Genomic DNA, 57,671 nt, shown 5'->3' on the forward strand with positions numbered 1-57,671 from the left:
ACCGTTCCAAGTACCAAAACCCTTTACAACTATAGTCATCAAGGCTTGCTAAAAAAAAAAAAACAAAAAACACCAATAATATATTGTTTACAACTATAGTCATCAAGGCTTGCTAGCTATTAAGGCCATTGATTTACCTAAAGCTGTACGGCTTCGTAAAAAGACTAAGAAGCGCTCTTCAACGCAGAAACACCTTGGTGTCTCCATTGAAGAGAGGCCAGAAACCATCAATGACCGCTCTGTATTTGGACATTGGGAAATTGACTCCGTATTAGGGACTCAGAAAGCTGGAGAACCTTCCATCTTGACTTTGGTTGAGCGGAAAACCCGCTACGCTATTACAGCTTACCTGGCTGGTAAAAAAGCTGAGGACGTTAACGAGGCGGTAGCTGAGCTTATTCAGCAGTATCCCATCAAATCCATTACAGCTGATAATGGTTCTGAGTTCGCTTCCTTGAATGAATTAGAAGGTGTTCAGGTTTACTATGCCCATGCTTACTCCTCATACGAACGTGGGACAAATGAGAACTTCAACGGCTTACTTAGAGAGTTCGTTCCTAAAGGTAAGTCGCTCAAGACTCTCACAGCTGAGGATTTAGCTAAGGCGACCTTAGCTATCAACCAAAGACCAAGAAGACTACTCAACTATCAAACAGCCTAGTCCCTCTTCAACTTGGTATCAGATAACAACTGTTGCACTTAACTTGACAATTCGGGGGATAATATTCTGATGATTGATCTAAATCGCGATAATTGTGAACCCTTGTTTCACAGAACGCCTCTTTTCACCTAAGGGAACCACATCCATAAAAGACAGAGAACGCTTATCCATTAAATAAGCCCCCTCTGCCTGATTAGCTGCGATAGCACCTCCCCACAAAAAATCTTTTGGAAATCTCATATCTTTTTCCTCATACTAATGAAATTTCTACTGAATCAGGTAAAATTTTTGGAGTGACATTGGTAAATTCTGCCCCATTTGTAACGATAAATGGAATAACCGTATCATAGCCCAATTCTTTGATTTTATCTAAATCAAACTCAACCAATAATTGTCCTTTTGAAACAGTGTCGCCTTCTTTAACGTGAACTTTAAAGTATTGACCTTTTAAATTTACAGTATCCAATCCAATATGAATCAAAACTTCAACACCATTATTACTACGTAATCCAATGGCATGCTTTGTTTCAAATACCATTGAGACCTTACCAGTAAATGGTGCTACAACTTTTCCTTCAGTTGGAATAATAGCAAAACCATTTCCCATAACACCCGTTGAGAAAACTGGATCATCAACTTGATTTAATTCAACTATTTTACCTGGTGCAAACGGAATAACATCTAATTTTGTGGCAGAAATTTCTTCAGATGGATTATCCTCTTTATCTTTCTTTGAACCAATTCCCAATACCAATGTAGCACCAAAGGCAAGTGCAATACTAATCGAAATACCAATAATAATATGAATATAGCTGTCTGCAATGTAGGTCGGTAATGCTAACAGTCCTGGAAGAATTACTGCTGTCGCTCCTCCTCCAAAGAAGTTGATGTAAGCCGCACCAATACCCCCAGCGACCATTGCACAGATCATTGGTTTTTTATATTTTAAGTTAAACCCAAACATTGCTGGTTCTGTTACACCAAATAAAGCTGTTACACCGGCCGTAAAGGATTCTGTTTTTTCGGATTTTTTCTTTAGTAAGAAGAAAGTTGCTAATGTTGCCCCTGCTTGAGCTAAATTACCTGTTAGATTTGCTGGAAAAATTACTGAGTATCCATATTCAGCAATCAACTGGGCATTGATAGGTGTAATTGCATAGTGCATACCAAAGATAATTAATAATGAGCGGAATGTACCAAATAAGAATGAGCCTACAACACCATTTTTGGTATATAAGAAGGTAACAACCTTTGCAACCCCTTGACCAACATAAGTTCCGAAAGGTCCAATTACAATAAGTTCCAGCGGTACCATTATAAATAAAACTAACATAGGAACAAAGAGCACTTTAAATGTATCAGGAACAATTTTATTTACCCATTTATAAACATATGACATAATCCACACACTTAGAATAATAGGTAAAATGGTTGATTTATAGTTTACAAAGAGTACAGGAAGACCTAAAAATGAAAGACTGGTTACACCAGATTTTGCAGCTGCAAGTGCACCATTCTGAATCGTGGGATACATCAGGGCACCAGCTAAGGCAATAGCTAAGAATTCATGAGTTCTAAATTTTTTCGCAGCACTGACCGCTAGGAAGAAGGGAAAGAAATAAAAAAGTAAATCGCCTATCAGGCTAATGACTTGGTAGGTTCCACTTGCCGCATCAAGCAATTTTACCGCAACTAAAATTGCTGTAACCGACTTGACCATACCACATCCAATGAGAACTGGGATAACTGGACCAAAACACCCAGATATCGCTTCAACAATACGGGAAACAATATTCTTTTTAATTTCTGAACTCTGAATATTATCCTCTGCCAAATCTACAAACTTTTTTGCCTCATCAAAGACTTGAGCAACCTTGGCACCGATAATAACTTGTAACTGTCCACCCTTATTCTGTGCTTTTATAACACCTTCAACTTGATCTAAGGCATCTAAATCAACTTTACCGTCATCAACAACATTAAAACGCAGTCTGGTTGCACAATGTGTCATAAAGGTAATATTTTCCTTGCCAATAATCTGAATGATTTGTTTGGCCGTTTCATAATTGCTGCTCATCAAGAGTACCTCCACTAAAGATTTTACCTAGGTTTAAGGTAATCTTAGCAAACAAATAGAACGCTTACAATATATTTCCAAATTATGAAAATAATATTCAATAAGTGAATATAAAAAAGAAGCTAGGCGAAAAAGTTCGTCTAACTTCAGTAAATAATTGATTTCGAATCTGCTTTTCATCTTTTCTCCTTAATGAGCCGGCAGGTCGGAAATCGCCAGACACTTATTCTGCATTACGCTTCAATAGGGCAATGCATTCGACGTGGTGCGTTTGCGGAAGTCCAAAGGTTTGGTGAACCTTTTGAGCAGCTTGCCCAAAAATGTGAATGCAAGCCGAACTCTTATTCTGCCTTACGTTTCAATAGAGCAACACATTCTATGTGGTGCGTCTGAGGGAATAAGTCCACCGGTTGTACCTTCTCTAGCTTGTAGCCCAGTTCTTGGTAGAGTTTGATGTCACGCGCCATGGTGGCTGGGTTGCAGGAGATATAGGTGATTTTTGCGGGGGCGGTATCAACGCTGGCCCTGATAAAGCTTTCGGTCAGGCCCTTGCGAGGAGGGTCAACTATGATGACAGTCGGTTTGATACCCGCCTTGACCCAGTCTGCCATGGTTTTCTCGGCTGGAGCGCAGACATATTCAGCATTGCTGATGCCATTTGCTTGGGCATTTTCTTTGGCATCTTGGACCGCCTTCTCTACTACTTCCACGCCGTAAACCTGCTTGACCTGCTTTGCCAGGGATAAACCAATGGTTCCAATACCCGAGTAGGCATCAATGACCACGTCCTCCTTGGTCAAATGGGAAAAATCAATAGCTGTTTGATAGAGCTTCTCTGCCATGACCGTATTGACTTGGTAAAATGATTGGGCAGAAATCTTGTAATGGTTGCCCAGAATGCTGTCAGTGATGGTGGCCTTGCCGTAGAGGGTGCGGAAATCGGCCCCAAAGACGACGTTGGTATTTTTCTCATTGATATTTTGAATAGTGGAGACAACTTGAGGAAAGGTCTGGGTAATTTTTTCAATAATTTGCTCAATTCGGAAAATTTTTGGCCGGCTGGTCACGATAACCAGCATGGTTTCACCGCTGTAGTGCCCCCGACGGACAACCAAATTACGAATTAAACCTGTCTGCTCCTTCTCATCATAAGGCTTGAGGTCAAAACGTCTCAGGAGGTCCCGCACAAATACAACCAGCCTATCAATTTCCTTGTCCTGAATATAAAAGTCCTCAATCGGAACCAGATCATGGGAGTTCTTGCGGAAGAAACCAGTTTCTAGCTGACCCTTGACCCGACGGACGGGAACCTGAGCCTTATTGCGGTAGGCATAGGGTTGGTCCATCCCCAAGGTTGGCAAGACCTCGATATCGTTAATTCCTGCAATCTTGCTCAGATTGTTTGCTACCTGCTGGCTCTTGAATTCTAGCTGCTTATCGTAGGTCAGGTGGCCCAGGTCAGCGATTCCCGTTCGCAGGTAGTTGGCATCCAAGTCCTGCACCCGATTTGGTGACAGTTCTAGATATTCTTCAACCTTACCGTAGCCAATTTTCTTTTTGATTTTCAAAATCCGCATCCGGATTTTTTCACCTGGCAGAGCATTGTCGACAAAGAAAACCAGCCCATCAACCTTGGCCAGACCTTGCCCCTGATGGGTCAAATCAACAATTTCAACATCTATCACATCATTCTTACTTAACATGGTCTCTCTTTTCTGTCTTGTTACTGTCTCCACTTTATACTCTTTGAATTTCAAAACTTCTGTTTTACAAGTCTAGCATTCGAACTAGAACAATATCATCGTTTTTTAGATAATAATGCAGGATACTCTGATACTTTCGCCAAAGTGGAATTATTGGCAACAAGCTAGTTGTTGCTAATAACGGAAAATTTGAGACTGAGGCTCAAATTTTAGTAATGAAACTCCATCAGGAGTTTGCTTGCGTCCACACTTTTTAAGAAAGTATCAAAAATGAAAATTTTGCATTTAAATGAGTATAAAAAGGGGAGACTTTTGTCTCCTCATTATAACATATCACAATAATTGGCCCAGCCATCTTAGGAAATAGCTTGCCTCGTTTTTTCAGTTACCAATCAGCGCATGCCCATTTTCTTGAGCTCTGAACGATAATGGTCAAAGTCAATGGATAGGCCTTGACCGCCGTACATATCGTAACCATCGACCCAATCACCATTTTCAGGCATGGTCTTTTGCTTGATTCCCTTAGAGGCATCCGACATGACAGAAGCCCCATTACTAAATAGGAAGCTATAAGGCATGTTGGTTGAAGTCATGGCAAAAACCTTACCGATCGCCTCAGAACCTGTAAAGAGCTTGGTTGGGTTCTTAACTTGACTAACAATAGCCTTCATAACCTGCTGCTGCCGCTTGGTCCGACCGAAGTCGCCTTCGTCATCGTGACGAAAACGAGAATAGTTAAGCAGAGTTCGACCGTCCATCTTTTGCTTGCCAACCTTGATTGTCTGTTGCGGTGTCACGCCGTCCTTGGCCCTAAGGTCATCGGGTACATCCACCTCGCCAACCTTTTGGCCATCAACCGTGGCAAATTTGGCATCAATTTCTACCCCATCTGGGAAGAGCGTATCAACAGCCTCAGCAAAGGTTTCAAAGTCCAGCATGACATAATACTTAATCTTGAGACCAAAATTATCCTTGAGTGCCTGGCGCATATACTCAGCTCCTTGATTACCATCTTGTTCGCCCAGATTAAAGGCCGTATTGAGCTTCTGGTCCTGAGTGTAGCTATCGGCGCTAACCCCATAAATATTAATCAGGGTATCGCGCATAAAGCTGACCATCTTAACCCTATTGTCGCTGTTGCCAACATTGACCACCATAATGGAGTCAGTTCTGGCATCGGTCGACCCCTGGGTGACCCGCTGGTCACTCCCCAGAATTAGGATATTAGTACCATCGTCTGCATCTTCACCATTGAATTTTTCCTTGATGGCTGGCTTGTACTTACTATTAGCTCCATTAACCGCTGAAAGGCCCTTATAGAATTTATATCCCATACCCGCAAAAACCAGCAAAACAAGGGCTAAGATGCTTAAGAGAGTTCTTTTTACCCAGCGACGCTTATTCCTAGGTTTCCTGGGGCGAGTGACCTGATTTTGGCCTTGGTCAACTTGGCTAGCTGCCTTAGCTTCTCTTTGGGCCCGCTTTCTAGCGCGACGGCTCTGATAGTTGGAACGACCATCATCATAGAGAGGAAGACCCGAAGCCGTGTACTGCACCTCGTCTTCCTCATAGTTGTCATAGTCACCATAATCATCATAGCCATAATCCGCATCCTTGTCTTGGTAATAATTCTGGTACCAAGAGTTGGTATCATCGTTAACCTGATAATCACTGGTATTATCATAGGCAAGGGAACTCCTAGACCGCTGTGCTTGATTAAAAGCTTCAACCTTGTCTCGCAAATAATTGAATTCTTCCTGCTCCTTTGGTGACAGGTAGTTATAATTGCGCATCAAATAATTGTAGCGTAGCTCCTCATGGTGCGTCAAATTGTGATTTGCCATAGTTTACTTATTTTCCAATCGTTTATGTCGTCTATATTGAATAGACCTGGTATTGGCCCAAAATTTTATAGTCAATGCCCAAAGTCTTGAGCTCTTCCAAGGCAAAGGCAACCAAATCCCTTGCCTGATTATCCAAATCAATGATGAAGAAATACTCACCCAGCATGGTCTTGAGGGGCCGACTTTCAATCTTGGTCATATCAATGCTTCGCCAAGCGAAAACGGACATGGCCTTGTAGAGGGCCCCTGGTAAATTATCTGGCAGGGTGAGAGCCAGGGAAATCTTGCTGGTCTGGACTGGTAGGGGCAATTCTGGCGTCCTTTTCCCTAGAACCCAAAAGCGGGTGTAGTTTTCATCAATTTCTTGAATATCCTGAGCAATGATGGTTAGGCCATATTCCCTAGCAGCCATGCTGGGTGCAATGGCGGCAAAAGGCTGGTCTGGGTGCTCTGCGACATAGCGAGCAGCATAAGCCGTACTAGCTGTCACCTCAACCTTAGCATCTGGATAATGCTGGTCTATATAGGCCTTGCCTTGAGCCAGAGCCTGGGGATGCGAAAAGATTTTTTCAATTTTCCTATCCACCTGACAGACCATAAGCTGTTGTTGAATAGGTTGAACCACTTCTGCCACCGCCTTAATATCGGCCTGATGAAAGAGATAGTCTAGAGTTTCATGAACCGAACCCTCAATAGAATTTTCCACCGGAATTATAGCGAAATCAACCTGGGCATTTTCATAGGCCTTAATAACATCAGTAATATTGGCATAAGGTACTAGGTCTTGTCCAAGAAAAGCCTTGAGGGCAGCGTTATGGGTAAAAGAGCCACTAGGACCCAGATAGGCAATTTTCATCCGATTTCCTCAACAATTTCTTGGGGTGTTTTATTGGTCACATCAATAATAATAGTGGCTGCATCCTCGTAGAGAGCCTGGCGTCCATCAAAGATAGCCTTGAAATCTTCCTTGCTATTGTTAACAAAGAGAGGACGAACATTGGCCTGGTCCTCAGAAATCCGCCGATAGAGAGTGTCAAAGTCTGCTTTTAAATAAATGGTTTCAGGATTTCCCGCTAGGATTTCTCGGTTGGCTGGACTGGTAACTACACCACCACCTGTCGCAATGACTCGGTTACTGTGGGCCAATTCTGCTAGGGTTTCTGCCTCAATTTTCCGAAAGGCTGCTTCGCCTTTTTCCGCAAAGAAATCAGCAATTGGCATGCCAATCTTTTGCGTAATCATAGCATCCATATCAATGAAGTTTTCATCCAGAAGACGGGCAATGGTTGATTTACCAGACCCCATAAAACCAATTAAAATCTTAGCCATTGATTAGTCCTTTCAAATCATCAAAAAAGCTTGGATAGCTGGTATTGATGGCCTCAGCCCGCTCCAGAACAACCTGACCTTCCTTGACTAGGAGAGCGGCGATAGCCACCATCATGCCAATGCGGTGGTCGCCCAAGGTATTGACCTGAGTCCCATGCAGAGCGGTCTTCCCTTGGATAATCATGCCATCTGCAGTCGGCTCAATATCAGCCCCCATGCTATTAAGGGCATCAGCAACCACCTGGATCCGGTCGGTTTCCTTGACCTTGAGTTCTTCCGCATCCGCAATCACTGTCCGTCCTTGAGCCTGAGTGGCTAGCAGAGCAATAATTGGGAGTTCGTCAATCAGACGTGGAATAATATCACCAGCAATCTGGGTTCCCTGCAAATCCGAGCTTTCGACAGTAATGGTCGCTGACTTGGCCACAGGGTCCACCTGGCTGAGGCTGATTTTTCCACCCATAGCCTTGATAACATCTAAGATACCTGTCCTAGTCTCATTGATACCAACATTTTCCAAGACAATCTTAGAATCTGGCAGAATGAGACCAGCTACCAACCAGAAGGCTGCGCTGGAGATGTCACCTGGCACAAGAACTTCCTGACCGATCAAGCTTTGCCCTCCTTGGACACGGATTTCCTTACCGGAAATCTCCAAGTGACCACCGAACTGCTCAATCATATCTTCGGTATGATTGCGGGTCTTTTCCTTTTCAATAATGACAGATTGACCGTCCGCCTGCAGGGCAGCAAAAATCAAGGCTGACTTGATCTGAGCCGAAGCCACAGGCAAGTGGTAATGAATAGGTTTGAGAGAGCGACTACCGTGAATCTTCAAAGGCGGTAGGTCTCGCTCAGTACGGCCAGAGATTTCAACTCCCATTTGACGCAGAGGGATGGAAACCCGATCCATTGGGCGTTTGGAGAGACTATCGTCGCCAAACATTTCAACAGAAAAATCTTGACCCGCTAGGACCCCTGAAATCAGGCGAATTGAGGTCCCAGAGTTTCCCATATTGAGAGCCTTTTGTGGAGCCTTGAGTCCATGAAAACCAGCACCCTGAATCCGCACTTCATCGCCATCGTCTTCAATCGTGACCCCCATATCTCGGAAGGCCTGCATGGTAGAGAGGACATCTTCCCCTTGCAAAATATCCCGAACAGTCGTTTGACCTTGAGCCAGACTGCCAAACATAATGGAGCGGTGGCTGATGGATTTATCACCAGGAACCCGAACGGTCCCTCGGAGGTGTTGAACATTGGTTGCTAATTTCATGAAAGACTCCCTAATAAGGCTAGTATATAATAGTATTTTACCATAAAAGACGACCATTTTTTAGGGGAATTCCCGATTTTCCCTAGGTCTGAGGTCGGAAATTTCCGCAAAATATCAAGGTCAATAAATTCCAAAGGATCTGAGCAAAATTTTATATAAGAAAAGGACCTGGGCATAAGTCCCAAATCCCTTCTTATTGCATTAAACATAGCCATAGAGCTGGCTGACGGTCACAAATTTGTAACCCTGCGAACTCAGATAGTCCAGAACTGTCGGCAGGGCATCGACCGTGGTCCGATGGATATCGTGCATGAGAATGACACTACCATCCTGGGTCTGAGCCTTGACTTGGTTGAGGATAGATTGGGTATTGCGGTACTTCCAATCGTAGGTATCAACATCCCAAAGGACTTGATAGAGATCTGTTAAGCTCCGAACCGTAGGGTTGGTCGCACCATAGGGGGGCCTGAGCAAAATTGGTGCTTTACCAGTTGCCTGCTCAATAGCCTGATTGGTCTGATTGATTTGACTTGCTGCTTGAGTGGTTGGCAGTTTGCTCAGTTGCGGATGATCCCAAGAATGATTGCCAATGTCATGGCCGTCATCTAGTTCATCCTTGAGAATTTTCTCATTGCCAGCAACTGATTTACCAACAACAAAGAAGGTGGCCTTGGCCTTGTATTTCTTGAGAATCTTCAGGACTTGGGGAGTTGTATCAGGATTTGGCCCATCATCAAAGGTAAGAGCAACCACATGACCTGACATTTTTTCTAAACGTCCATCTCCTCGCTTGTAGGCCTTGTAGGTCTCCAAGTCATCCCCTTTAAGATAATTGGGATCCAAGATATTATACAGACCGGTAAGAGGGAGATTAATGGTCTCCCCAGCCAGCTTGAAGGACAGTTGGCTACTTTCTAGATTGAAAGCCAAATTAGCCAACTTAGTCTCTTTCAGACTAGTCAAAACCTTCTCTTGCTGATTTTGACTGAGGGTCTGGTCTTGACTAATCCGAGTCGCCAAATCAGCCTTTAAATCTGTCGTTCGTGATAGGAAATCTGGCAAATCCAGTCGCTGATGGTCGGTCGTCACATAGAATGTCGCCAAGACCTTACGCTTGCCCTCCCTCAAGGAAGACAGACTCTTATAGTAGGTATGCTGATAGACCTTTGCTTCTTTAACACCATTGAAATTGGAGTCGCTATACTGCAGACCGATAAAACGATAGTCCCCATCCTTGGAGTTTTTGGCCAGCTTGGCCAACTCTTCCTTGACACCATCGTGAACCTTTCCTTTCTCACTACTTGGATAGTAAATAAAGGTTGACCCCTTTTGGACAAGAGTCACCGCCCCCTGTTCCTTACTGTAGGCCAATTCCCGCTTGGTAACTCGAGCCAAATCTCTTTTAACAATCTCATACTGAACAATTAAAATTCCCAGCAAGATGATGGCACATGCAACTGCCGCACAAAGGAGATAAAATTGTTTTCTCACGCTCAGATTCCTTTCCTAACTTAGCTCTATTATAACTGATTTAGGACAAGGCCTCAATACTCTCAGAAAAATAATCATCTGAAACTAATGTCAAGATAAAATCGTCGTTACACTTTTGATTTTATACCAGCATCAATGAGGCAGAAAAGACGGGTTTTAGCAAACAAAAAGAGTCAGGCTGAACCTGACTCCCTATTTGAACATGGACTAAAAGACTAGTGATTTAGAGAGTCTCCCTTGAAAATCAGGATTTTCTGGGCAACTCCTAAAATCATACGTCTTTTTTACGTCCTTTGTATCATTTACTTTCCAAGTTTTGCTTTTGCTGCATCTGCAAGAGCTGTGAAAGCTGCTGCATCGTTGACAGCTAGGTCAGCCAACATTTTACGGTTAACTTCGATTTCTGCCAATTTCAAACCGTGCATCAATTGTGAGTATGACAAACCATTCATACGAGCTGCCGCATTGATACGAGTAATCCACAATTTGCGGAAGTCACGCTTACGTTGACGACGGTCACGGTAAGCATAGTAGTATGAGTTCATCACTTGTTCTTTTGCAGTACGGAACAAGATATGCTTAGCACCATAGTAACCTTTAGCTAATTTAAGTACACGTTTACGACGTTTGCGTGCAACAACGCCACCTTTAACACGAGCCATTTATATTTTCCTCCAAATATTCTTCTTGATTAATCTTGCAATCGTTATCTTATTTCATTTGTGACAACATAGCTTTAATACGCTTGAAGTCTCCAGAATGCACCATTGCTGCCTTACGAAGATGACGACGTTGCTTTTTAGTCTTACCATGGAAACGGTGGGAAGTATAAGCGCGGAAGCGTTTCAATCCACCCTTACCTGTACGTTTAAAACGTTTTGCTGATGCACGGTGAGTTTTTTGTTTTGGCATGTTTTTTTCTCCTTAAGTATTAATTGTGACAAATCCCTATTTTTTCTTGTCAGGGATTGGTGCCAATTGCATAAACATTTGGCGACCATCCATCTTAGCGCGTTGTTCGATGATAGCGATATCTTGGGTTGCTTCAGCGAAATCTGCCAAGACTTGGGCACCGATATCCTTGTGAGTAATCATCCGTCCACGGAAACGAATAGAAACCTTGACCTTATTGCCCTTTTGCAGGAACTTACGACCATTGCGGAGCTTGGTCTCAAAGTCACCTTTATCAATAACGGGACTGAGACGGATTTCCTTAACAGTAACAGTGCTTTGCTTCTTGCGCTGTTCCTTTTGTTTCTTTTGATACTCAAACTTGAACTTTCCATAGTCCATAATCTTAGCAACTGGTGGAGTCGCTTGCGGTTGAATCAAGACTAGGTCAACATTGGCATCATCTGCGACTGCCTGTGCTTCAGACAAAGGTTTGATGCCAAGCTGTTCTCCGTCAAGTCCCACAAGGCGAACTTCCCGAACGCGAATTTCATCATTTATGAATAAATCTTTTTTTGCGATGATTTTCACCTCTTCATTATTTTAGAGAAAAACGAAAGCGGACTTGCCAACGCAAGCCCGCACTACAGTATATTCCATGGGAATGAAATTTGACATGTAGAGCCAGACAACGTTTGTCGCAAGGCGAGAAGCTCTCGCTTCTGCTTTTCTCATTGCTAGTAGTATAGCACGCTAACTAATCCATGTCAATAATTTTCTTTGCTTTTTCTGAAATAAAGTCAACCACACCCTGAATAGAAACACCAGTTGTATCAAAGGTAATAGCATCTTCTGCCGCCTTAAGAGGAGAAACCTTACGATGGCTGTCCTTATAATCCCGCTCCGCAATTTCCTGCTTGAGGGTTTCAAAGTCGCTGGCAATTCCTTTTTCTTGGTTTTCCTTGAAGCGACGCTCAGCCCTTTCCTCAACAGAAGCGATGAGAAAGATTTTGAGTTCCGCATCAGGCAGGACCACCGTACCAATATCCCTACCATCCATGATGATAGCTCCACCAGCAGCAATCCGTCTTTGCTCATCGACCAATTTTTGCCGAACCTCTGGTAGGGCAGAAACGGCAGAGACATTATTAGTCACATTATTCTGCCGAATGGCCAAGGTAACATCTTGACCGCCCAGACTGACGGTCTGACCGCCATCGTTTGCCTTACCAAAGGCAATAGGATTTTCATCAATCAGGGCCAAAAGGTCATCAACCTGATCAAGTTCTAGATGATTCTGCAAGGCCAGGTAGGTAGCACAGCGATACATAGCTCCAGTATCTAAATAGGTATAACCAAGTTCTTTAGCCAGAATCTTAGCCACCGTACTCTTACCGCTGGAAGCTGGTCCATCAATAGCAATTCTAATTGTTTTCATCTTAGCTTACGTGAACCTCATCGCCTGGATTAGCATACCAGTAACCTTGGGTCATATGGTCTGGGTTAAGCTCTCTGAGCTTTTCAACAGAAATTCCAGCACGGGCTGCAATTGCGGCTTCCCCTTCTCCTTGTTGGACAGTAATGGTTTGGCCGTCACCTGATGACGATGATGACGAATCGTTTGTTGATGATGCATCAGTAGAAGAGTCAGAAGTCTGTCCAGAATCAGCTTCTGTGCTGGAAGATTCTTCCTGGCTACTGCTTGACTCTTGCTTGGCACTAGACTTAGAAGCTCCGTAGAAGCTTGAGGTCGCCTTTGTTTCATTGCTACCACCGTTTGAGGTATAGAAGACAAAGAAGAGAATAGCAACGACAACCACGAAAAAGACACTCAGTAAGATGGTCAAGACTGGAGTGCTGACAAAAGAACCTCGACTTCTATCAGCAGAGCGACCGCTAGCAGAACGATGTCTTCCGATGACAATGTCATCGTCCTCATCTGCAACGTCTGCTTCTTCCAAATCAGCTTTCTCCCCCGCTGAGGCATCAGATTCATCAGTATCAGCTTCATAATCTTTTTGAAGCTCATCTAATTCTTCTACCTCTTCAACCTTTTCATCATCTCTTTCTTCAATTGGTGTTTCCCATGGTTTCTTTGACATACTGTCCTCCCTTGTAAAAAAAATAATTCCGTACTAAAATAATACTATGAAAGTCTCTATTATTCCAGAAAAATGTATTGCTTGCGGTCTCTGCCAAACCTATTCTGCTGCCTTTGATTATCATGACAACGGCATCGTTAAATTTACTGATAGTGACCAACTCAGCAAAATTCTTCCGGATAACCAAGCCAACCGCTTGGCCGTAAAATCTTGCCCAACGAAAGCCCTCAGGAAAGATTCCTAAGTGAGGGCTTTTCTTTTTTGTCATTTTGATAAAGTTTAAAATAATCCAGACTTTCTGAATGGTCCAGAAGTTCAACTTCTCCCTTAAAAGCAGGATTGAGGGCTAAATCATCCAAGAAATATTTCTTGGGCCACTTGCGCATATAAAAAAGACGGGATTTCCCATTAGTAAAGACTAAAGCCAGAGTTGATTTGGTTACTTCTACCCGCTTGATGGTGGCAATATCTACCTTTAGTGGTTTGAAGACATTGAAAGAAATAATCCAGAGCTGATTGTCTTCACCGAAAATAAAATAGCGGTGGAAGCCCAGTCCAACAAAAATCAAAAAAATAGCAATAAAGGTTAAGCCCACCCAAGGAACTGAAACCTGCTCACGATATAATGACATGGCAAGAAAAATCGGAATAAAGGTGATGGACCAGTAAATGATAGACCATGATAATTCCGGTTGCCAATGGTATCTAACTTTGCCAAATATTTTTATCATTGAGCCCCTCCATACTTGTTAATTTTACCATAAAAAGAAGAGATTTCCCATTCTAACTGAAAAAATTAGAAAATTTTGAGGGAGGATGGGAGTGGGTCCTAATCGTGATTTCGTCAAATCGATTTGCCTCCCTCAACTATCTCCGACAAAGAAATAGATCGACTTCTTCGGCTATGTGTCTTCGGCTATAGACTAGACTTGAGGATAAAGAAAAAGGTTGGAACAATTCGCCCAACCTCTTGATAGGCTTATTCTTAGCTCAAACGGCCAGTGTAGTCAATACTTTGATCGACGTTAGCTCCTAGGACCTTAGAAACACTAGTGTATTGCCAAGCTGCCGCATTATTATAGTAATTATAGTTAGCAGCTTCATCCTCTGATATTTCATTGTAGCCCTTGACATAATGGGCAATCCACATATTATCCATACCGACTTGACTGGTAGAGAAGCTACCGCCACGGGTGTCCAACCAGCTGGCCATAGTATAGTAAAGCAGATTATTGTAGCCCATGCTCTTCATCGTCTGAGTCCAAACAGAGGTATTGCTATTGACATTTTGCAAGACATCGCTATGCTCAATATCGTCAATCATGGCTGTGCTTGAATCCAAGCCATAGGATTTAGCCACATTGACAAAATAGGCAGCTTCGCTTCTAGCTTCATCCGCATTGGTATAGCGGGCAAAGTGATAGACAGAAACTTTGAGCCCTGCAGCTTTAGCATTAGCAATCTGACTGCCAGCATAAGGATTAATATAGGAATTACCTTCGGTCAATTTCACGACAACCCCTGTGATACCACGCGATTTGAGGGCGCGATAACTATCAACAGAGATAGCATTGTTATAGCTGCTGACATCGATAAAGTAACCGTTGGCTCTCTCCTTGTTCAGGTCATATTGACCCAGATTAAAACCAGTTCGGCTACCATTCTGGTAGTTAACATAGGCATGGACTGTGTAGCTACCAGAAATCATGCCATGGAGCTGCTCATCCACTTGGACACTAGTACTACCGTTTTGCACATCAGCACTGTACCAATGGAGATTAGCCTGCCCATCTAAAGACCAGGCAGCTACTTCAATGGATTTGGCCTTCTTGGAAGTGTCGGTTTCATTGAGAACAACTCTCAGGGTGCCAGCTTCAGCATTGTGGTCAGTCACATAGACTTTAGCATCAGTTTGTTGAACCGCCTGGTCAACATTAAAACTAGACGTTCCAAGTCCAACCATGGCACCGCCAGACAGACTACTGGTTCCATAGAAGTGAACATTGTAGCGACCTGACTCAAAGTTGTGGTCTTTCAATTTAACGGTCGCAGTATAGCTGCCATCATTATTTCTGTTTGTGGCATACCATATTAAATCATCTTGACCATTTTTTTCTGTCCAAACTGGAACAGTCACCGAAGTAATATATTGAGGCAGATTGCTAATTTGAACGGTGTACGTATTATCGTTGGCCTTGTTAATTTTTGCTGTGGCACTTGGTGACGGCACTTCAATAGAAGTTGCATTGAGGCCAACTGCCTGACCATTGCGGTCCGCATAAGTATGAATATAATAGGTCCCGTAACCTGAATGATCCGTATAAGAAACGGTTACAGAGTGGTTGCCATCAGCTTCATACCAGTGGAGGTCATCTTGGTCGCCCTCCTTGGACCAAACGGCAAAGCGAATATGGCTGAGATCTGAGAATTCATTAGAATCAAGATGGATATTTATTCCTTGACTAGTCAGATTGGCACTTACAGTATTTTTAGGCGCCGCCTTGGTTGCAACATCAGTCGCCTTGATATCGAAACCTGATGTTGCCGTCAAGCCAACCAGGCCACCTGTAATAGCACTTTGACCGTAGACGTGTACATTGTAATGTCCCAACTCATTGTGGTGCTCTGCCATTTTTACCGTAGCCGTAAAGGTGTCGGTATTCTGACGAGTAGCTTGATACCAAATAATATCGTCTTGACCATTTTTTTCCGTCCAGATCGGCAGAGTAATACCTGTGATATCACTGCTAACATTGCCCACTGTTACCTTGTATTGGCCATCTGCTACTTTTTCAATCTTAGTATTGACTTGACTAGGGCTAACCTTGATGGTTTGCACATTCCGGCCAATATTTTGTCCATTAATTACAGAATAAGTATGAACGTTGTAAGTCCCATAAGAACGGTGTTTTGACAAGTTGATATAGGCAGCTCCTTGAGCATTAGCACTATACCAAACTAAATCATCTTGACCATTTTCCTCAGACCAGACTGCAAAATTGACTGCTTCATTGGCAGCAATCGGTTGATTATATTGAATGGTCATAGTCTGACCAGATGTAGTAACACTGGCGGTTGGTGCGCTGACCTGTTCAGCAGCACTAGCCCGTTCTACAGTTGCTGATACACTGGCCCGAACAACAGTTGAATCATTGGCTGGGGTAGCTATTGTCGTGTCTGTCTGAATAGGTTCTGCAGCTGATTTTTCTTGATCAGCTTCACTCGCTGCAGCTAATGAACCACTCTCTTGTTCTGAACTAGCTGAGCTATCAAGTGCCTGACTAGCCGCCTCTTGCTCCGCTGGTTGAGTTTGACTTTCAGATGTCCCGGCTCTTTCTTCTGAACTAACTTGACTGGTTTCTGAACTTGAGCTGGCTTGATTTTCCTGGTCAGTTGGAAGACTAGTATCAGTCGTCACTGATTGGTTTGCTGAAGCAGAATCAATCTCTCTACTTACATCCGCTTGAACTCCTGTCGTTTCATCGGCAGCAACCAAGCCACTAGTTCCCAATACTGTTAGAGCGGCTGCACTGGCAATGACCCAATGCTTCTTAGCCTTATACATTTTTTTTCGCATTCTCTCATCCTTTTTTTATTTTGATTTATCAATCTAATCCATCATAAAATTTCCTCGTTAACAATTACTTAAACTAGAATTTCATAACCCTCAGCTGCTAAAAGATCAATGGCTCGGTCAAATTGATTGGCCTTGGTCAGAACATAGTCTGTATTGTAGGTCGACAAAGCAAAAATGGAAATATGATGGTTGGCCAAAAGTCCAGAAATTTCAGCTAAAATCCCAATGAGTGAAAAATCCAGTACTCCTTCAATCCGAAAAGCTCGCCAACCTGAATCAACCTTGTTAGCATTGATGGGAATCTCTCTGCTAGGGCAAACCAGGGAATTTTCCTGATCAGTTTTGGCTAAAAAAACAAAGGGACTGGTCCAATCAACTTGGGAAAAATCTGCCAGCTGACAGACAGAAAAAGTTTGCTTGAGAGCTTTAATTTGCATAAATGACTCCTTATATGAAGAGGCCGACTAAACTAGCCGACCCCATTACCATGGTCTATTAAAGGCAGGACAGTTGCTACCTACTTCTTATTAATAGCTAACTAGCCAAGGGCTTGCTTGGCTGTTTCTTCCCCGCCCTTCAGTTTTTGGGCAAGGGTTAAAACAGTTCACTGAACCTGCCTTGCTCTCTAGTTTTTAGGCGAGGGTTAAAACAGTCCACCGGACTGCCTCGCTCTCTAGTTTTTAGGCGAGGGTTAAAACAGTCCACCGGACTGTTTTAATCCTCCTCATCCATAGACAGGACAGAGAGGAAGGCTTCTTGGGGAACTTCGACGGAGCCGATAGATTTCATGCGTTTTTTACCGGCCTTTTGTTTTTCCAAGAGTTTACGTTTCCGAGAAACATCACCGCCATAACACTTAGCGAGGACATTTTTCCGCAGAGCCTTGATGTCCGAGCGGGCCACAATCTTTTGCCCAATGGCTGCCTGAATTGGCACCTCAAATTGTTGACGAGGGATGATTTTCTTGAGCTTTTCAACAATCAGCTTACCGCGTTCATAGGCAAATTCATTGTGAACAATAAAGCTGAGAGCATCAACCTTGTCGCCATTGAGGAGAATATCCATTTTAACCAATTTAGAAGACCGGTATTCAGAAATTTCATAGTCAAAACTGGCATAGCCACGGGTGGACGATTTGAGTTTATCAAAGAAATCAAAGACGATTTCGGCTAGGGGAATCTGGTAAATGACATTGACCCGATTGTCGTCAATGTATTCCATGGTAACAAAATCTCCCCGTTTGCGTTGGCAAAGCTCCATAACTGCCCCAACATATTCCTGGGGCACCATGATTTGAGCCTTAACAAAGGGTTCTTCAATCGAATCAACCTTGGTCGGATCGGGAAATTCCGAAGGGTTGGATACTTCCAAGAGCTCGCCATCGGTAGTATTGACATGATAGACAACGGATGGAGCCGTCATAATCAGGTCGATATTGAATTCCCGCTCCAAACGCTCCTGAATGACATCCATGTGCAAGAGTCCCAAGAAACCAGCCCGAAAACCAAAGCCCAGGGCTTGTGAGGTTTCCGGTTCAAATTGAAGACTGGCATCATTGAGTTGAAGCTTTTCCAAGGCTTCCCGAAGGTCATTATACTTATTGGACTCAACAGGATAGAGGCCAGCGAAAACCATGGGATTCATCTGCTTGTAGCCATGCAGAGGCTTATCCGCTGGTCGGTCAGCTAGGGTAACGGTATCCCCGACCCGAGTGTCAGCAACCGTCTTGATGGAAGCGGCGATATAACCGACATCACCTGTCGCCAGATAATCACGACCAACAGCCTTAGGAGTGAAAATTCCCACCTCGGTAACATCAAAAGTTTTACCGTTGGACATAAGCTCAATCTTATCGCCTGGCTTGACCAGACCATTGACAATCCGAACTTGGAGAATAACGCCACGGTAGGCATCATAGACAGAGTCGAAAATCAGGGCCTGGAGAGGTGCTTCCACATCGCCGGTCGGGGCTGGCACCTTCTCGACAATCTGCTCAAGGATTTCCTCTATCCCGATACCGGCCTTGGCAGAGGCCAAAACTGCTTCGCTGGCATCCAGACCGATGACATCCTCAATTTCCTGTCGGACTCGCTCAGGGTCTGCAGCTGGCAGGTCAATTTTATTGATGACCGGCAGAATTTCCAAGTCATTATCCAAGGCCAAATAGACATTGGCCAAGGTTTGGGCCTCGATACCCTGAGCCGCATCCACCACCAGAACCGCACCTTCACAGGCTGCCAATGAGCGGGACACCTCATAGGTAAAATCGACATGCCCTGGCGTGTCAATCAGGTGGAAGATATAGGTCTCCCCGTCCTTGGCGGTGTAGTTGAGCTGGACGGCGTTGAGCTTGATGGTAATCCCCCGCTCTCTTTCCAAGTCCATGCTGTCTAGGAGCTGGGCCTGCATTTCCCGGTCGGAAACCGTCTCCGTTTTTTCCAAAATTCGGTCGGCCAGGGTCGATTTCCCGTGGTCAATATGGGCAATGATGGAGAAATTCCGAATTTTCTCCTGCCGTTTTTTCAGTTCTTGAATATCCATGATCGTTCCTTATCCGTGAAAATTATAGCCTTCGAAAATCAAAGTAAAGATAGGAAGCTCCTACCCTTGTATCTGAACTTATGACATAGACTGACATCGCAGTTCTTTATAGTCCTTACTCATTCTGATTTTCATCGGCATCAGTCATTCTATTATACCAAAAAAACAGCCTAGGCATAGACTGATTTCTTTGATTTCTCTTATGGAAAATTGGGGAGAGCCAAGCTCGACAATCCTCTGATGACTTTAGTTGCCAAACCAGATGGCGATTTCCCTCTGGGCAGATTCCAATGAATCTGAACCGTGGGCAATATTCTTGATGGCTTGACCTGGCAAGGAAGGAAGAGCATAGTCACCACGAATAGTGCCAGGCTGGGCCTTGCTTGGGTCGGTAGCCCCCAGCATATCTCGCCAAGCCTGAACTGCACCCGGACCCGCAAAGGTTCCGATAAGAACCGGCCCGCTGGTCATAAAGTCCGAAATGACTGGATAGAAAGGTTTGTCCACCAAGTCAGCGTAATGCTTGTCCAACGTTGGCTTATCAATCTGACGCATCTCCATGCGAGTAATTTCCAAACCACGCACTTCTGCTCGCTCTAAAACTTGACCAACCAATCCCCGCTTCAGACAATCAGGCTTCAAGATAAAAAATGTTTCTTCCATGATAAACTCCTCAAGAATCGTAAATTTTGAAAAGATACTTCTATTATAACAAGATTTTCAGAAAACATCATGAAATTCATTTTTTAAAAATAGCTAAGCTAAGAGGATGCTAATATTTAGCACTTTATCCAATCGGCCAACTTCAAAATCTAATCAGTTATTTCTATAGTGTTCATTCCGATAGGCCTTTAAACTTCGCTTGCCCAGCCAGAAAAGACCCAGCATGATGATTTCATAAAGAAGGAAGAAAAGAATAAAGCAATGCAGGAAATAATCTTCGGGCAGAACCCAGATGATGGGGTCGGTGTAGGGATTAAAGAGCCAATTGGTCGCACCTGGAAAAAGCAGGTGATGAAAGAGGGTGAAAAATTGGTCAAAGCTGATGAGGAAGGCTAATAAGCCTAACAAGACTGGCAGAACAGCCAGACCGACAAAGAGACGACTGGACAGCCAGAGGGATTTGGTTCGTAACTGTCGCTTGAGGTAGAGCCAGGAAGGGACTAGTCCCAGCAGGAAAACGACCTGATCTAGGTGAAAGAGGTGCTTAACATCGCGAAAATGAGCCAGACCATCTGCCGATGAGGGAAAATCACTCATTTTCAGCTTGGTCACCCAAGGCAGGGTCAGATAGTTCATCAGCTGGCTAAAATTATGGAGCAGTTGGCGCTCTGTCAGCCCTCTGAGACTGGCCAATTTCAGCCAATGATTTTCCAAAGGATAGAGGATCCAGGCCAAATAAATGGTTAACAAAATGGCTAGACTCAAAAGCCAGAGGGCAAAGCCAGCCAATTTTACTTTTTCTTTCATTTAGAGCTCCCAATCATCCAGACTGTCCACGACGTGACTCGGTTTTATGGGCAGATTGGGCACTTCTTCTGCCTTGGTGAAACCGGTCAGAACTAGCAGGGTATCCACATCATTTTTGATACCGGCCATGATGTCGGTCATGTAGTTATCACCAACCATAACTGCCTGCGAGCGTTCAATTTTTTGTCGCTCCAAGGCCTTATTGATAATGACCGCTTCTGGTTTGCCGATAATGACTGGCTTGACTCGGGTAGCAGATTCAAGAAGATTTTGAATGGCCCCTGCTCCTGGCTCCTGCCCCCGTTCGGTTGGAATATTGAGGTCTGGATTGGTCCCAATAAAGAGGGCACCCTTTTGAATGGCCAGCGTGGCTATTACCAGCATTTCATAGGTTAGGTCACGGTCCAGACCCACCACGACATAGGCGGGATTTTCCTTGTCCTCGACATAACCTGCCTGGGCAATGGCCGACTTGAGGCCGACTTCGCCGATGACATAGGCAGTCTTGCCCCGTTTCATATCGTTCATATAATCAACGGTCGCCAAGGTCGCCGTGTAGATGGTTTCCAGAGGCGTCTCCACATTAAAATTCTTGGCCAACATGTCCTGAACCATCTGGGGGGTCCGCATGGTATTATTGGTCACTAGGGTGTAGGGAATCCTCTTCTCCTGCAGGCGTTTGATAAAACGCTCTCCAGCGGGAATCCGCTCCTTGCCTCGATAAATGGTTCCGTCTAAATCAATCAAATAACCTTTGTAAGTCATGCTTGCTCCTATTAGTGATTTTTCTTGCGTGATTTGTTGCTGAGTTTGCCATCGAGTTCATATGGTCCTTTCCCCACTTCTTCGACTATGGCTTTGGACGAGAATTATTCCTCCTCACGCTCCCGCCACTCGATCTGGGCTTGGGCATGGAGGCCTTGATCAATTTTAATCTCATGCTGGCTAATCAGACCGTCCTGCTTGATTCGTGTCACGATGTCCTTGCCGTAGTGGATTTCCTTGAGGTACTTGAGGTGGATTTTCTTGGGGACATGAGTCTTGAGAAATTCGATGTCCATAGCCTCGTACATCCATTCCAGATACTTGCTATTGTTGACATGGCCATTCATGTCCAAATCCAAATAGCGGACATGAAAGAGGGCTTCTTCTGCCTCTTCCAGAGCTTTGTATTTGGGAGCCCGAAGCAATTTTTTAATTTTCTCAGACTCATAAGGGGCAACAATCTCATCCTTGACCGTGACCACCTTGCGGGTATCATAATCCATAAGGACAAAGGTCGAGGAAATTTCAATGATCTGCTGACCATCCTGGCCGTAGATGTAGAATTTTCGGTAACAAAAGAGCTTGTTATAGGCAACGGCCTCGGTCTCTACCTCAATGGTTTCCGCATAGCGGGGCAGCCGCTTGATGTCCAGCTCGTAGTCGGTAATGACCCAGACCAAATTAAAATTGTCCAAAATCCAATCATCGGTATTGCCCAGACTTTCCGACTGCAGGCTCGAAACCTGGAGGGCGAAGGACAGCAGGTGGGGGAGTTTTATCTGATGATTGATGTCGCTTTCGTAAAATGGGACCTGGTAGGTCAGCTTATATTTTTTTCCCATGGGCTCTCCTTTTTTAAACATTTTACTTTCAGAAATCTATTGAGACCTAATCGGTCACTTAGACTAATGGCCTGCCGTCTCAACTTTTTCAGTCACTAATCATACTCGATGAAAATCAAAAATTACCGAGGCAACGAACTGCAGACAGTACTGGAGTACGGCAAAGTGAGTTAACGATGGAAATTTTTGATTTTAAAAGAGTATAAATTTCTCGGCAACGGTGTCACCCAGAAATAGACCACGTTTAGTCATGCGGACTTGGTCGCCTTGGATTTGCAGCAGGCCGCCTGCTAGCAATTCCGCCACAACTTGACCATAACGCTCTTGGAAGTTTTCCTGAAATTTTTCCTCAAAGCGACGGATAGAAATCCCTGATTTCTTCCGCAGGCCTAGAAAAATTTCTTCTTCCATCTGCTCAGACTTGGTCAGTCTTTCCTCATGCAGGCGGGCATGACCATCTTGGGCAATAGCCTTGAGATAGTGCCGAATAGGACCCCGATTGCGATAACGGATACCATCTAGATAACCCGAAGCTCCCGCTCCGAGGCCATAGTATTCGGCATTATCCCAATAGACCAAATTGTGCTGGCTCTCATAACCCGGCTTTGTGAAGTTGGAAATTTCATAGTGCTCAAAGCCGTGCTTCTCCAGCTCATCAATAATATAGGTGAACATGTCACTTTCGACATCTTCATTGGGCAGATGGAGCCGGCCCCGCCGCATCTTATTCATAAAGACCGTGTGATTCTCCAGAATCAGACTGTAGAGACTGAGGTGGGGAATATCCAGAGCCAGAGCCTTTTTGACATTGGTCTTGACCTGATCCATGGTTTGCCCTGGCAGGGCGTAGATGAGGTCGATGGAAATATTGTCAAAGCCAGCCTCCTTGAGGGCTGAGACCGTCTGGTAAATCTGAGCCTCATTGTGACTACGACCGATTCGCTTGAGCTCCTTGTCATCAAAGGTCTGCACACCCAGGGAAACCCGATTGACGGCTGAATTCTGCAAGACGGCAATCTTGTCTGCTGTCAAATCACCTGGATTGGCCTCAATAGTGAATTCTTCCAGAGCCGATAAATCCAAGTTCTCCTGCAAGCCCGACAGAAGGATATCTAACTGGGAGGCGGAAATGGCCGTCGGGGTCCCCCCACCAATATAGAGGGTCCGCAATTTTTTAATATCGTAAAAACGAAACTCCTCAAGCAGGGCCTGCAAATAGGCATCGACCGGCTGATTCTTGATGAAAACCTTGGAAAAGTCGCAATAATAGCAGATTTGCGTGCAAAAAGGAATGTGCACGTAGGCAGAGGTCGGTTTAGTAAACATGCCCCTATTATAGCATTTTCAGAAGGAGAAATTAAGGAGGGGGTCGAGAGAAGAGAAACAAGGATTAAAGCTACGCCAACCTGTCAATCCTGGTGAGAGAAAACGTCCTCAATCCATTGATGCAGTTGAATTTCAAACATCATTTGTTATAATAAATCAGACAAATTAAATTAAGAGGATTGCCAGTGAATTTTTTAGGGTATCAAAAAGACGAAACTTTAGTGTTTAATTATAAAAAAGCCTGCGGTTTATGGTTAATAACAATAGCAGCCATTATCGCTATAGCCACTTTAATCGGCGGCAAGCAGATCATAAATATGCAGGTATTTAGCATTGGCTATGTCCTTAGTTTCTTCTCAATCAATATGAATAAGAGGGTCTTAAATAAACTGTCTGACGGACCATCTTCTAAATTTCAGAAGAAGGTCTCCTTTTATGCCATTATATTATTGTTTATCCTGATGGCTTTTCTAGGTGGACCCTTTTTTGCAACTGAGAATTGGCGGCTAATCTGGTTGGGAGCCTTAATGGCAACAGCCCTTCATTTTTTCCCCCTTCTATTTTGTTCATGGAAAATCAATGATTATTTTGGGAGCAGTTTGTGCTGCTAATATTGCTCCAGGTTATAGTTTTTCTGGTATCCCTTTAGCTCTGCTGGCCTATATTGATGCTGGACTTAAATTCATCTTTGGGATTTATTTATTATTCTTTTCGAGACCATCAAAAAGCAAAGAATAGTTATATCGTTGACTGTATGAAGTGATAGGTAGTTATAATTCTATCGCTTTTTTTATAGCATTTTATTTCATGGTTAACACAAAAGCAACCTACTCTGGGCTGCTTTTGTATTTCTATTATTGCTCGTCTAAGGAGGTTTCTCTTTCAACTTCCTTGGGCTCCAGATCAACCGATGGATGAGACTGGTCATGAGCTGGATCAAGGTCCTCTAGTTCAACTGGTTCAGGAGCACCTTCTAGAGAATCATTCGTATCAGTATCCCCCAAGGAAACTTGGGTTGAAAGGTCAATGGTGTAGAGAGCTTCGTCGTCTTCAAGTGGATTATCAACCCGACTCAGGATAGACTGGCCGGCTGGGTTGGGAGCAATTTCTGTGTCTTCTTCCTCTTGGTCTGTCACCTCTTTTGTAAGGGGGACTTGTACGGGCTGGTCTCCTGCTTCTGGAGCTGAGACTGTCGGTTCTTCTTGAACGACTGGCCCTTGATTAGCAGGCATCTGGTCAGCGTCCCGAGCACCAGCTTCTGCCAAAGGAGCTGAGTCAGGTTCAAAGTTTGTCTCGTCAGCAACAGGTGCCTGGTCAGGTTCGAGGGGCTCTGCTTGAGTGATTGGAGCCTGATTAGTTTCAAGGGTTGCTCCTTCTGCTACCACTACTTGGCCAGATTCAGCATTGCCTCCTTCAACATCCAATACTTGATCTGTTTCAGGGGTGACTGCTTGAGCCACATTTTCTTGTGCCACAAAGTCTTCCTCAAAGTCAGCAACTGACGGGATACTTGCTTGGCCCAATTCCCGACGGTAGTCTTCGGGCATAGCCAGATTAGCTGCCTTGTATTGGGCTTGGAGGTCCAGGGTAATGGCAGCACGATTGCCCAAGACATTGCGAAGCTTATCGCGGAAGCTAGCGTAATTGCCCAAGTCAAAGAAAAATTCAGGGGCTGAGTAGCGAGGATTGTGCATCCGCTCCTTGAAGCCCAGAATCAGCTGACGACTTTCAAAGGCCGTCCGAATGGCTGAGAGAATTTCATTGCCCTGGTTGATGTCCAGATAGATATCAGAGCGACCAAAGAGCTGGCGGACCGTCATATTGGTCACATTGGGATAGAGGTGGACATTGCTAAAACGGCCCAGACTGAGGAGTTTGCTGGACATTTCCGTGATAGCTGCAATATGCAGGGTCATATCAGGAAAATCTTCGATGATATTTTCCACGTAATCCAGCTGGTCAGAATTGGTCAAAATCAGGGCTTCCTTGCGGGCTTGGTTGTCCTTTTGGAAAGGATAGAGGAGGCCAACATAGGTGAAGGCTTCCCTTTGCTCTGGGGTCACCATCCGTAGGATTTTTTCATAGGTATTGAAATCCTGAACGATAATCTTGGTCTTGCGCTCTGCCTCTGGATCCAACAAGAGCTGCATATTGTAAGGTAGGCTATCGCCAATGGGCTCCTGCCAGAAGAGAATATCATTGCCCTCTTGATGGAGCTGGTACTTGACCAAGAAAGGCATGCCCAAGGAGTTAAAGATAATCCGGTCCAAATCATAGCCTGAAGCCTGGATATAGTAAGTGACAAAATCAGCCTTGGACTTGAAGATGTAAATCTTGCCTTCGTGCTCCAGAATCAAGTCACCCGTCACATAGTTTTCCACCAAGACTTCCTTGCCAGACTTATCATAATAGGACTTCTGAATGGCTTGGGTGGAGCGGTCATAGATAGTTTGGGCAAAACGGTAACCATACTTATTGTAGTGGTCGGTTGAACGAACCTTACCGCTTTCGTCCAGCCAGTCAACTGATTGGACAAAGCGATGGTGGGTCGGCTTGGAAAAATGAATGGTGGCCCGTTTTTTATTGAGGTCAAAAATTTCCCCGCTGGAGTTGGTCGCCTTGATTTCCCAGAACTTAGGCACAGGAATTTCATTAAAGTGCAGCGGTTTCCCTGTCGCATTGACAAAGCCGGTGAAAAAGAGGAAGGGGGAGGTTACATCATCGGGTAGGAAACCATTGTCATTGATGGCGATGGTGGTATTTTGGTAGCCTGACAGGATGAGAGAATAATGGAGGTCCCAGCTATCTTGATTATAATTTTCAAAGAGATTAATCATGGCTCAGCTCCTTATCATTATCATTTGTCAGGTTGGCATCAGTGCTCTGGTCCCTAACTTGGACTGGGGCTTGCTCAGCGGTCTGATTCTTTTCTTGAGAGGCAGGATTTTGATTGGTCAAATCCGTAATCAGCTGCTTCCACTTGGCTTCGACCTTATCGGTCAGATAATCCTTGGCCATCTCATAAGAAACCCGGTGCATGCTATCTATATTAGCCAAGGTGAAGATTTGAACAATCTTGGTGCTCAGGCTTTCAACGATTTCTTGGTCAGTATCCAATTCTGAAATTGGAATCAGGTAACCATTTTCCTCGTCCTTGATGAAGTTTTGATTCCCATAACGGACATCAAAGCCAATCAGGGGCAGGCCTGAACCGATGGCTTCCATAAGGGTCAGACCAAAGCCTTCACTCTTGGAGCCTGACAGGTAGACCTCGTGGTGTATATAAGTATGGCTCAAATCCTGGTGGCCTAGCAGTTGGATGTAATCCTTGGCTCCCTTTTCCTCGATGATTTGGCGAAGCTTGGCTTCTTCGCTACCAGAGCCGTAGATGTCAAAATTAATATCCGGCACCACCTCATGGGCTTCAACAACGGCCTCAATCAGCCAGTCAATATGCTTTTCTGTAGCCAAACGAGAGGCGGTCATGACTGAGAAGGAAATTCTTGGGCTCTTGGGCTCCTTGATTTGGTCAATGGAGCCGACTGGAATGGTCGCAATCTTAGGCTCCTGATGCTTGTAAATCAAGAACTGCTGGCTGAGAATTTCCTTTTGCCGTTCAGTCGCCACGATAAAGACATCGACACTATCCGCATTGGTAAATTGGAAATCGTAATAGTTATTCCAGAGGACCGAATTGGCATTGGTACCGTTTTCGCTGTAGTGCTCGGCATGGACAACCACGCCCAACTTGGCCGGCTTAACATGACGAAAGACGGATTGACCGATACCAGTTGAGCGGTCCAGAAGGACTAGGTTTTCTGAGGTCAACTCCAATCTTTCCATAAAGTAGGCCACCAATTCCTCTTTGGAATAAAGAATCCGATTTGGGAAACGGTAGAAAGGTTGGTCCCCATCCGTGATTTCATCGTAGGCAAGGCTTCCATCAAGATTATAATAGGAGCGCTTGTAGAGCTTGGCCGCATTATCTTTAGGGGCATAAAATTCCGTGAAAGACAGGGTCTTGCCATTGTTATAGAAATCCTTGCGGACCAGATTGCCATTGGAAACGAACTCAATCCGATGGATAATTTCCTTGCTATGACGGCAATAATAGGCGGTCGCGAAATCCCGATTGCCAAAATAGAAACGCACCAACTTATCTTCGCGGTCAACCTTAGTAATTTCTCTAGTAAATTGAGCCTTGAGGTCACTTTCGGTCAGGGTCGTTGGGGCCGGCGTCTGGTCGGTGAAATAGCTGTACATCCAGATAATTTGGTCGTCGCTAAAACCGACATTGCGGGTCATGTCAATAATATTATCCTGGCTGAAAAAATCGGTAAAGACAAACTTGGCCTCCAGACCAAGATTTTTAAAAACTTTGGAACGGTAGGCTTGGGCATACTCAACCCCGCTGGAAGCCCAGCCAATTCCTAAATTGATATTATAAACTGTCATAATGACCTTTCTAATACTCGGTGTCAATTGAAACTTGGGAGTGGGACTCAATCATGATTTCGTCAAATTGATTTTCCCTCGCTCTCTAATTTTAAGGCTTCGGGCCGAAATAGTCCACTGGACTAGACACTCCCACCTCCGCACAGTCGACTTGGTTTTCTCCAACAGTCTCCCAGACTGTTAGACCTATCACTTGCATAGCAAGGGATAAGGACGCTCAATCAACCACTGCGCCAAACTGTCTGATATAGAAAAAGTAAAGAGATTAGAACCTTTTGTCCCAGTCTCATGTCACTAGAGTCTGAAAATTCGATTGCTTAAGAGTCCTGTATTTCTCTGACTAGCTAGGCTAGGTAGAAAAGCATTTGCTAGTACGAGTCCTCCAATCATCAAGGTCGAAAAATCAAGACTAGGAGCTTTTCTTTCGCACCCTCCATGATACCATATTTCCAATAATTCTGCCTTCCTTCAAGAGGTCAGTAAAAAAATCAGGAGTGCTAAAAAGTTTAACAAAAGCTGGACAGCGTGACGATCTAGTGATTGAGACAAGATGGCAACTGGGAAGCCCAAGTGAAGAACACATTTAAGCTGGTCGAGAGATTTGCTAGTTGGGAACTCGGTCCAGACTAGTCAAAAGGACCTTCCTGACAAAGCCAGCTTTTTCATGTTTCTGACCGATTAATCCAATTTCTCTACCACGACCTCTTTACCGCCCAGCAAAATCAGGTATTTCTCAATTCTTGTTTGGTCGAAGGATTTACCAAGGGCCTGGGCGTAGAGTTTCATTTGGTCTTGGTATCGCTGCACTAGTTCAGAAGTACTTTGGTAATGGTCAGTCTTATAGTCAAAGAGAACGATGTGGTCCTCATAGCGGATATAGCCATCAACTATCCCACGGATGACCATTTTTTCATGAGACTCCCAATCTTCATAGAGCATGGCAAAGGGAGCTTCCCTGACTAGCCTGTCTCCCTGGCTCATGATTTCCTGTCCCAGACTATGGTGACGGAAGAATTCCAATAGATTGGTCAGGTTGATGCGTTGTTTGACAGCGGGTTCTGCCTGGACCTCTTTCAGGGTCGCCTGCAGGTCAGCCAGGCTGAGATTAGGCTTAATGGGCAGTCGCTGCATGAGCTCATGGGTGGCAGAACCGATTGCTGCTCCTGTCACCCGCGACTCTTTTCCAAAGCTTGGCAGGTCAAATTTAGGCTCCAGAATCCGTTTTTCCATAATATCCAGGCCCTGATCCTCCATGACAGGCTGGTAGAATTTCTTAATTTGGCTGGGTGTTCGAACGGTTGGCAGATTGATAGCCGCCTGGTATCGATGATTGAGCTCTTCAACAGCTTCCAAGGCATCTAGGGCCTGCTTGATATCGTCTGACTGACGATTCTGACTCTGGTCATCCACATCTAAGGGGAGACTGGGCTGGAGGGGAGTCAACTGGTCCAGGTCTTCTTGACTCACAAAATTCAGGTCAAAAGCCAAATCAGCTTCTGGAAAATTTTGTTTTAAGGCTAGAAACCAATCTTGAAAACTAATCCACTTTTCCCGTCCAGCGAGCGCTAGGTGCTCTTGGTCTCGGTAGTTTTCATACTTTCCTTGCAATTTTGCCTGACTGCCTCGGCCAACCAGATAAAGCCTGGTTTCCGCCCGTGTCATAGCAACATAGAGCTTGCGCATTTGTTCAGACAAGTCAGCCCGATGGAGGGCTTGTTTATTAGACAGGAATGGAAAGGTGTCAAAGGAGAGCCTGAGCTGGGTCAGCTTTTCTTGAGGAAAACGGTCGGCTACATTAACCACATAACGGACACCCAGACCATGGTCACGGCTGAGAACTGCCCTATTCTTCTCGTCTTCCTTGTTGAAGGACTTATGCAGATTGAGAATAAAGACATACGGAAACTCCAGCCCCTTGCTTTGGTGGATGGTCATCAGTTGAATGGCATCCTTGGGCAGGGCGACTTCGACATCGGCCAGGTCCTTCTCATTGTTTAGGACCCGGTCAATCATACTGATGAAGCGAGGCAGGCCCTTGAAGCCACTTTTCTCAAACTGGTTGGCCCGTACAGTCAAGGCATAGAGATTGGCCTGCCTTTGTTGACCATTGGACAGGGCACCAACATAGTCATAGTAAAATTTATCCTCGTAGATTTTCCAAATCAAATCGTGGAGACTGTTGGTCTTGGCAAAATTTCGCCAAGCAGTCAAGACCTGATTAAAGGCCTGAATTTTTCCGTGGAGTTTAGCCGTAATCAGCTGCGGATTGTCTCCAGTTTCAGACAGGGCCAAGAGGAGCTTGTCGTAAAAATTACCTGACTTAGCCTGGAGGGAAATCCTCGTCAGCAAATCTTCTCCAAAGTTAAACATGGGTGACTTGAGCAGGGCAACCAGAGACTGATCTTGCAGAGGATTATTAATGGTCCTTAGAGTTTCCAACATGACCATAACTTCTAAGGCTTGAAGGTAGTGGCCGCCAGTATCTTCTGAAACGACTGGAAGGCCATAGTTTTTAAGGGTTGAAAGGATTTCATCATTCCGGTTCCTTGACGAAACCAAAAGGGCAATCTGGTCGAAAGCCACTCCTTCTTCTTTGTGAAGACGGATAATTTCCTGGGCAACCAGCCTGATATCACCGGCCTCAAGGAGGTCCTGGCCCTGATTTTCTTTTTGGTCTTGACTATCGTCGTAAATGAAAACTTGAGTCCGGTTAGCCGGAATGGCCTCAGCTTTCTGGGCATTTCCTGCCTGGAGCCAGTGACTCTGGTCATAGACCAGCTCACCAATGTCCTGATCCATCAACCGACTAAAGACGGCATTGCTGGTTTGCAAAACCTCCAAATGACTGCGGAAATTTTCCTTGAGCAAGATCAAAAGTCCCTGACTTTTGCCAACTTGGAAGCTTTCTGGTTGGTCATAGGTCTGAAATTTAGCCTGGAAAATCTTGGGATCAGCCTGGCGAAAACGATAGATGGACTGTTTGACATCCCCCACCATAAAGCGATTGTGACCGTTTGAGAGCAAGTCTAACAGTCGCTCCTGCATGTGGTTGTTATCCTGGTATTCATCAACCATTACCTCCTGGTACTTGGCTTGATAAAGCTGACGAATCTCTGGATTTGCCTCCAAAATCTCGATAGCCAGATGAGCAATATCCGAAAATTCAAAAGCAGCTTCACCCTTTTTTTTCTCCAGATACTGCTGGGAATAATCTGCCAGGAAGTCACGCAGCAGCTCCAGCAAGTCCAGTAAGTCAGGCTGAAAATCAGTCAGGAGCTCCAATGGTTTCAGGACCTGCTCAAGCTTGAGAAAAGGCTCAAGAATTTGCTTACGCTCCTCATTATAATCCTTGACAAAGGCCTTCAAATCCTCATCGGCAGTCCTACCGGCCAGCATGGTCAGATTCCGGCCGGAACTGATAGTCTGAATCGCCTGCAGATCCTGATAGAGCTGGCCTAGGTCTCCGTGTAGGTCAACTCTTGCCAGAACTTCCAAAAGATTTTCGACATTTTCTTGGTATTTTCCTTTTTTCTGGAATTCACCACGAGCGACTTCCAGATGGTCCTTGAAGAATTTTTCCGTCTGGTCTAGGGTCTCAGCTAGGCGATGACTCTTAAGGTAGGTGCTTAAAAAATTCTGAGCCTGGCTTTTGACATCCTCTTGATAAGGCCGCAACAGGACCTCCTGCAACCACTGCTTTGGATTAGCCGTTGACTGGCTGAACTGATAAATACTGTCAACCAGACTCCGAAAACTTCTTGAGTCCTTGCTATTGCCAATGAAATTGCGGACAAGCTTTCTAAAGATCCTACCATCCGGCCCTGTCATATATGCCGCAAAAAGATCATCATAGACCTCTTTTTTCAGACTCGCCTGCTCGCTTTCATCCTGCATAATGCGAAAATTTGGTGAAATCCCTAAACTATAGCCATAGGTATTGACCAATTTTTGGCTAAAAGCATCCATGGTGCCAATGTCAGCAGTAGCCAGATCAGCCATCTGGGAAGAGAGGTGCTGCTTGAGCTCCAGATCTTGTGAAGCCGCGATTTCCTCTTCCAACCTCTTTTCCAGACGCTCCTTGAGCTCCCCTGCTGCCTTGACGGTAAAGGTGGAGATGAAGAGCCGATTAATAGCGACACCGCGCTTAAGCATATCAATAATCCGCTCAACCATGACGAAGGTCTTGCCGGAACCCGCCGACGCTGAAACGAGAATATTGGTCCCGTTACTATAGATGGCCTGAATCTGCTCAGGTGTTCGCGCCAAGTGCTCTTGAGACTTGGCCCGCTCAGGCTCTCTTTGTTTGAGCTCTTCAATAGCTGCAAAACTTAGAAATGCTGGAAAGCTCATCAAGCTTCACCTCCTTGCTCTTTCATTTTTTCTAAAAGCTGATCCCGACTGGCCTTGGTAATCTGTCGGGCATAGCGCATATGGTGGTCTGCTTCAAAGCCAGTAATGGTCTTAAACTGTTGTCCTTCAACTGTCCTGCGATCCACGGTATAAGGATTGATAGCAAAATGACCGGACACAATGGTCTTTGCGGCCTGACGGTAGAGTACCTTGGTATAGTCCAGCAGCCAAGCGATTTCCTCCTGACTAAAAATCCTAGCGGCACTCGTATTAAAATAGGGCTTCAATTGACTGGCCATTTCCTTAACATAGAGCCCTTGATACTTAAAAAGCTTCGTAAATTTTTCCAAACTTTGGCCAAAGCTTACTACATCACTAAATTTGAGCTCAGGATTTTGCAGATGGAGATAACCAGCCCCAAAAATCTCAGCCTGATAGTCCATAGGCATGGATTCCTTGAGGGCCAAGATATAGGTCAACAATTGTGGACTGAGACCATTGTAGAACTCCTCCAGACTAAATTTTTTGTCACCAGATTTATAATCAACCACACCCAAACTGTCGGAATCAACCAATTGGTCCAGTCGATCAATTTGACCACGGATTTCTAACTGACGCTCCTGGTCCAAGGGCATCTGCAAATTAAAACCAAGCTCTAGGGCCTTTTGATCAGCCGACGTTTTTTGCCAATTCTCTTGCCCCAAATAATGGCGAGCCTGGGCCTTATCCAAGACCCGAACCAGAGGATTGTTGCGCAAAATCGGTGTCATACCTTGGGCAATTCCTTCAAGAATTTCCCGAGAAAAGACGGCCTCTTGATCATAAGAATAGAGCTGCTTAAAGGTGGCCTCCTGCTTGACTTGAAGCAAGGTTTGATCCAAAATCTGGTCAAAATCTGCACCATCATCCAGCTTAGTCATCAAACGTTCAAAAACACGATGGAGATAGATGCCGTGGTGACGGAAATCAGGATGAATGGAGTCCTCCTCTTGCAAATTCAAAACCTTCTGCAAGAAATAGCCGTATTGATTGTTGTAGAAGGTTGTCAGGCTGGAAGCTGACAGCTTCAAAGGCTGGTCAGCTGGGTAGAGCAAATCCAGAGACTCCTGAGAAAGAGGCTCAACCGACAAGTTATCACTAATGGTAGGAATATGGATATCGGCCTGGGCTAATTTTTGCCGCAAACGGCGAACCATAACCGCCCAGAAGGTAGCCTGGTCCTTGTCCAAATCCTCATTTTGATTAAGCTGATTGGCCTCAATAATTCTTGATAAGAGGGCCTTGTAGGTTCCCAAATCACTCGGCTTGTCTCCAAAGCCTTGGGCTTGTTTCAAAACAGGCTCAAAACCAAGATCAACCAGTTCCTGCAGATAAGGAGAAAGCTGATCCTGATTGTCAGCATAGATTTGCGGTGCAGACAGTATCAGCCTTTCAGTCGCCGAATTCACTAAAGAAATCATGACCGAGTGGAACTTTTTAACATCTTCCAGACCGGACAAATCAAAATGTCCCTGAAGATCCCGATTAGCCAAGCTTTCATTGAGTTGCTGGCGCTCTTCATCTGTTAAGAGGCCAGTCGTTTGACTCAGGCGGGGAAAGTTACTGGCTGTAAGACCGATAGCAAAGACATAGGAACTGGAATGGGGCTCAATCAATTTGTAGTCCTTAACATTGACCACATCCAAGGTAGCTGGCACCAACTTGAAAGTGCTGGCTGCCATGCCCTGTCCCAACAGGGCCAGGAAATCATCTAGAGACAATTTGGTCTGACCAAAAATTTCCTCAATTTCATTCAGAAGGTCGCAAAAAGATTGCCAGACCTCCCCTTCTCTTTCAAGCACACCCTCTGATTTGCCTTTAGCCAGATTAGCCATATTGTCTGGTAAGTCAATAAGTTCTAGGAAAGGAAGAAATTTATTGGCCAGGAGATTCTTAGCCAGCAGGCTCCGACTTGAAAAAAGCTCTAACAAGGGCTCCATGACCACTTGACGGATCTGATTGAGAGCGTCCAAATCATATTTTTCAATTGCCTGTCCATCCTCATTGACGCCAGTCTGGATATTAGCTGTGAAATCCTGCTTGAACTTGGCCTGACCCTTGATATCTGCATACCTAACATACTGCTCGAATTTATCAATTTCAGTATCAGTCAAATCCTTAAAAAGGCCGGATTTTAGGAGGTTAAGCAAATCCTCAGCACGAAAATTATAACGTTTAATTCTCTCCAAACTTTCGACAAAATTGACCAGAGGATGGTGACTCATGGCCTCTTGCTTACCCAGATAGTAGGGAATATCATACTTGGAAAAGGTCTTGCCAATCTGCAATTCATAGGCATCCAAGTCTCCCAGCAAGACCAAAATATCCTTGTAACGGACACCTTTATTGAGGAGACTGCGGATGGAGCGAGCCAGCTCTTCGACCTCTTCCTTCTGGTTGACGACCTCCCAGATAGTTAAGACTTGCTTATCTGCTGCCGAAATCTCAGGCAGCTCACTAGAGAAGTCCCACCGAGCTTCCAAAAGAGCTGACAGGCGAGCCAGACTATCATTTTGTTTCTGACCCAAGATTTCTGCCCGAACACCAAACTTTTGTCCCAGATCCAAAAGAAATTCGACATTGGCTTGGTAGAGATTGCCGACCAAGAAACTAGACTTATAAGCCTTGTGACTAGCATAGGTCCCGATGACAATTTCCACGCCTCTATCATGAAGGGCGGTCACTAAAGCTTCTTCTTCGGCTGAAAAACGACTAAAGCCATCAACAATGACAACCAGATTTTTCAAGTCTTGGTCCAATTGTCCACTATCTACATGGTCCAAGAATTGAGCAATTTTTGTTTGTGACTCAAAATTTTCCTCCTGCAAGGCCTGATAGAAGGCTGAAAAAATAGTCAGCAAGTCCTGGTACTTGACCTCCGACTCCAAATCCGCCAAATCGCTGATGGTCAAATTAGATCGCTGCAACTCTTGGTAGATCTCCACCAACTGCTGGATAAAATTAGAATCCTTTCGCAGACTGCCATAAATTTTCAGGTCATCATCTTCAAATTGGGACAGCACCCGAAAGAAAATCATGGCCAGACCGGTTTCGGTTACCGGCTTTTTATTAGAGACATCATTGAGCACAAAATAGCGAGCCATCTGAGCAAAGCGCGTGATAGTAATGTTGAAGGATGCCTCTTCTGGCAGGACCTCCAAAACCCGCCGCTCCTTCTCAAAGGAAAGAGAATTGGGGGCAATATAAAAGACTCGCCGTCCGGCCCGGGCATATTCCTGAGCTAGCTGAGCCAATTGGTCTGTCAGATGATTTCGAATATCGGTGTAAACTAATCGCATACCTTCCTCCAAGAGTATAACTAGCTACTATTATACCATAGTAAGCCCTATAAAAAGAGGCCCGAGTATGAGCTCAGCCTCTACTTTTCTATTAAAACCAAGTTAGCACATCAAATGGAATTTATGAGTAAATTAACCAGCGACTTTAGAACAATATAAAAACATTTTGGAAAAATGAGCCTCCGTCAGAACCCGATTTATTCTACTTCAAGCTCTTTATTGTAATAGGCCACTAAATCAAAAAGATTTATCCGTCATTTCCTGCCTCCACAAAACTGACATCAAAAATTTTCTTATAACCTTTCTCAACTTCTTCACCATCAATGAGACGTTTTATCACGCTAACAGCTTCTTTTACAATTTGTTCGACTGGCTGGCGAATCGAATCAACCCTATAAGGAGCAAATTGACTGTCCCTAGCACCATCAAAGCCAATGATATTCACCTTATCCTTATAGTCTGGATTAAAGGAGTTAATTGTGGACTTAGCAATTTGGGCATACTCATCAGTAACGGCAAAAATCCCATCAAAGGCAAGTCCATATTCATAATGAGTTTTAAAATATTCTATGATTTCAGATTGATAATTTTCATTCAAAGAAGCTTCAAAGATATCTACTGGAAATCTTTGCTCATGAATTGTATCCATAAATCCCTGAGTCCTTTGATCAGTGGCATTTTGATGGTTAACCTTTCTCCTGAGCAGCAAAAACTTTTTAGCACCCTTATCAATTAACTTTTGTGCAGCCAATACTCCTCCCCCGTAATTATCACTAGTAATCAAAGGAACATCATCAGAGATAAAACGCTCAATAGATACAATATTTAGCTGATTGCCGAAATGAATAAAATTATAAACATCAGAGTAGGACATGGTAATCAAGCCAGTCACTTGATGTAAGGAAGCCATCTGCAAAATCTCTTCTTCTTTTGTCGGATCAGCGTGCGAATTGGCAAGTATCATCTTATAGCCGTTTTGATCTAATTCCACTTGCATGTGATAGACAAGTTCGGACAAGTATCATCTTATAGCCGTTTTGATCTAATTCCACTTGCATGTGATAGACAAGTTCGGAAAAGAATGGAGTCCAATTCGTCGGCACGATAAATACTACTGTAGAAGACTTAGAAGTTTTTAACTCTCTAGCCATTACATTGGGAACATAATTTAACTGCCTTATAGCTTCAGCGATTCTTTCTCTATTTTCTTTTCGGATTGGTTTACCGTTTATAAAATTTGAAACAGTCCCACGACTGACCTTAGCAAGTTTTGCCACATCATTGATAGTAGATTTTTTCATGATTGCATTAGTTATATGAATTTCGAATATAAGCCACTTCACTCAAACTATTTCGCAACTCAGTATCTTCAACTTCTGTCAGCAAATTAAGGAAGTGACTATAGTTATAGTCTGAATCAACAAAAGCATCATAGAGCTTTTGCTTGAGATTAAAGTCCATGTAGGATTGTTGCAGGCGTTCTTTTAACTCACTAACAACAGCCTCAAAGCTGGCTTTCTGAATTTTTACTTTTATAGAACGACCTGATGGTATTATAGCACTCGGATCCTCAATTTCCCAATCTAGACTTTGAGCAGTTTCCTTCCAAGAATACTTGGTAGTTGCCACTTTATCTCCTAGATGTTCATGAAGATCAAAACTAACGTCTTGACCAGGAAATACTTCTATCTCTATATTTTTAGGTAAGACTTTCGTATCAGACATATAGTCAGGATTCGTCACCACGATACTTCCTTGTCTCACAAATACAGGTAGTGTGTCTATCTTTCTATAGGTCTTTAGACGTGTGGCTCCATCATAAGGTAGATGGGTGAAATAATCTACCCATTTTCCTTCGGGTAACCAAGTATCACTAGAGGCAGTTTGCGTTGTTTTATCATGTGGTTTAGTTATTGGCGAAACCAACATAGATGGGCCAAATGCGTACTCATTCTTAGCTTGGTAAGCTTCTTCATTATCTGGCCAAATATAATAAAGTGGCCGACAGATAGGAATCCCCTTGGTGTGGGTATCAAAGTTAGCACTATCAATATAAGGTAGCAAGCTATGTCGTAATCTCAAAAATTTTTCTTGTGATTCTTCAAAATCTTTGCGATAATTCCAAGGTTCTTTACCTGAAAAAATATTATTGGATGAGTGTAGCCTATTGATAGGACTGAAAACGCCAAATTGAAGCCAACGTGTTGCTAGCTCACCATCAAATGATCCTTTCATATGGCCACCAATATCATGACTCCACCAAGTATAGCCTACATTAGAGGCAGTGCTAGTAAAGTAAGGTTGGAAGTCTAATGAGTCCCACGTAATGACGGTATCGCCCGAAAAACCAATAGGATAACGATGAGACCCTGGTCCTGCAAAACGACTAAGAATTAGCCCATCACCCTTACCTTTTTTATTATCTTTATAGTGGTAATAATTTAGCAACCAGAGAGGATCCATCTTTTTTGGATCTCGCGCAATTCCTTGTTGCCAGTCCAACCACCAAAAATCAACACCTTCTTTTTCCAAAGTATGGTGAACCTTTTCAAAATAGGCCTTTCTAAACTTGGGATTTTCTAAGTCAAATTTCGCGGGTTCATCATTTTCCGTATCCAAACCTAATTCCTTCGCGACTGCTTGATACTGATCCTCAAAGGCTCTAATGCCAGCTGCAGGGTGAACATTTAATGTAACTGCCTTATTGTGGTCATGAAGCCAAGTCAAAAGTTTTCTTGGATTCGGAAATAAATCTCGATTCCAAGAATAGCCTGTCCAGCCTGAGCCATACTTTTGTGGAATATCTCTCTTGTGCCAATCCATGTCCAACACAGATACGCTAATTGGAACGTCCCTATTTTCAAAATTTATCATTAATTTCTGATAAGCCTTTTGACTATATGGATAAAATCTACTCCACCAATTTCCTAAAGCAAAACGAGGAATTAAAGGTGGGAAACCCGTTAAATGATAAAAATCGGTCAGAGCATTTTGATAATCTCTGCCATAACAGAATAAATACTCATCCACAATATCCTTTCGTCGGGCAAGGAAGGAATCACTTTCAGCCAAAAAGATGAAGTGTTGGGAGTCATCTAAAACACTAGAACCATTTTTTGACATAATTCCATCAGGCAAGGGAACTTCACCATTTGCACGGTCTAAAGTTCGGATAGTTCCTTTCAAATTCTTTTCATCACGATTACTACCAAAGTACCAACGATTATGATAGAGGGAACTAGATTTCTTAATATCCACAAATAAAGTAAGAGGGGATAAATCCCCTCCCTCATAATATAAGTGAAAGGCAGATGTAATAATCTCTAACTTATGTCCATTGTGGTTGCGAATAACTTCTGCATCAACATCTTTAAAATCACGATTCACTACCATTGTGGTAGGTCGATTTTCGAAGACCTTTTCCTTATCTTCTTCTATTCTCAAGAGAGATTCGGTAAGGATTGAAAATCGTATAGTATTTTCTTCTACAACTATTGTCACGATTACTCATCCTCCCCTCCTTGTTCTAAGTTTAATTCATTAACATAGACAAGAGAAGTGCGTGCCTCTTCAACTAAGCTTCTCATTTCCTCATTCGACAAGTAAGACTCTGATGGCTTCAAGACTGTTGATAATACAATTGGTAAATTCATTCCTGTAATCAGATGTGTATGCTCTCGCAGACGGTAGGGAAACAATTTTTGATTGACCGAACCTGATAACAAATCCGTGAAAATTAACACTTCAGTTTCTTTTGGGAAGCCTGCAAATAGTTCTTTAATCTTTTGATCAATTGCCTGACCATCCACGTAAGCATCTAAAGCCATCAAATTATCTTGTTCGCCAGCCAAAAACTCTATACTACTTTTTAGGCCTGAAGCCATATGATTATGAGAAGCTAATAAAATCTTTCTATCCACTGTATTTCCTTTCTATTTATTAGGCATAACCCCTAAAATACCAAAGTAAGAACTAGCTAAAGAGAAAACAATAATAGCAATAATAATTTTTGTAGGCGTCCACCATTTTGACTCCAGCATTTTATAGACAATATAAGTCAAGATTGCTGCTAAAAGGGAAGGCATGATAGCATCTAAAATTTTATCTTGAACTGGTAATTTTACCTTGCCAGCAACAAATGTTAAAGGAGTATAAACCTTAACTACGGTAGAAACCAAGGCACCTACTACCATCAAACCAAAGGAAGACATGGCATCAGTAAAGATAGATAGCTTATCACTAAAATCTGTCACCAGTTTAACACCAGAAGTATAGCCTAGGTCAAAGAGTTTAATCCGAATCCAAAATAGAATAGCTCCAACAATAATCCAAGCAATAGCTCCTAAAGGATTCCCTTTTATGGCCATGTAACCTGAGATTGAACCCATAACTGTTGGTAAAAGAACCCAAATTAGAGTATCTCCAATACCCGCGAAAGGTCCCATCAGAGATGTCTTCAAGGCTTGAACGGCATCCTTAGATTCAATACCATCTTTTTCTTCCATTGCTGTGGTTGCCCCTAGGATGATATTTCCCATTGCAGTAGTTGTATTGAAATATTTAAAATGATTATCCAAAGCCTCTTTGTATTCTTCATCCTTTAGATAAATCTTTCTGAGTAATTTAGCTAACGACCACACAACCGAACTAGCCTGACCAGATTCATAATTATATAAAGCAGATCCCATAAACATCCATCTTAAAATGGCATTATGACGGTCCTTTTTAGTAATCGTTGCTTTATTATTTTCTGCTTTTACCTCTTTATTCATCATAATCATCTCCTTCATCCGCCACAAGAGAATTTGCTACACCATTCTGCTTCATTGTTGACTCTTTCAATTGGCTTTGATAAACCACAATTGCAGCCGCCGCGCCAAAAATAGAAATTCCAATAATAGGAACCTTTAAGTAGGCGCTTAAAGCAAAACCAATAAGTACCGCCCAGAAATATTTCTTTACAGGCATATAGCGTAGCAATAAAGCAAGCCCCAAAACAGGTAGCATTCCACCAGCAATATTTAAACCATTGGTAACCCATTCTGGAATTACTCTCAAAATCGCTTTAACAAGACCGGGTCCTACTGTAACAATGATAGTAACAATAATGACGCTCTTTAGCATAAACATAATTGGTCCTGCCCAGCCCCAAAGCCGCATTTGTTTAAATTTACCTTCATGTACCAGCCTTTGCATTTTATGGGCAACAAAGTTATTCAGGATTTTAACCAAGACATCGAAGTTAATAGCTAATAATCCCACTGGCAGACCAACTGCAACAGCAGTTTCTAATCCCGACCCTGTTCTAATTGACAGGAAGGTTCCGACTAATGCAGCAAGTCCATAGTCAGGGACTGAAGCGCCACCTAAACCTGCTACACCCAAAGACATCAATTGAAAAGTACCACCAATTAATAATCCAGTACTGACATCACCCATAATAAAGCCGACCAGCATCCCCGTAATGACTGCCCAATAGTTAAATATCGTAATACCTAGGTTATCCATTACAACATATGCAGACAGCAAAACAACTAATATATCTTGTATAATTTCTACTGACATATTCTTTTACTCCTTCTCAATTAAATGTTTTACCTTTAATTGCTGATTCAAAATCAACAGCCGGATCATCAGGAATATATTGAATTCGAATTGGTACCCCTCTAGAAGCAATCTCCCTAAGGTCATCAACTTCCCTTTGATCAAGGTTTACAAACTTACTAATATTTGTTTTGGTTTCATCTGCAAATACAATTCCTAAATTAACACTTGGAATTTTAATACCAATATCGAGTAATTGAATCAAGATGGAAGGTTCTTTGACAATCACAAAGACGTCCTGTTGGTCATATTTGCCATTTTGGAAATTGTTAAGAGCCTTTTGGGTATCAATAATACTCATCCCGGTACCTACAGGTTTAGCCATCAACATTGAAGACTTTACCTCCGGCTGATGACTTACCATATCATCAATCACCATAAACCTCTTGGGATTTAATTGTGAATTCCATTGATTGACAACAATCCCATGAATCAACCGTTGATCAATCCTTGCATCAATAACCGTCATTTGAAAAACCTCCTGATATTAGAAAATTTAAAACGTTCTATCCGATAAAAACATGTAAAACAGAGTATTTTTATATATGTAAACGCTTTCTAATTTTATTTTACTTAAAACGTTTCAAGTTGTCAATGCCTCATCTAAATTTGTTAAATTTTCCACTCACTTCTGCAAAAGAGTAAGATCAGTTAAAATTTGTCTAAAGCTAGTGCAGGACATGGGCGCTCGCCACAGTAGCTGCCATTACAAGTCTCAGGGCCTTTTTATTCAACAAATCCTTTGTACTTGCAAAAGGATTTGTTGAAATCTAGTTTTCGCACCACTCAAACTACATCAATGTGCCTAAGCTCATCATTGACAATACTACCTGCTTTCGCAAAGGTATATAGAAAAAACCAGCCCACTTCCGAGCTGGCTCACATAGCTATTCAAAAAAGGCATAGTAGTCGTTGAGAGCCATTTGACTCTTGGCCTCTTGATCCAGATCTTTGATGATTTTGCCCTCCTTCATAACAATTAGGCGATTACCATACTTGAGGGCATCCTCCATGTGGTGAGTAATCATGAGACCGGTCAAGTGCTCCCGCTCCATAATTTCATCGGTCAGCTCCATCAAAGATTGGCTGGTCTTGGGATCCAGAGCCGCTGTATGTTCATCCAAGAGCAGCAAATCAGGCCGTTTGACAGTGGCCATAAGGAGGCTGAGGGCCTGACGCTGACCGCCTGAGAGGAAGCCTGTTGGCGTATCTAGGTGTTTGTCCAAGCCATTACCAATCTGAGCAATCAGCTTTTGAAAATCATCTCGAAAAGCCTGAATTTTACGAGGAACCAGCCCCCGACTTTCGCCACGATACTTGGCAATGAGGAGATTTTCCGCTACGGTCATCCGAGGGGCTGTCCCCATCTTGGGATCTTGGAAGACCCGAGCCAGATACTTGGCCCGTTTTTGAGCAGGCAGATGGGTCACGTCGTCACCCAAGATATGGATAGAACCCGAGGTCAATATGAGGGTCCCAGCAATTACATTAAAGAGAGTGGATTTCCCAGCACCATTACCGCCTAGGATGGTGATGAAGTCGTGCTCGTAAATGTCCAGACTGACACTATCCAAAATGGTCTTGTCGGCATCATAACCATTGCTGACGGTGACGGTGGCATTTTTTAATTCTACAATTTTTGTCATCGTGATAACCTAACCCCCTTGAAGAATTTTTCCTTGAATCTAGGCACAATCAGGAAGATTGCCAGAATCAGAGCACTGAAGAGTTTGAGGTAGTTGGTATTGAAACCAAGGGCCACTACTGCCCAAATCAGAATTTGGTAGAGAACCGAGCCAATCATAATGGCGATAAACCGCTCCAGCATGGTCAAATTGGCAAACATGACCTCACCGATGATGATGCTGGCCAGACCGATAACGATAACGCCAATCCCTTTGGAAACGTCGGCATAACCGTCCTGTTGGCTGACCAGGGCACCGGACAAGGCAATGATCCCATTAGAAACCACCAGGCCCATCAGCTCCATATTATCGGTATTGATGCCAAAACTGCGGGCCATTTCCCGATTGTCCCCTGTGGCAATATAGGCCTGACCCAGGCGGGTATTGAGGAAGAAGATAATCAAAAGAATAACCAAAACGACGACAATGGTCCCTAAAATCAGGAGGTTGAGCTCCTTGCTAAAGGGCAGAAAATCCTGCAGGAGCCTGCGATTCAGGAGGCCCAGGTTGGAACGCCCCATGACCATGAGCATGATTGAGTTACAAGAGGTCATGACCAGAATCCCAGCCAAAATGGTGGGAATCTTTCCTCGAGTATAAAGGAGACCAGTTGCGAAACCAGCCAGACAGCCAGCCCCGACCGAAGCCAGGGTAGCCAAGAGAGGATTGACCCCCTGGGTAATCAGGGTAACGGCTACCGCTCCGCCCAGAGGGAAGCTCCCTTCTGTTGTCATATCGGGGAAATCCAGAATTCTAAAGGTCAGGTAAATCCCAATCCCCAAAATAGCCCATAAGAGGCCCTGTGAAATTGTTGAAACCATAAAATTTTTCTCCTCGGAAGAAATTGTATTGTCGGTCAATAATAGCGACCAACAGAAACTAGTAAGTGAGCTAGGGAGTGGGACAAAAATCGTGATTTCGGAGAAATCGATTTTGTTGTCCCACCCCCGCACAGTTGATTAGGATGGCCGCTATCACTTGCTTAGCAAGGGATAAGGACTTCCAATCAACCACTGCGTCAAACTGTTTGATGTTGATAAAGTAACGAGGTCGAGACCTTATCTCTGCCTCCTAGTTGAACAAGCATTTGAATGCTTAGAGAAACTGCTCAATGAACAGAACACGTCTACACTTCTGTGAAAATAGAGTAAGCTTCCTAGGTGTTTCATCATCTTCGTCCGCTTCCCTAAGATCTTTGAAGTGCTTAACGCCCTTGCGACTCGTAGATAAAGCAGTCGATGATACTGCTTTATCGAAATTAGCCAGGGACATAGAAAGCTAAGATAATAGCTTTCGTAGTCACTCTAAATGATGATGATAGAGTGACTTTGTCCGTGGTATCTTGTTTATTTAATCACCAGTCCAGATTTTTTGGCATCCTTGAGGGTTGAATCTGGAATTGTTACATCCAATTGTTTGGCTACCTTGAGGTTGACGGCTGGACTGCCAGTATCGACTACCTTAACGGGAATATTGGCTACCTTTTTGCCCTTAAGAATCTGCACAGCAATCTTGCCGGTTTCCACGCCCAGTTGACGTTGACTCTGATAGACCGAAGCTAGGCCCCCTTCCTTGAGCATGGTATCGACACTTGGATAAATCGGCAACTTATTACTATTGGCAATGGAAACAACCGTCGTGAAGGCCGAAGCAATGGTGTTGTCCTGAGGAATCCAGAGGGCATCGACTTCCTTGCTGATGACATTCATGGTCGTGGTGATTTCATTAGTCGATGGGACAGCGTAAGTCTTGACCTTGAGGCCGGCCTTTTGGGCCGCCTGGCTGAAATTTTTGACCTGGGAAACCGAATTGTCCTCGCTACTAGCATAGAGGATACCGACCGTTTTGGTCTGTGGAGTCACGGCTTGAATCAATTTAACCGCATCGGCAATCGGTACCTGATTAGAGGTCCCCGTGACATTGCCCGTCGGATGTTTGAGATTGGTGACCAGCTTGGCTCCAATCGGGTCGCTAATAGCCCCCATGACAACTGGTGTATCCTTGCTGGCATTGGCCAGACCCTGGGCTGCCGGAGTGGCAATCCCGATTAGGACATCATTGTGGCCGTCAGCCAACTGCTTACTCATGGTCGCAATCTTGGATTGGTCACCTTCGGCATTGAGGAATTGAATCTTAACTCGGTCGCCAGAGTAGCCTTCCTTAGCCAGTTCATCCTTAATCCCTACATAGATTTCATCCAGAGCCTCGTGGGTGACATATTGCAGCACCCCAACCTTAACCGTGCGGTTGCCTTGGCTCTTTTGACCCAAGTGCCACTCATCCCGAATCACACAGGCCAGGGTAAAGATAATTAAGAGGGACAAAACTGCCCACAAACGCTTATTTTTCATAGAGTTCCTCCGTTAAATAACCAAGTTTAGGATAAAATCAGCCAGTTCTCAAAACTATAATTTAATGAAAGAGGGAATTATTCATCACTTGGCATAGTCACCATTTGTCGCTTGACACCTGCAGAGAGGGCAAATCATCCAGAAAGTTGGGCTGAATTTTGGAAAAATAAAAGCCCTCACACTCCTTAAGGAATGTGAGGGCGTAGTCCACGCGGTGCCACCTCAATTGAAGAGTCCAACTTTAGAAGCCTCTTCATCTCTTCGTCTAACAACGACTAGCAGGATAGGGTGTGCTAAACCCGAGGACTATGTGTTATCCTCAAATCTCTCACTCATCAGTTATACCAACGAGCCACTTGTAACAGCCCAATGTTCAGAAGTCCTAACTGCTTGTTCACAATAACCACAAGCTCCCTGAAAGCTCTGACAACTTACTTTTCTGTTTAATATTATTATACATGTTTTGCAAGGGCTGTCAAGATGAATTTTCAGAAAATTTAGCGATTATCATTTTGGCGTTAATTCTCAAAGTAAGTTCCAGTTAGGTGGCCAGATGGGACAAGCCACAAGGCCTCAAGTTAACTAGCCTGCTGAATTTAATAGGCAGAGGTCAGGCAAAGAAGACTTGCTGTTTGTAGCACATCTTAGTCTGCCTTCACCCTAATCCGACTTGAGCCATCCGGTCCCTTGTCGATAAGGACCTGCTGCTGGATGGTGTCCTTCATTTCCTTGACGTGGCTGATGACACCGACTAGACGATTTTGACCAATTTGTTCCAGAACAGCAATAGCCTTGTCTAGGGTGTCCTCGTCCAAGGAACCGAAACCTTCATCAATAAAGAGGGTTTCAACCAAGGCCCCGTTGCTGGTATTTTGCACGACCTCCGACAGGGAGAGAGCAATGGCCAGGGAGGCGATAAAGGTCTCACCACCCGATAGCGAGGAGGCGGGCAACTCCTTATTATTGGCCCGGTCATAGATATTTATATCCAGACCCGACTGGCTATTGCCAGCCCCCTCTTTGCCAATCAAAAATTCAAACTGCCGATTGCTGAGGAGGCCTATGTAATGGTCGTTGGCATAGGTCAGAATCTCTTCCAAATAGGCCTGGATGACATAGGTTTCCAGCTTGAGCCGTTGACTTCCCGTCTCTGTTCCGCTAATGATATTTTTGAGCTGGGATAACTGGCGAAACTCTTCCAAATGGTGACCGGCCTGAGCCAGAAGCTGCTCAATCTCTGTCACCAAGTGCTCAACCTGATCCAGCTGGTGCTGGCTGAGAGCCAACTGGCTAGCCGCCTGATTAAGAGCCAATTCCGCTGCTTCTTTTTTCTGGGCAAGGGCTTGCAGGTCTGGTTTTTCCTGGTCAGCCAGAAGCTGATTGAGCTGGGCCAGACTGGCCTCCACTTGCTCGCGATTTTGCTGGTACTTGGTCAGCCAGGTCTGCAGAGTCACTTGCTGACCATCTGTTAGCTCAGCCAACCAAGCCTCAAGTTGGGAAAAGTCATGGGTCAAGGCGGCTGGGTCTGCTAGTCTAGCCTCAAGGTCTTGGCTCAGGCTATCCAAATCGGCTTGAATGGTCTGCAAACTTTCCTTTTGACTAGACAGACCTCCTTCTAGGCCAGACAAGACCTCCTTTTGGTTAGCTACTTGCTTTTGACAGCTGTCAAATTTCTGGCGGAAGGCCTGGTAGGCTTCCCTTCTCTGGGCAATTTCTGCCTCATAATAATCTGGAGTCTGTAAGTCTGGATGGGCTTGGAGGAGCTGTTTTCGGCTCCGCTCTAGGGTTTTAATCTGGCCAGATAAACTTGCCCTTCCCTCTTGAACCTTTTGTTGGGCTTGGTTCAAATTGGCCAGATTCTGAGCCAGCTCTTCTAATTGCTGGTCCTGCTTAGCCTTCCTATCAAAGAGAGCCTGGTAGCTTTGCTTAAGTTGGTCCTTTAATTTTTGACCAAGTTCTTGGCTATAGGTTTCCTCCCAGATAAAGTCAGGAAGGTAGGCAGAAATCTTTTCCTGCAAGGTTTGATAATTTGCCTCTAAGGCCTGAGATTGTTCCTGAACAAATCTCTTATTATCAATCAACTGACTGCTTAATTGGCTGACCTCAAGCTGCTGGGCTTGCAGAGCTTCCTGCTTCTGGGCCAGCTCTGCTTCCAAATTTTCTACCCTTTGAGAGAGATTGGCTAAAGCTCCTTCATCAACCGCTCCAGCTTGACTACCTGGATGATCCAGCGAGCCACAGACTGGACAGGGGCTGCTGTCCTCTAATTCATCCTGGAGCTTGGCTACCATCAATTTGAGCTGATCCCGCTTGCTAGCCTTAAGCCAATCCTGCAGAACAGCCAGGTCCGCTTCTAACTGGACTTGACTTCCCAGGCTCGTCGTTCTTCGCTCAGCGAGCTTCTGCCCTGCTTCCTGTAAATCAACCTGCTTTTCTAGACCAGTCGCCAAGTCACCAGCTATCAGCCCTTGGACCTCCTCTTTGACTGACCTTAAGGTAAAGAGGTCCTGGTCAGAAATCAGACTAGCCTGTAAATTGGCCTGGGCCTGCTGGACCTGCTGCTCTTGCTGAGCCAGGTCTTTCTGGTCCTTTTCTAATTTAGTCAGAGAGGCTTGGGCGGACTGCAGTTCGCTCTGCTCTTTAGCCAGAGTCTGTGCACTATTTAGAGCCAGACGCAAAGTCTCAATCTCAGCCTGACTGGCCTCAACCTGGGCCTGTTGTCCCTGCAAGCGGGATAATTGCTCTTCCAGCGGTTTTAGTTTTCTTTGACCTGCTGTCAAGTCTGCCTGCAAGCTGGCTATAGAATTTTCCAACTCACGACCAGTAGCCTGCTTGCTTTTTTCTTCCTTGACCAAATCAGCCAAACTAGCTGCAAAATTAAGCTGGGCCAGCTTGGCTTGCTTCTTTTGATAAGCCTCAGCCTGGTCCAAAATTTCAGTTTGGTAGCGGGCCTCTTGAACCTGGCGGTCTTGAAATTGGCTGGCCAGTTTTTGCGCCACTTGATAGGTCTGGTCTGCCTGCTTAGCCTCCTTTTGAGCCCGAGCCTTTTGCTTTTCTGCCTCTTCCAATTCACTCTGATAATGTTTAAGGCGGGTCTGGGCCAAGCTCAAGCCTTGGTCGCCACTTGCTTCAGCAAATGCTTCCCTTTCTTGAATGGTCCAAATTTGGCTGGCAAAATGGGCATCTAAAGCCGTTTGAAACTGGCTCTGCTCCTGTTTAGCCTGGGACCATTTTTGAACCAGATCTTCCTCAAATTTGGCAAAGACCTGAGTCGCAAAAATCTGTCGCAGAATCGGAAGTTTCTCGCTGGTGGGCGACTTGAGGAACTGACTGAACTGGTACTGGGGCAAAAGAATAATCTGCTTGAACTGCTCACTAGTCAGCCCCAGAAGGTCAACGACCGCTTGGTTGGTCTCCTTGGACTTGCCTGCTAACTTATCAAGCTCCAAACCACCGACAGCATCTACGACCGCCAGACTGGCCTTGCTGGTTCCGATTCCCTTACCGCGATCCAGGCCCTTGCGCGGTTTTAAATCTAGCTCCCGCTCAAGACGATAGAGCTGGTTATGGTGCTGGAAATAGAAAACTACCTTAGTCCTAGGGTCCGTAAGCCCTGCGAAGGTTGACCGCAATTCATTGACAGGCCTATCGCTGGAGGTCTTATCATAAAGAGCATAGGTCATGGCATCGAAAATGCTGGACTTACCTGCCCCCGTCCGACCACTAATCAGAAAAAGATGATTATCTTCCAGACCAGAAAAATCTAGAACTTCCTGACGATAGGGGCCAAAATTTGTCATTTCAATCCGGATAGGTTTCATCAGGCTTCACCTCTTCCTAATAGCTCCTGAACTAGGGATTTTTGATAGGCCGAGAGCTGATCTCCTCCTGTCATTTCAGCAAAGAAGGTGGCAATCAGCTGGTCTTCCGCCAATTTTGATTTGGTCGGATTAAAACCAGCCCAACTTGGCTTTCTTCTAGCCCTAGTTTCCTTGATTCGCAAATCAATGATTTCCTCTCCATAAATCTCTTCCAACTGAGCCCGGACATTGATACCCTCCAAGTCTTTCCGGTCCTCCACCAAGATGTCAAAGGCAAAACGAGCTTTTTTCCTCGGGTATTTTTCATAAAAATCCTTCTGCAACAAATCCTGGTAAGAGGCCTCCAGAACCAAGAAATCCTTGTAGGGCTTGAGTGGGTGGAAGGTCTTGCGGACGCCTGCAACCGAAATCTCAACCAAATAGGCCCCCTTGATGTCCTGACGCTTGGCCTCATCCTTGTTGAAAATCAGGGGACTGCCGCTATAGACGATCCTTTCCGTCGGCGAAGCAAAGCGGGTGTGAATGTGGCCCAGAGCTACATAGTCAAAATCGGCAAAGAGGTCGCTGGTCAACGTTGCCAGCCCTCCAACGGTCCGGATCGTTTCTGACAGCATCTGCTCCCGCAAGCCACTATCATCCGCTCCCTTGCTGACCGCAAAGTGACTAACCAAAACCTGCTTTTTAGCAGGATTAAAGAGCTTTTTCATATCAGCGATAATCCTGCTGATGGCTTGATCCATGGTCGAAATGTCGGAATCTTGATAATAAATTCTGGCATCAATGGGATCGATAAAGGGCAGGAGAAAAATCTGTACCTCCTCCAACTCGATAGGCTGGAAACTGTCTGCTAGTTTAGAAACCAGATGAAAACCCTGGCGTTTAAAAAATTCCTGACCGAACTCCAGACGTTTGGCCGAATCATGATTGCCGGTGATGGCATAGACAGAAATCCCCGCCTCGAAGAGCAAGCGGTTGAGGGTCTGGTTGAAAAGACTGACTGCTTCAACCGGTGGTAGCCCCCGATCATAGAGGTCACCCGCAATAATAACCCCATCGACAGCCTCCTTCTTAGCCAGGTCGATGATTTGCTCCAAAACATGGGCCTGGTCCTCCAAGAGAGAGATGCCATTATTATTGAGCTGACGGCCAATGTGCCAATCAGCGGTGTGTAGTAGTTTCATAACTGTACTCCAATTTTTTACTAATACCCATCAAACTTCAATATCTGATTTTTTGCTATCTTACTCTTTCATTTTCAAAATAGCATCGATTTTAAAGATTCCATATCGTTAAACTTATTATAGCAAATCGTTGGAAGTTTTTAAACTAACAAGTATATTTTTATGATCTTTTGTAAAAGGCGGGAAGCAATAAAATTACTTTAGCTTGGAAGGTATTCGGTTAAACAATCTTGGGGGCTGATTGAGAAAAACAGGTCAACTGTACGGGACAGGACTGCCCTACCATCTGTCTGTATGATTATCATGGTTCGCAGTGAGCGCCATCCTATCGCTTCGTCACTATCTTCCTAGATCTGGGTGTTGCCTGTGCGGGGATAATCGTAACCGACTAAAGTCGAAACGACTATCGACCTTTCTGTGCTATAATAAGGGAAGCAATTTCAAGAAAAGATGAGGAAATCAACACCATGTCATTTGATGGCTTTTTCTTACATTACTTAACTCAGGAGCTTCGCCAACAGATTCTTTACGGTCGCATTCAGAAGGTCAATCAGCCCTTTGAAAGGGAACTGGTCCTGACCATCCGCAATAATCGCCAGAACTACAAGCTCCTCCTATCTGCCCACCCTGTCTTTGGTCGAGTTCAGGTGACCAAGGCCGAGTTTCAAAATCCGCAAAATCCCAACACCTACACCATGATTATGCGAAAATACTTGCAGGGGGCTGTCATCGAAGACCTGCAACAAATAGAGAATGACCGGATTCTTGAGCTGACCATTTCCAATAAAAACGAAATTGGCGACCAGATTAAGGTCACCCTCATGGTCGAAATCATGGGCAAGCACAGTAATATCATTCTCCTGGACAAGGCGGAGGGCAAGATTATCGAGTCCATCAAGCATGTGGGCTTCTCGCAAAACAGCTATCGGACCATTTTGCCGGGCTCGACCTATGTCGCCCCACCCAAGACCGACGCCCTCAATCCCTTTGAAGCTCAGGAAGGTCGTCTCTTTGAAATCCTGCAAACGCAAGACCTCAGTCCCAAAAGCCTGCAAAAACTCTTTCAAGGTTTGGGACGGGATACCGCTCAAGAGTTAGCTAGCTATCTACAAGCAGATAGGCTCAAGAACTTCCGAGCCTTCTTCAATCAGCCCTGCCAGCCCAGTTTAACACAAAAGAGTTTTGCCCCTGTCGCCTTTAGTGACAGTCAAAAATACTTTGACTTTGCCAGCCTGTCCGAGCTTATGGACTACTTCTATCAGGACAAGGCCGAGCAAGACCGCGTGGCCCAACAGGCCAGCGACCTCATTCACCGTGTCCAAAATGACCTAGAAAAAAATAAAAAGAAGCTGGTCAAGCAGGAAAAAGAACTGGCGGCGACTGAAAAGGCTGAAAGCTTCCGCCAGAAGGGTGAACTCCTGACCACCTATCTCAATCTGGTTCCCAACAATAAGGACCAGGTCCAACTGGACAATTACTACACGGGTGAAAAACTGACCATTGCCCTAGACGTCAGCCTCAGCCCCAGCCAGAATGCCCAGAAATATTTCAAAAAATACCAGAAATTAAAGGAAGCTGTCAAGCACCTCAAGGGCTTGATTGAGGAGACCAAGCAGACCATTTCTTACTTGGAGTCGGTCGAAACCGCCCTCTCGCAGGCCTCCCTGGATGAGATTGCGGAAATCCGGGAAGAGCTGGTCGAAACTGGCTTTATCCGGCGTCGCAAGCAGGATAAACGTCAGAAACGCAAGAAACCTGAGCAATATCTGGCTAGCGATGGCAAGACCATCATCATGGTTGGCCGCAACAATCTGCAAAATGAGGAGCTGACCTTCAAGATGGCCAAAAAAGGGGAACTCTGGTTTCACGCTAAGGACATTCCTGGCAGTCATGTCATCATCAAGGACAACCTAGAACCTTCCGACCAAGTCAAGACCGATGCCGCCGAACTGGCCGCCTACTATTCCAAGGCTAGACTCTCCAATCTGGTCCAGGTCGATATGATTGATAATAAAAAGCTCCACAAACCCAGCGGGGCCAAGCCTGGCTTCGTTACCTACACCGGCCAGAAGACCCTGCGGGTGACCCCATATGAAGAGAAGATACAGGCTATGAAGATTAAATAAGCAGATACCGACTGGCCGAGGGGTTGAATTCGAAAAAAGCTGGAAGCGGATGAGTTAACCACCTGAAGTTAGTCACCCGAGAGCTAGACTAAAATTGGCTAGTCATGAGGGTTGGCACTCAAAAATAAGCTCGAACCGGCTGGTTAGCTACCAACACTCAAAAAATGAAGCGGAACCAATTGACCTCGGTGACAGTTCCCGAGAAGTAAGGCAAATGCCGACTGACTATCGGACGATTTCACAAAATAAATAAGCCCTGGCTCCTCGAACTCATATAGAGCCAAATTAAAACTAAGGAGTACACTCGTTATTAGAGCTTCTTGAACCGCTATCCCATTTCTCCAGACTTCTCTACCACCAGAAAAGCAAATTATGACAAACTACCAAACCATTATTTTTGACCTAGACGGAACCCTGACGGATTCGCAAACAGGTATTATCAACAGCCTGGCCTATGCCTTCAAGCAAATGGGCCTGCCCCTGCCAGTCCAAAGCCAGCTGAAAAAATTCATCGGTCCACCCTTGAGCCAATCCTTCCAAGATTTTTGTGGTCTGAATGATATCGAGACCCAAAAGACTATCAGCTACTACCGCCAGTATTTTGCGGATAAGGGTTGGAAGGAAAATCAGCTCTTACCGGGAGCTAGAGAGTTGCTGGCCAAGCTCAAGCAAGCTGGCAAGACCCTCTTGGTTGCCTCTTCTAAGCCTGAGGTTTTCGTCAAGCAAATCCTTGACCACTTTGAAATTGACTCCTACTTCACCGTCATTGCCGGTGCCAGTTTGGACGATAGTCGCAGTCAGAAATCTGCTGTCATCGCTCACGCCCTTAAAACCGCCAAGATTGAGGAACTCAAAGGTTGTGTCATGGTCGGTGACCGCCAGCACGACGTTGAAGGAGCTAAAGTCCAAGGCCTGCCTACGATCGGCCTCCTCCTAGGTTTTGGCAGTCGCCAAGAGCTAGAAGAATGTGGCGCAATAGCCATCGCCGAAAACTTTCAAGACTTGGAAAAAATTCTTCTAAATTAGAAATTAGCATTAATCCCTAAGCCGTGTGACTTGACTGTCATACGGCTTTCTGGTGATTTTGGACCATCACTTGACCTTTGGGGAGGTCACCAAGTCTCAGAATAATTCGCTGGAGCACTATGATTGATATCCTAATCAAATCATCTCACCCAAAATTTGCATTTCCCACCAATTAAGACTAGAATAAAAGCAAAAATAGGAGGTATCCACATGAAATACGCAACTAAGAAAGATTTCGACCAGGCCAACGCTTTTGGCCTAGGTGACAGCAATGAGGCTTATGCCCAATTCTTCATCGGCCAATCGGCCAATCCTACCTCAAAAATCTAGGAGCGACTTCTGATGGTCAGCTGGCCTTCCACAATGTTACTTTTGAACCTGCTTGTCGCAACAACTGGCATGTCCACAAAGCAACTAAGGGCGGTGGGCAGGTCCTCATCTGTACCGCCGGTGAAGGCTGGTACCAGGAAGAAGGCAAGGATCCTGTCGAACTCAAGGAAGGTTCTTTGGTTATCATTCCGGCCAATGTTAAGCACTGGCATGGAGCCAAGGCTGACTCTTGGTTCAGCCACATTGCCATCGGTGTTCCTGGCGAAAATACGGAAAATGTCTGGCTGGAAGAAGTTTCAGACAGCGACTACCAAGCCCTCAGCCAATTTGAAAAATAAAGGAGATTGCTATGACCATTAAACAAACTGCTGGGCGTGATCGTTTGGGAAATTTCGCTCCCGACTTTGCCCACTTCAATGATGACATCCTCTTTGGTGAAAACTGGAATATCGAGGCCATCGACCTCAAGACCCGTTGTCTCCTGACTGTGACAACCCTGATTGCCTCTGGCATCACCGACTCATCCTTATCTTTCCATCTGCAAAATGCCAAAAATAACGGGGTGACCAAAGACGAAATTGCTGCAACTATCACCCACATCGCCTTCTATGCAGGTTGGCCTAAAGCTTGGGCAGCCTTCAATTTGGCCAAGGATGTCTGGACAGACTAGCCTAATAAGTTTGACCAAAAGTTCTCGAAAAAATTCCCTCAAGAAAGCTCCAATTCTGATGTAATAGGGTTTTATAAACATAAGCCAAAAGGGCCTCGCTGGAAAAGTTCAGCGAGGCCCTTTTATTTATGTCCATTTGCCCAATCATGAGGGAGAATTTCTTCTCAGGGGCAAGCTCATTTCCCCTGTGACAGGGCTAGGAGATTACCGATATTGCAGGCCGTTCTTTCCAGATTCTGGTAGGCAGAGGCCAGGGTATTTTCCAAACTATCAACCTTGGAAATAATGGGAAAAGCTGCGACAATATTTTCAACCGGAAAATCAGGCAAGTCCTCCCTAAGGCTACCGCAAACAGCGATGACTGGAATACCAGCCGGTGTCCGTCTAGCCACACCAATCGGTGCCTTGCCAGCCAGAGACTGCCTGTCCATGCGACCTTCGCCGACAAGCACCAGATTGGCCTCCTTAACTTTCTGGTCAAAATCTAGCAGATCCAAAATGGCATCAATGCCGGAAACCAACTGACCACCCGCAAAGGTCACCAGTCCTGCTCCCATGCCTCCACCGGCACCAGCACCAGCCAGCTCAAAAACTGTCGGATTTACCAACTGATAAAAGGACTCCATAGCCCGGTCAACTTGAGCAAAGTCAGCTTCTGCCAAGCCCTTCTGAGCCGCAAAGACATAGGTAGCTCCTTGAGGGCCACACAAGGGATTAGTCACATCCGTAATAATGGTAAGCTCAAGTTTCTTAACTTGTTCAGGCACCTGGCTATCAGAAAATCTTGCAACCTTACCCAGATTGCAACCAAGTGGCTCTAACTTCTGGTTAGCTTCATCAAAAAACTCATAACCAAGACCCGCTGCCATCCCCAAGCCACCATCATTTGAGGCTGAACCACCAACGCCAATCATAACACGCTTAAAGCCAGTTGCAGCCAGATGGGCCAAAAGCTGACCCAGACCGAAAGTGGAAACGCTCAAGGGGTCCCGTTGGTCAAGAGGAATTTTAGCCAGACCAACCAACTCAGCCATCTCAACCAGTGCCAAATCATCCTTAACTGCATAGGCCAGCTGACAAGGCTGACCAAAGGGGCCAGAAACCTCTAAGTGCTGATAGCACATTCCAAGACTAGCCACCAGAGCAGCAACCGTCCCTTCTCCTCCATCCCCAAGAGGCAGGGAGACCAACTGACAGTCCAGTTGGCTCTTTTCAAAACCACGCGCCAAAGCTTCTGCCACTTCTTGGGCTGATAAGCTCTCCTTAAACGAATCCGGTGCCAGTAAAATCCGCATGCCATCACCTTCCAACACATTTTCTCACCTCCATTATAGCGTAAACCGAGTGGAAAAAGAAAGTGAAATTTTGTCTCCGCCAAAGCCAATCCAACCCAAGCTTATTCAGCACAAGTCGAAATTTCGTGATAGTAAAAAAGCCACTGACTACAATAAATGAGCTAGTGGCTTAGATACACAGTTTAGCTATCTGATTCAGTCCTTCTTAACTGGAACGAATTTCCAGGCTTGGGATTTACTTCCGTTACGCACATAGAGTTGAACATTAGTCCTTGGCTTCGCAATTCCTCCAGCAACATCCAACACTTTATCCTTATGCTTAGATATGATCTCAAAAAATCCTTTGACTGCACTCGCTTTAATAATCCATTGTTGACTTTCTGAGCCGTTAGGAGTAATAGTTGAGATATTATTTCCATTAAAGGCACCATTTCCATTGTCGTCAACCATTTTTCCAGAATATTTATGAGTGATAGAATAATAGCCATTATTGAGATATTTAACAGTAAAAATTTCTTTTGAGTTAGCTAAGTTAGGATATATTTGAATGTTAGCTCCATCCTTTTGAGATTCATTTTCTACATCTAAGGCCAAGTTTTCATCTAGTGCTGAAACAATATGATAGTCCCCATCCTCAATTGTTTGCTTAGCATCACTATCTACAGCAATAAACATAAATTTCTGTGATGCGGTTCTATTAGGACTATACATTTGTAGGTTATTGTTGTTAGCAATAATTCCATTAGAAACGTCTAATGCCAATCCTCCATTTTGGGAAATAATTTCGTAAGTATTATTCCCATCACTTTGCTTAATAATCCACTGCTGTGCACTTACTCCTGTATAGTCCCAAGTTTGAACATTGGTTTTATTATCCCTTGAACCTTTAGAAACATCTAGCGCTTTACCAGTAGCTTTGAAAATTAATTTATAGTACCCATTTCCTAAATATCCAACAGAAAAGATTTGAGAATCTTTTTCAGTATTTTGATAAAGCTGGACGTTAGTACCATTCTTAGAGCTACCATTTTCTACATCTACTCCATATTTAGGATTAGCGGCAAGTACAATATGATAATCACCATCCGAAATTGTTTTATCAGTTTGAGCAGCTAGAATACCAACATTATAACGTTTAACATCTGTCGTCGTCGCCAAATCCTTAAAATGAATATAACCTGTGAAAGCACTCTTATGAGCTACCCGTCTGTGATAATTATGGGTATAGCCATAATTATATTCCTCAATTTCAACGTTATCACCCATGACATTTGAAATCCAAGCAACATGTCCATAGGAACCATCATCTAGCCATCCAACAGAACCAATGGCAGGATTGTTGTCAACACGATAACCTTCCCGTCGTGCCCGATAGCCCCATTGGCCACCATTACCATAAGCTCCAGGAATAGTGAAACCATTGACCGATTGCAAACGCCAAGCAGTAAACGAGGTGCATTCACGATTGTAAAGTCTCCACGGATCAATCACACTATCGGGAGCTGCATTTTTAAGGTAAGCTGGATAGTCATCGCCTCTCGCAG

44 protein-coding genes, 3 pseudogenes and 1 other annotated feature (1 of these 48 running past the window's edge) are annotated in these 57,671 nt (G+C 44.4%); of the genes and pseudogenes, 8 read left to right on the forward strand and 39 right to left on the reverse strand.

What is annotated here, in order from left to right:
• Positions 1-85: 85 nt before the first annotated feature.
• Positions 86-661 (forward strand): annotated as a pseudogene (locus tag BS63_RS01000000110945) (IS30 family transposase); the annotation flags it as partial.
• 78 nt (positions 662-739) lie between these two features.
• Here the strand turns inward: BS63_RS01000000110945 and BS63_RS0105645 are convergent.
• The 13 genes from BS63_RS0105645 to BS63_RS0105705 form a co-directional block, all read right to left on the reverse strand.
• Positions 740-901 (reverse strand): family 1 glycosylhydrolase, encoded by a 162-nt coding sequence (locus tag BS63_RS0105645; protein WP_002963117.1) that lies wholly within the window; start codon positions 899-901, stop codon positions 740-742.
• A 10-nt stretch (positions 902-911) separates the two neighbouring features.
• Positions 912-2,738: a beta-glucoside-specific PTS transporter subunit IIABC gene (locus BS63_RS0105650; protein WP_028798479.1), complete on the reverse strand. Its 1,827-nt coding sequence runs from the start codon at positions 2,736-2,738 to the stop codon at positions 912-914.
• Positions 2,739-3,079: 341 nt separating this feature from the next.
• Positions 3,080-4,441: a 23S rRNA (uracil(1939)-C(5))-methyltransferase RlmD gene (rlmD, locus tag BS63_RS0105655; protein WP_019785671.1), complete on the reverse strand. Its 1,362-nt coding sequence runs from the start codon at positions 4,439-4,441 to the stop codon at positions 3,080-3,082.
• A gap of 392 nt (positions 4,442-4,833) precedes the next feature.
• Positions 4,834-6,285: an LCP family protein gene (locus tag BS63_RS0105660; RefSeq protein ID WP_002962780.1), complete on the reverse strand. Its 1,452-nt coding sequence runs from the start codon at positions 6,283-6,285 to the stop codon at positions 4,834-4,836.
• Between the two features lie 31 nt (positions 6,286-6,316).
• On the reverse strand, positions 6,317-7,141 hold the full coding sequence (gene pheA, locus BS63_RS0105665) for a prephenate dehydratase (RefSeq protein WP_002962773.1): 825 nt from the start codon (positions 7,139-7,141) through the stop codon (positions 6,317-6,319).
• The gene (locus tag BS63_RS0105670; RefSeq protein ID WP_002962770.1) at positions 7,138-7,614 is read right to left on the reverse strand and encodes a shikimate kinase; all 477 of its coding nucleotides are present in this window, start codon (positions 7,612-7,614) and stop codon (positions 7,138-7,140) included. Before BS63_RS0105670 ends, pheA begins: the two co-directional genes overlap by 4 nt.
• Positions 7,607-8,890, reverse strand: a complete 1,284-nt coding sequence (aroA, locus tag BS63_RS0105675) for a 3-phosphoshikimate 1-carboxyvinyltransferase (protein ID WP_002962768.1) — start codon at positions 8,888-8,890, stop codon at positions 7,607-7,609. The genes BS63_RS0105670 and aroA overlap by 8 nt, the downstream gene beginning before the upstream one ends.
• Before the next feature lie 201 nt (positions 8,891-9,091).
• Complete coding sequence (locus BS63_RS0105680; RefSeq protein ID WP_002962766.1) at positions 9,092-10,381, reverse strand: polysaccharide deacetylase family protein; 1,290 nt, start codon at positions 10,379-10,381, stop codon at positions 9,092-9,094.
• A gap of 302 nt (positions 10,382-10,683) precedes the next feature.
• Positions 10,684-11,043, reverse strand: a complete 360-nt coding sequence (gene rplT, locus BS63_RS0105685) for a 50S ribosomal protein L20 (RefSeq protein ID WP_002962764.1) — start codon at positions 11,041-11,043, stop codon at positions 10,684-10,686.
• Between the two features lie 49 nt (positions 11,044-11,092).
• The gene (gene rpmI / locus BS63_RS0105690) at positions 11,093-11,293 is read right to left on the reverse strand and encodes a 50S ribosomal protein L35 (RefSeq protein ID WP_002962762.1); all 201 of its coding nucleotides are present in this window, start codon (positions 11,291-11,293) and stop codon (positions 11,093-11,095) included.
• 36 nt (positions 11,294-11,329) lie between these two features.
• Positions 11,330-11,863 carry a translation initiation factor IF-3 gene (gene infC / locus BS63_RS0105695; protein WP_002962761.1) on the reverse strand — a complete coding sequence of 178 codons (534 nt, stop codon included), beginning with the start codon at positions 11,861-11,863 and terminating at the stop codon, positions 11,330-11,332.
• Positions 11,864-11,877: 14 nt separating this feature from the next.
• Positions 11,878-12,006: a sequence feature (ribosomal protein L20 leader region), on the reverse strand.
• 23 nt (positions 12,007-12,029) lie between these two features.
• On the reverse strand, positions 12,030-12,710 hold the full coding sequence (cmk, locus tag BS63_RS0105700) for a (d)CMP kinase (RefSeq protein WP_002962760.1): 681 nt from the start codon (positions 12,708-12,710) through the stop codon (positions 12,030-12,032).
• Position 12,711: 1 nt separating this feature from the next.
• Positions 12,712-13,374, reverse strand: coding sequence for an SAG1386/EF1546 family surface-associated protein (locus BS63_RS0105705; protein ID WP_002962759.1), 663 nt, complete (start codon positions 13,372-13,374; stop codon positions 12,712-12,714).
• A gap of 46 nt (positions 13,375-13,420) precedes the next feature.
• Here BS63_RS0105705 and BS63_RS1000000111795 point away from each other — a divergent pair, with 46 nt between their 5' ends.
• Positions 13,421-13,618, forward strand: a complete 198-nt coding sequence (locus BS63_RS1000000111795; RefSeq protein ID WP_002962758.1) for a ferredoxin — start codon at positions 13,421-13,423, stop codon at positions 13,616-13,618.
• Here BS63_RS1000000111795 and BS63_RS0105715 read toward each other — a convergent pair.
• From BS63_RS0105715 to hemW, 9 genes are all read right to left on the reverse strand, one after another.
• A complete protein-coding gene (locus BS63_RS0105715; protein ID WP_002962757.1) occupies positions 13,602-14,105 on the reverse strand; it encodes an EbsA family protein in 504 nt (167 codons plus the stop codon). The genes BS63_RS1000000111795 and BS63_RS0105715 overlap by 17 nt on opposite strands.
• A gap of 254 nt (positions 14,106-14,359) precedes the next feature.
• Positions 14,360-16,951, reverse strand: coding sequence for a GBS Bsp-like repeat-containing protein (locus tag BS63_RS0105720; RefSeq protein WP_028798480.1), 2,592 nt, complete (start codon positions 16,949-16,951; stop codon positions 14,360-14,362).
• 68 nt (positions 16,952-17,019) lie between these two features.
• Positions 17,020-17,388, reverse strand: a complete 369-nt coding sequence (locus BS63_RS0105725; RefSeq protein WP_002962752.1) for an ACT domain-containing protein — start codon at positions 17,386-17,388, stop codon at positions 17,020-17,022.
• Between the two features lie 277 nt (positions 17,389-17,665).
• Entirely contained in the window at positions 17,666-19,492 is a 1,827-nt protein-coding gene (gene lepA, locus BS63_RS0105730) for a translation elongation factor 4 (RefSeq protein ID WP_028798481.1), read from the reverse strand.
• A 246-nt stretch (positions 19,493-19,738) separates the two neighbouring features.
• Positions 19,739-20,155: a nucleoside-diphosphate kinase gene (gene ndk / locus BS63_RS0105735; RefSeq protein WP_002963049.1), complete on the reverse strand. Its 417-nt coding sequence runs from the start codon at positions 20,153-20,155 to the stop codon at positions 19,739-19,741.
• Between the two features lie 153 nt (positions 20,156-20,308).
• Positions 20,309-20,962, reverse strand: a complete 654-nt coding sequence (locus BS63_RS0105740; RefSeq protein WP_002963047.1) for a TIGR01906 family membrane protein — start codon at positions 20,960-20,962, stop codon at positions 20,309-20,311.
• On the reverse strand, positions 20,963-21,727 hold the full coding sequence (locus BS63_RS0105745; protein WP_002963046.1) for a TIGR01457 family HAD-type hydrolase: 765 nt from the start codon (positions 21,725-21,727) through the stop codon (positions 20,963-20,965).
• A 104-nt stretch (positions 21,728-21,831) separates the two neighbouring features.
• Entirely contained in the window at positions 21,832-22,569 is a 738-nt protein-coding gene (locus tag BS63_RS0105750; RefSeq protein ID WP_002963044.1) for an acyl-ACP thioesterase domain-containing protein, read from the reverse strand.
• A gap of 192 nt (positions 22,570-22,761) precedes the next feature.
• Positions 22,762-23,895, reverse strand: coding sequence for a radical SAM family heme chaperone HemW (gene hemW, locus BS63_RS0105755; protein ID WP_002961311.1), 1,134 nt, complete (start codon positions 23,893-23,895; stop codon positions 22,762-22,764).
• 185 nt (positions 23,896-24,080) lie between these two features.
• Here hemW and BS63_RS1000000112085 point away from each other — a divergent pair, with 185 nt between their 5' ends.
• Together BS63_RS1000000112085 and BS63_RS1000000112420 are read left to right on the forward strand one after the other, a co-directional pair.
• Positions 24,081-24,506, forward strand: coding sequence for a DUF6609 family protein (locus BS63_RS1000000112085; protein ID WP_028798482.1), 426 nt, complete (start codon positions 24,081-24,083; stop codon positions 24,504-24,506).
• Positions 24,475-24,633 carry a DUF6609 family protein gene (locus BS63_RS1000000112420; protein ID WP_019769780.1) on the forward strand — a complete coding sequence of 53 codons (159 nt, stop codon included), beginning with the start codon at positions 24,475-24,477 and terminating at the stop codon, positions 24,631-24,633. The genes BS63_RS1000000112085 and BS63_RS1000000112420 overlap by 32 nt, the downstream gene beginning before the upstream one ends.
• A 116-nt stretch (positions 24,634-24,749) precedes the next feature.
• On the opposite strand, the gene gtfB is transcribed toward BS63_RS1000000112420, so the two are convergent.
• The 15 genes and pseudogenes from gtfB to BS63_RS0105840 form a co-directional block, all read right to left on the reverse strand.
• Entirely contained in the window at positions 24,750-26,732 is a 1,983-nt protein-coding gene (gene gtfB, locus BS63_RS0105770; protein ID WP_002961309.1) for an accessory Sec system glycosylation chaperone GtfB, read from the reverse strand.
• Complete coding sequence (gene gtfA / locus BS63_RS0105775; protein ID WP_028798483.1) at positions 26,725-28,350, reverse strand: accessory Sec system glycosyltransferase GtfA; 1,626 nt, start codon at positions 28,348-28,350, stop codon at positions 26,725-26,727. Before gtfA ends, gtfB begins: the two co-directional genes overlap by 8 nt.
• A gap of 678 nt (positions 28,351-29,028) precedes the next feature.
• Positions 29,029-32,700, reverse strand: coding sequence for a helicase-exonuclease AddAB subunit AddA (addA, locus tag BS63_RS0105780; RefSeq protein ID WP_028798484.1), 3,672 nt, complete (start codon positions 32,698-32,700; stop codon positions 29,029-29,031).
• Complete coding sequence (rexB, locus tag BS63_RS0105785; RefSeq protein WP_028798485.1) at positions 32,700-36,038, reverse strand: ATP-dependent nuclease subunit B; 3,339 nt, start codon at positions 36,036-36,038, stop codon at positions 32,700-32,702. Before rexB ends, addA begins: the two co-directional genes overlap by 1 nt.
• Positions 36,039-36,285: 247 nt before the next feature.
• Positions 36,286-37,339, reverse strand: a pseudogene (locus BS63_RS1000000111355) (LacI family DNA-binding transcriptional regulator).
• A gap of 7 nt (positions 37,340-37,346) precedes the next feature.
• On the reverse strand, positions 37,347-39,539 hold the full coding sequence (locus BS63_RS0105795) for a glycoside hydrolase family 31 protein (protein WP_002959898.1): 2,193 nt from the start codon (positions 39,537-39,539) through the stop codon (positions 37,347-37,349).
• 2 nt (positions 39,540-39,541) lie between these two features.
• Positions 39,542-39,958 carry a PTS sugar transporter subunit IIA gene (locus tag BS63_RS0105800; protein WP_002959896.1) on the reverse strand — a complete coding sequence of 139 codons (417 nt, stop codon included), beginning with the start codon at positions 39,956-39,958 and terminating at the stop codon, positions 39,542-39,544.
• Between the two features lie 12 nt (positions 39,959-39,970).
• A complete protein-coding gene (locus BS63_RS0105805) occupies positions 39,971-40,810 on the reverse strand; it encodes a PTS system mannose/fructose/sorbose family transporter subunit IID (RefSeq protein ID WP_028798486.1) in 840 nt (279 codons plus the stop codon).
• Entirely contained in the window at positions 40,803-41,603 is an 801-nt protein-coding gene (locus BS63_RS0105810) for a PTS mannose/fructose/sorbose/N-acetylgalactosamine transporter subunit IIC (protein WP_002959894.1), read from the reverse strand. The genes BS63_RS0105805 and BS63_RS0105810 overlap by 8 nt, the downstream gene beginning before the upstream one ends.
• A gap of 16 nt (positions 41,604-41,619) precedes the next feature.
• Positions 41,620-42,111 (reverse strand): PTS sugar transporter subunit IIB, encoded by a 492-nt coding sequence (locus tag BS63_RS0105815; protein ID WP_002959892.1) that lies wholly within the window; start codon positions 42,109-42,111, stop codon positions 41,620-41,622.
• 418 nt (positions 42,112-42,529) lie between these two features.
• Positions 42,530-43,288: an ABC transporter ATP-binding protein gene (locus BS63_RS0105820; RefSeq protein WP_002959890.1), complete on the reverse strand. Its 759-nt coding sequence runs from the start codon at positions 43,286-43,288 to the stop codon at positions 42,530-42,532.
• Positions 43,285-44,148, reverse strand: a complete 864-nt coding sequence (locus tag BS63_RS0105825) for an ABC transporter permease (protein ID WP_002959888.1) — start codon at positions 44,146-44,148, stop codon at positions 43,285-43,287. The genes BS63_RS0105820 and BS63_RS0105825 overlap by 4 nt, the downstream gene beginning before the upstream one ends.
• A gap of 525 nt (positions 44,149-44,673) precedes the next feature.
• Positions 44,674-45,678, reverse strand: coding sequence for a tryptophan ABC transporter substrate-binding protein (gene trpX / locus BS63_RS0105830; RefSeq protein WP_002963111.1), 1,005 nt, complete (start codon positions 45,676-45,678; stop codon positions 44,674-44,676).
• Positions 45,679-46,322: 644 nt separating this feature from the next.
• Complete coding sequence (locus BS63_RS0105835) at positions 46,323-49,499, reverse strand: SbcC/MukB-like Walker B domain-containing protein (RefSeq protein WP_028798487.1); 3,177 nt, start codon at positions 49,497-49,499, stop codon at positions 46,323-46,325.
• Entirely contained in the window at positions 49,499-50,680 is a 1,182-nt protein-coding gene (locus BS63_RS0105840; protein ID WP_002963140.1) for a metallophosphoesterase family protein, read from the reverse strand. The genes BS63_RS0105835 and BS63_RS0105840 overlap by 1 nt, the downstream gene beginning before the upstream one ends.
• Positions 50,681-51,147: 467 nt before the next feature.
• Between BS63_RS0105840 and BS63_RS0105845 the strand changes: the two genes are divergently transcribed.
• The 4 genes and pseudogenes from BS63_RS0105845 (at position 51,148) to BS63_RS0105860 (ending at position 54,832) form a co-directional block, all read left to right on the forward strand.
• Positions 51,148-52,806 carry an Rqc2 family fibronectin-binding protein gene (locus BS63_RS0105845; RefSeq protein WP_002962569.1) on the forward strand — a complete coding sequence of 553 codons (1,659 nt, stop codon included), beginning with the start codon at positions 51,148-51,150 and terminating at the stop codon, positions 52,804-52,806.
• A 372-nt stretch (positions 52,807-53,178) separates the two neighbouring features.
• The gene (locus tag BS63_RS0105850; protein WP_002962570.1) at positions 53,179-53,832 is read left to right on the forward strand and encodes an HAD family hydrolase; all 654 of its coding nucleotides are present in this window, start codon (positions 53,179-53,181) and stop codon (positions 53,830-53,832) included.
• A 210-nt stretch (positions 53,833-54,042) separates the two neighbouring features.
• A pseudogene (locus tag BS63_RS1000000111805) lies at positions 54,043-54,500 on the forward strand (cupin domain-containing protein).
• Between the two features lie 11 nt (positions 54,501-54,511).
• A complete protein-coding gene (locus tag BS63_RS0105860; RefSeq protein ID WP_002962574.1) occupies positions 54,512-54,832 on the forward strand; it encodes a carboxymuconolactone decarboxylase family protein in 321 nt (106 codons plus the stop codon).
• 176 nt (positions 54,833-55,008) lie between these two features.
• On the opposite strand, the gene BS63_RS0105870 is transcribed toward BS63_RS0105860, so the two are convergent.
• Positions 55,009-56,127 (reverse strand): glycerate kinase family protein, encoded by a 1,119-nt coding sequence (locus tag BS63_RS0105870; RefSeq protein ID WP_002962740.1) that lies wholly within the window; start codon positions 56,125-56,127, stop codon positions 55,009-55,011.
• Between the two features lie 195 nt (positions 56,128-56,322).
• Positions 56,323-57,671, reverse strand: the 3' portion of a protein-coding gene (locus BS63_RS0105875; RefSeq protein WP_019771272.1) for an RICIN domain-containing protein. The gene runs 538 nt beyond the window's last position; only the last 1,349 of its 1,887 coding nucleotides appear in the window; its start codon lies beyond the right edge, outside the window; the stop codon is at positions 56,323-56,325.

Origin of the sequence: Streptococcus sobrinus DSM 20742 = ATCC 33478, from assembly GCF_000686605.1 — a bacterium.
Taxonomy (GTDB): domain Bacteria; phylum Bacillota; class Bacilli; order Lactobacillales; family Streptococcaceae; genus Streptococcus; species Streptococcus sobrinus.

Excerpts from the sequence above, each read along its gene's own strand:
- cmk (WP_002962760.1), bottom strand. The coding sequence starts at position 12,710 with ATGAAAACAATTAGAATTGCTATTGATGGACCAGCTTCCAGCGGTAAG.
- BS63_RS0105715 (WP_002962757.1), bottom strand. The coding sequence starts at position 14,105 with ATGATAAAAATATTTGGCAAAGTTAGATACCATTGGCAACCGGAATTA.
- BS63_RS0105860 (WP_002962574.1), top strand. The coding sequence starts at position 54,512 with ATGACCATTAAACAAACTGCTGGGCGTGATCGTTTGGGAAATTTCGCT.
- gtfA (WP_028798483.1), bottom strand. The coding sequence starts at position 28,350 with ATGACAGTTTATAATATCAATTTAGGAATTGGCTGGGCTTCCAGCGGG.
- rexB (WP_028798485.1), bottom strand. The coding sequence starts at position 36,038 with ATGCGATTAGTTTACACCGATATTCGAAATCATCTGACAGACCAATTG.
- aroA (WP_002962768.1), bottom strand. The coding sequence starts at position 8,890 with ATGAAATTAGCAACCAATGTTCAACACCTCCGAGGGACCGTTCGGGTT.
- BS63_RS0105850 (WP_002962570.1), top strand. The coding sequence starts at position 53,179 with ATGACAAACTACCAAACCATTATTTTTGACCTAGACGGAACCCTGACG.
- BS63_RS0105870 (WP_002962740.1), bottom strand. The coding sequence starts at position 56,127 with ATGCGGATTTTACTGGCACCGGATTCGTTTAAGGAGAGCTTATCAGCC.
- trpX (WP_002963111.1), bottom strand. The coding sequence starts at position 45,678 with ATGAAAAATAAGCGTTTGTGGGCAGTTTTGTCCCTCTTAATTATCTTT.
- BS63_RS0105825 (WP_002959888.1), bottom strand. The coding sequence starts at position 44,148 with ATGGTTTCAACAATTTCACAGGGCCTCTTATGGGCTATTTTGGGGATT.
- BS63_RS0105745 (WP_002963046.1), bottom strand. The coding sequence starts at position 21,727 with ATGACTTACAAAGGTTATTTGATTGATTTAGACGGAACCATTTATCGA.
- BS63_RS0105820 (WP_002959890.1), bottom strand. The coding sequence starts at position 43,288 with ATGACAAAAATTGTAGAATTAAAAAATGCCACCGTCACCGTCAGCAAT.
- BS63_RS0105725 (WP_002962752.1), bottom strand. The coding sequence starts at position 17,388 with ATGCAAATTAAAGCTCTCAAGCAAACTTTTTCTGTCTGTCAGCTGGCA.
- rlmD (WP_019785671.1), bottom strand. The coding sequence starts at position 4,441 with ATGTTAAGTAAGAATGATGTGATAGATGTTGAAATTGTTGATTTGACC.
- BS63_RS0105720 (WP_028798480.1), bottom strand. The coding sequence starts at position 16,951 with ATGCGAAAAAAAATGTATAAGGCTAAGAAGCATTGGGTCATTGCCAGT.
- BS63_RS0105670 (WP_002962770.1), bottom strand. The coding sequence starts at position 7,614 with ATGGCTAAGATTTTAATTGGTTTTATGGGGTCTGGTAAATCAACCATT.
- gtfB (WP_002961309.1), bottom strand. The coding sequence starts at position 26,732 with ATGATTAATCTCTTTGAAAATTATAATCAAGATAGCTGGGACCTCCAT.
- BS63_RS0105805 (WP_028798486.1), bottom strand. The coding sequence starts at position 40,810 with ATGAATAAAGAGGTAAAAGCAGAAAATAATAAAGCAACGATTACTAAA.
- BS63_RS0105750 (WP_002963044.1), bottom strand. The coding sequence starts at position 22,569 with ATGGGAAAAAAATATAAGCTGACCTACCAGGTCCCATTTTACGAAAGC.
- ndk (WP_002963049.1), bottom strand. The coding sequence starts at position 20,155 with ATGGAAGAAACATTTTTTATCTTGAAGCCTGATTGTCTGAAGCGGGGA.
- BS63_RS1000000112420 (WP_019769780.1), top strand. The coding sequence starts at position 24,475 with ATGATTATTTTGGGAGCAGTTTGTGCTGCTAATATTGCTCCAGGTTAT.
- BS63_RS0105815 (WP_002959892.1), bottom strand. The coding sequence starts at position 42,111 with ATGACGGTTATTGATGCAAGGATTGATCAACGGTTGATTCATGGGATT.
- BS63_RS0105835 (WP_028798487.1), bottom strand. The coding sequence starts at position 49,499 with ATGAAACCTATCCGGATTGAAATGACAAATTTTGGCCCCTATCGTCAG.
- hemW (WP_002961311.1), bottom strand. The coding sequence starts at position 23,895 with ATGTTTACTAAACCGACCTCTGCCTACGTGCACATTCCTTTTTGCACG.
- BS63_RS0105810 (WP_002959894.1), bottom strand. The coding sequence starts at position 41,603 with ATGTCAGTAGAAATTATACAAGATATATTAGTTGTTTTGCTGTCTGCA.
- BS63_RS0105660 (WP_002962780.1), bottom strand. The coding sequence starts at position 6,285 with ATGGCAAATCACAATTTGACGCACCATGAGGAGCTACGCTACAATTAT.
- BS63_RS0105645 (WP_002963117.1), bottom strand. The coding sequence starts at position 901 with ATGAGATTTCCAAAAGATTTTTTGTGGGGAGGTGCTATCGCAGCTAAT.
- lepA (WP_028798481.1), bottom strand. The coding sequence starts at position 19,492 with ATGGATATTCAAGAACTGAAAAAACGGCAGGAGAAAATTCGGAATTTC.
- BS63_RS0105650 (WP_028798479.1), bottom strand. The coding sequence starts at position 2,738 with ATGAGCAGCAATTATGAAACGGCCAAACAAATCATTCAGATTATTGGC.
- BS63_RS0105845 (WP_002962569.1), top strand. The coding sequence starts at position 51,148 with ATGTCATTTGATGGCTTTTTCTTACATTACTTAACTCAGGAGCTTCGC.
- BS63_RS0105740 (WP_002963047.1), bottom strand. The coding sequence starts at position 20,962 with ATGAAAGAAAAAGTAAAATTGGCTGGCTTTGCCCTCTGGCTTTTGAGT.
- rplT (WP_002962764.1), bottom strand. The coding sequence starts at position 11,043 with ATGGCTCGTGTTAAAGGTGGCGTTGTTGCACGCAAACGTCGTAAACGT.
- BS63_RS1000000111795 (WP_002962758.1), top strand. The coding sequence starts at position 13,421 with ATGAAAGTCTCTATTATTCCAGAAAAATGTATTGCTTGCGGTCTCTGC.
- addA (WP_028798484.1), bottom strand. The coding sequence starts at position 32,700 with ATGAGCTTTCCAGCATTTCTAAGTTTTGCAGCTATTGAAGAGCTCAAA.
- pheA (WP_002962773.1), bottom strand. The coding sequence starts at position 7,141 with ATGAAAATTGCCTATCTGGGTCCTAGTGGCTCTTTTACCCATAACGCT.
- BS63_RS0105840 (WP_002963140.1), bottom strand. The coding sequence starts at position 50,680 with ATGAAACTACTACACACCGCTGATTGGCACATTGGCCGTCAGCTCAAT.
- rpmI (WP_002962762.1), bottom strand. The coding sequence starts at position 11,293 with ATGCCAAAACAAAAAACTCACCGTGCATCAGCAAAACGTTTTAAACGT.
- BS63_RS0105705 (WP_002962759.1), bottom strand. The coding sequence starts at position 13,374 with ATGTCAAAGAAACCATGGGAAACACCAATTGAAGAAAGAGATGATGAA.